At 43.7% G+C, this 56,890-nt stretch carries 59 protein-coding genes, 1 pseudogene and 3 riboswitches (1 of these 63 running past the window's edge); of the genes and pseudogenes, 43 read left to right on the plus strand and 17 right to left on the minus strand.

Annotated features, from left to right (window positions below):
• Positions 1–191 precede the first annotated feature (191 nt).
• Positions 192–368, plus strand: coding sequence for a hypothetical protein (locus H539_RS31650; RefSeq protein WP_155890112.1), 177 nt, complete (start codon positions 192–194; stop codon positions 366–368).
• 35 nt (positions 369–403) lie between these two features.
• On the opposite strand, the gene H539_RS0117220 is transcribed toward H539_RS31650, so the two are convergent.
• On the minus strand, positions 404–1,129 hold the full coding sequence (locus H539_RS0117220; protein ID WP_026694540.1) for a class I SAM-dependent methyltransferase: 726 nt from the start codon (positions 1,127–1,129) through the stop codon (positions 404–406).
• A gap of 171 nt (positions 1,130–1,300) precedes the next feature.
• On the opposite strand from H539_RS0117220, the gene H539_RS0117225 reads away from it, so the two are divergent.
• From H539_RS0117225 to H539_RS0117245, 5 genes are all read left to right on the plus strand, one after another.
• Positions 1,301–1,573, plus strand: coding sequence for a hypothetical protein (locus tag H539_RS0117225; RefSeq protein ID WP_026694541.1), 273 nt, complete (start codon positions 1,301–1,303; stop codon positions 1,571–1,573).
• A 187-nt stretch (positions 1,574–1,760) separates the two neighbouring features.
• A complete protein-coding gene (locus H539_RS32440; protein WP_169816037.1) occupies positions 1,761–1,904 on the plus strand; it encodes a hypothetical protein in 144 nt (47 codons plus the stop codon).
• 270 nt (positions 1,905–2,174) lie between these two features.
• Positions 2,175–3,128: an LCP family protein gene (locus tag H539_RS0117235; protein ID WP_026694542.1), complete on the plus strand. Its 954-nt coding sequence runs from the start codon at positions 2,175–2,177 to the stop codon at positions 3,126–3,128.
• 157 nt (positions 3,129–3,285) lie between these two features.
• The gene (locus tag H539_RS0117240; protein WP_026694543.1) at positions 3,286–4,302 is read left to right on the plus strand and encodes an AI-2E family transporter; all 1,017 of its coding nucleotides are present in this window, start codon (positions 3,286–3,288) and stop codon (positions 4,300–4,302) included.
• Positions 4,303–4,341: 39 nt separating this feature from the next.
• On the plus strand, positions 4,342–4,524 hold the full coding sequence (locus tag H539_RS0117245) for a twin-arginine translocase TatA/TatE family subunit (protein ID WP_026694544.1): 183 nt from the start codon (positions 4,342–4,344) through the stop codon (positions 4,522–4,524).
• Between the two features lie 36 nt (positions 4,525–4,560).
• Here the strand turns inward: H539_RS0117245 and H539_RS0117250 are convergent, their stop codons facing one another.
• The 3 genes from H539_RS0117250 to H539_RS0117260 form a co-directional block, all read right to left on the minus strand.
• Positions 4,561–4,803 (minus strand): hypothetical protein, encoded by a 243-nt coding sequence (locus tag H539_RS0117250; protein ID WP_026694545.1) that lies wholly within the window; start codon positions 4,801–4,803, stop codon positions 4,561–4,563.
• A gap of 93 nt (positions 4,804–4,896) precedes the next feature.
• On the minus strand, positions 4,897–5,622 hold the full coding sequence (locus H539_RS0117255; protein ID WP_026694546.1) for an anti-sigma factor: 726 nt from the start codon (positions 5,620–5,622) through the stop codon (positions 4,897–4,899).
• Entirely contained in the window at positions 5,623–6,177 is a 555-nt protein-coding gene (locus tag H539_RS0117260) for an RNA polymerase sigma factor (RefSeq protein WP_026694547.1), read from the minus strand.
• Positions 6,178–6,528: 351 nt separating this feature from the next.
• On the opposite strand from H539_RS0117260, the gene H539_RS0117265 reads away from it, so the two are divergent.
• From H539_RS0117265 to H539_RS32615, 5 genes are all read left to right on the plus strand, one after another.
• Complete coding sequence (locus H539_RS0117265; RefSeq protein WP_026694548.1) at positions 6,529–7,206, plus strand: response regulator transcription factor; 678 nt, start codon at positions 6,529–6,531, stop codon at positions 7,204–7,206.
• A gap of 3 nt (positions 7,207–7,209) precedes the next feature.
• Positions 7,210–8,442, plus strand: a complete 1,233-nt coding sequence (locus H539_RS0117270; RefSeq protein ID WP_026694549.1) for a sensor histidine kinase — start codon at positions 7,210–7,212, stop codon at positions 8,440–8,442.
• Positions 8,443–8,663: 221 nt separating this feature from the next.
• Positions 8,664–9,554 carry a peptidylprolyl isomerase gene (locus H539_RS0117275; protein WP_026694550.1) on the plus strand — a complete coding sequence of 297 codons (891 nt, stop codon included), beginning with the start codon at positions 8,664–8,666 and terminating at the stop codon, positions 9,552–9,554.
• Between the two features lie 21 nt (positions 9,555–9,575).
• Positions 9,576–10,796, plus strand: a complete 1,221-nt coding sequence (locus H539_RS0117280) for a S1C family serine protease (RefSeq protein WP_026694551.1) — start codon at positions 9,576–9,578, stop codon at positions 10,794–10,796.
• 20 nt (positions 10,797–10,816) lie between these two features.
• Positions 10,817–10,960, plus strand: coding sequence for a hypothetical protein (locus H539_RS32615; RefSeq protein ID WP_155890114.1), 144 nt, complete (start codon positions 10,817–10,819; stop codon positions 10,958–10,960).
• Positions 10,961–10,999: 39 nt separating this feature from the next.
• Here H539_RS32615 and H539_RS0117290 read toward each other — a convergent pair whose 3' ends face one another.
• Positions 11,000–11,758 carry a Cof-type HAD-IIB family hydrolase gene (locus tag H539_RS0117290; protein ID WP_026694552.1) on the minus strand — a complete coding sequence of 253 codons (759 nt, stop codon included), beginning with the start codon at positions 11,756–11,758 and terminating at the stop codon, positions 11,000–11,002.
• A 369-nt stretch (positions 11,759–12,127) separates the two neighbouring features.
• On the minus strand, positions 12,128–12,418 hold the full coding sequence (locus H539_RS28940) for a hypothetical protein (RefSeq protein ID WP_155890116.1): 291 nt from the start codon (positions 12,416–12,418) through the stop codon (positions 12,128–12,130).
• A gap of 343 nt (positions 12,419–12,761) precedes the next feature.
• Here H539_RS28940 and H539_RS0117305 point away from each other — a divergent pair, with 343 nt between their 5' ends.
• Positions 12,762–14,180, plus strand: coding sequence for an amino acid permease (locus tag H539_RS0117305; RefSeq protein WP_035323045.1), 1,419 nt, complete (start codon positions 12,762–12,764; stop codon positions 14,178–14,180).
• Between the two features lie 191 nt (positions 14,181–14,371).
• Here the strand turns inward: H539_RS0117305 and H539_RS0117310 are convergent, their stop codons facing one another.
• A complete protein-coding gene (locus tag H539_RS0117310) occupies positions 14,372–15,268 on the minus strand; it encodes a diacylglycerol/lipid kinase family protein (RefSeq protein WP_026694554.1) in 897 nt (298 codons plus the stop codon).
• 150 nt (positions 15,269–15,418) lie between these two features.
• Between H539_RS0117310 and H539_RS0117315 the strand changes: the two genes are divergently transcribed.
• Positions 15,419–15,793: a hypothetical protein gene (locus H539_RS0117315; RefSeq protein WP_035323047.1), complete on the plus strand. Its 375-nt coding sequence runs from the start codon at positions 15,419–15,421 to the stop codon at positions 15,791–15,793.
• 57 nt (positions 15,794–15,850) lie between these two features.
• On the opposite strand, the gene proC is transcribed toward H539_RS0117315, so the two are convergent.
• The 3 genes from proC to H539_RS0117330 form a co-directional block, all read right to left on the minus strand.
• A complete protein-coding gene (proC, locus tag H539_RS0117320; RefSeq protein ID WP_026694556.1) occupies positions 15,851–16,666 on the minus strand; it encodes a pyrroline-5-carboxylate reductase in 816 nt (271 codons plus the stop codon).
• 117 nt (positions 16,667–16,783) lie between these two features.
• Entirely contained in the window at positions 16,784–17,731 is a 948-nt protein-coding gene (locus tag H539_RS0117325; protein WP_026694557.1) for an ATP-grasp domain-containing protein, read from the minus strand.
• A gap of 17 nt (positions 17,732–17,748) precedes the next feature.
• Complete coding sequence (locus H539_RS0117330; protein WP_026694558.1) at positions 17,749–18,801, minus strand: LLM class flavin-dependent oxidoreductase; 1,053 nt, start codon at positions 18,799–18,801, stop codon at positions 17,749–17,751.
• Positions 18,802–18,875: 74 nt separating this feature from the next.
• Positions 18,876–18,977: riboswitch (SAM riboswitch) on the minus strand.
• 194 nt (positions 18,978–19,171) lie between these two features.
• Between H539_RS0117330 and H539_RS0117335 the strand changes: the two genes are divergently transcribed.
• Together H539_RS0117335 and pabB are read left to right on the plus strand one after the other, a co-directional pair.
• Positions 19,172–19,756: an anthranilate synthase component II gene (locus H539_RS0117335; protein WP_026694559.1), complete on the plus strand. Its 585-nt coding sequence runs from the start codon at positions 19,172–19,174 to the stop codon at positions 19,754–19,756.
• Complete coding sequence (gene pabB / locus H539_RS0117340; RefSeq protein ID WP_026694560.1) at positions 19,753–21,495, plus strand: aminodeoxychorismate synthase component I; 1,743 nt, start codon at positions 19,753–19,755, stop codon at positions 21,493–21,495. The genes H539_RS0117335 and pabB overlap by 4 nt, the downstream gene beginning before the upstream one ends.
• A 336-nt stretch (positions 21,496–21,831) precedes the next feature.
• Here the strand turns inward: pabB and H539_RS0117345 are convergent, their stop codons facing one another.
• The gene (locus H539_RS0117345; protein ID WP_026694561.1) at positions 21,832–22,074 is read right to left on the minus strand and encodes a YusG family protein; all 243 of its coding nucleotides are present in this window, start codon (positions 22,072–22,074) and stop codon (positions 21,832–21,834) included.
• A 311-nt stretch (positions 22,075–22,385) separates the two neighbouring features.
• Here H539_RS0117345 and H539_RS0117350 point away from each other — a divergent pair, with 311 nt between their 5' ends.
• Positions 22,386–23,891: an amino acid permease gene (locus H539_RS0117350; protein WP_035323049.1), complete on the plus strand. Its 1,506-nt coding sequence runs from the start codon at positions 22,386–22,388 to the stop codon at positions 23,889–23,891.
• Between the two features lie 51 nt (positions 23,892–23,942).
• On the opposite strand, the gene H539_RS0117355 is transcribed toward H539_RS0117350, so the two are convergent.
• Complete coding sequence (locus tag H539_RS0117355) at positions 23,943–25,397, minus strand: amino acid permease (protein WP_026694563.1); 1,455 nt, start codon at positions 25,395–25,397, stop codon at positions 23,943–23,945.
• Positions 25,398–25,492: 95 nt separating this feature from the next.
• Positions 25,493–25,681: riboswitch (Lysine riboswitch) on the minus strand.
• A 1,174-nt stretch (positions 25,682–26,855) separates the two neighbouring features.
• On the opposite strand from H539_RS0117355, the gene H539_RS0117360 reads away from it, so the two are divergent.
• Together H539_RS0117360 and H539_RS0117365 are read left to right on the plus strand one after the other, a co-directional pair.
• A complete protein-coding gene (locus tag H539_RS0117360) occupies positions 26,856–28,028 on the plus strand; it encodes an FtsW/RodA/SpoVE family cell cycle protein (RefSeq protein WP_026694564.1) in 1,173 nt (390 codons plus the stop codon).
• 166 nt (positions 28,029–28,194) lie between these two features.
• Positions 28,195–29,301 (plus strand): AI-2E family transporter, encoded by a 1,107-nt coding sequence (locus H539_RS0117365; protein WP_026694565.1) that lies wholly within the window; start codon positions 28,195–28,197, stop codon positions 29,299–29,301.
• A gap of 64 nt (positions 29,302–29,365) precedes the next feature.
• Here H539_RS0117365 and H539_RS0117370 read toward each other — a convergent pair whose 3' ends face one another.
• A complete protein-coding gene (locus tag H539_RS0117370) occupies positions 29,366–30,484 on the minus strand; it encodes a D-alanyl-D-alanine carboxypeptidase family protein (protein ID WP_026694566.1) in 1,119 nt (372 codons plus the stop codon).
• A gap of 268 nt (positions 30,485–30,752) precedes the next feature.
• Here H539_RS0117370 and H539_RS30230 point away from each other — a divergent pair, with 268 nt between their 5' ends.
• The 3 genes from H539_RS30230 to H539_RS31660 are packed head-to-tail and all read left to right on the plus strand — an operon-like array spanning position 30,753 to position 31,480.
• Positions 30,753–30,965, plus strand: a complete 213-nt coding sequence (locus H539_RS30230) for a hypothetical protein (protein ID WP_026694568.1) — start codon at positions 30,753–30,755, stop codon at positions 30,963–30,965.
• Positions 30,966–30,981: 16 nt separating this feature from the next.
• Positions 30,982–31,308 carry a GGDEF domain-containing protein gene (locus tag H539_RS30235; protein ID WP_026694569.1) on the plus strand — a complete coding sequence of 109 codons (327 nt, stop codon included), beginning with the start codon at positions 30,982–30,984 and terminating at the stop codon, positions 31,306–31,308.
• Between the two features lie 34 nt (positions 31,309–31,342).
• Positions 31,343–31,480, plus strand: coding sequence for a hypothetical protein (locus H539_RS31660; RefSeq protein WP_162144752.1), 138 nt, complete (start codon positions 31,343–31,345; stop codon positions 31,478–31,480).
• 42 nt (positions 31,481–31,522) lie between these two features.
• Here the strand turns inward: H539_RS31660 and H539_RS30940 are convergent, their stop codons facing one another.
• Both H539_RS30940 and H539_RS0117400 read right to left on the minus strand, forming a co-directional pair.
• Positions 31,523–31,672: a BA3454 family stress response protein gene (locus H539_RS30940; protein ID WP_155890120.1), complete on the minus strand. Its 150-nt coding sequence runs from the start codon at positions 31,670–31,672 to the stop codon at positions 31,523–31,525.
• A 185-nt stretch (positions 31,673–31,857) separates the two neighbouring features.
• Positions 31,858–32,415: a thioredoxin family protein gene (locus H539_RS0117400; protein ID WP_026694570.1), complete on the minus strand. Its 558-nt coding sequence runs from the start codon at positions 32,413–32,415 to the stop codon at positions 31,858–31,860.
• 224 nt (positions 32,416–32,639) lie between these two features.
• Between H539_RS0117400 and H539_RS0117405 the strand changes: the two genes are divergently transcribed.
• On the plus strand, positions 32,640–32,879 hold the full coding sequence (locus H539_RS0117405; RefSeq protein ID WP_026694571.1) for a DUF2573 family protein: 240 nt from the start codon (positions 32,640–32,642) through the stop codon (positions 32,877–32,879).
• A 123-nt stretch (positions 32,880–33,002) separates the two neighbouring features.
• Here H539_RS0117405 and H539_RS30945 read toward each other — a convergent pair whose 3' ends face one another.
• Positions 33,003–33,119, minus strand: a complete 117-nt coding sequence (locus tag H539_RS30945) for a YuzL family protein (protein ID WP_081415928.1) — start codon at positions 33,117–33,119, stop codon at positions 33,003–33,005.
• Positions 33,120–33,394: 275 nt separating this feature from the next.
• Between H539_RS30945 and H539_RS0117415 the strand changes: the two genes are divergently transcribed.
• From H539_RS0117415 to sufB, 18 genes are all read left to right on the plus strand, one after another.
• Positions 33,395–35,734, plus strand: coding sequence for a 3-hydroxyacyl-CoA dehydrogenase/enoyl-CoA hydratase family protein (locus H539_RS0117415; protein WP_051348672.1), 2,340 nt, complete (start codon positions 33,395–33,397; stop codon positions 35,732–35,734).
• Between the two features lie 25 nt (positions 35,735–35,759).
• The gene (locus H539_RS0117420; RefSeq protein ID WP_026694573.1) at positions 35,760–36,938 is read left to right on the plus strand and encodes an acetyl-CoA C-acetyltransferase; all 1,179 of its coding nucleotides are present in this window, start codon (positions 35,760–35,762) and stop codon (positions 36,936–36,938) included.
• Positions 36,939–36,970: 32 nt separating this feature from the next.
• Positions 36,971–38,758 carry an acyl-CoA dehydrogenase family protein gene (locus H539_RS0117425; protein WP_026694574.1) on the plus strand — a complete coding sequence of 596 codons (1,788 nt, stop codon included), beginning with the start codon at positions 36,971–36,973 and terminating at the stop codon, positions 38,756–38,758.
• 133 nt (positions 38,759–38,891) lie between these two features.
• Positions 38,892–39,266 carry an arsenate reductase family protein gene (locus H539_RS0117430; RefSeq protein WP_026694575.1) on the plus strand — a complete coding sequence of 125 codons (375 nt, stop codon included), beginning with the start codon at positions 38,892–38,894 and terminating at the stop codon, positions 39,264–39,266.
• A gap of 100 nt (positions 39,267–39,366) precedes the next feature.
• Positions 39,367–39,750: a glycine cleavage system protein GcvH gene (gcvH, locus tag H539_RS0117435; RefSeq protein WP_026694576.1), complete on the plus strand. Its 384-nt coding sequence runs from the start codon at positions 39,367–39,369 to the stop codon at positions 39,748–39,750.
• A 205-nt stretch (positions 39,751–39,955) separates the two neighbouring features.
• Positions 39,956–40,324, plus strand: a complete 369-nt coding sequence (locus tag H539_RS0117440) for a toprim domain-containing protein (protein ID WP_026694577.1) — start codon at positions 39,956–39,958, stop codon at positions 40,322–40,324.
• On the plus strand, positions 40,324–40,632 hold the full coding sequence (locus H539_RS0117445) for a thioredoxin family protein (RefSeq protein ID WP_026694578.1): 309 nt from the start codon (positions 40,324–40,326) through the stop codon (positions 40,630–40,632). The genes H539_RS0117440 and H539_RS0117445 overlap by 1 nt, the downstream gene beginning before the upstream one ends.
• Positions 40,633–40,808: 176 nt before the next feature.
• Positions 40,809–42,128, plus strand: a complete 1,320-nt coding sequence (locus H539_RS0117455; protein ID WP_026694579.1) for an O-acetylhomoserine aminocarboxypropyltransferase/cysteine synthase family protein — start codon at positions 40,809–40,811, stop codon at positions 42,126–42,128.
• Positions 42,129–43,059: 931 nt separating this feature from the next.
• A riboswitch (SAM riboswitch) is annotated at positions 43,060–43,170 on the plus strand.
• 120 nt (positions 43,171–43,290) lie between these two features.
• Entirely contained in the window at positions 43,291–44,325 is a 1,035-nt protein-coding gene (locus tag H539_RS0117465; protein ID WP_026694580.1) for a methionine ABC transporter ATP-binding protein, read from the plus strand.
• Positions 44,318–44,986, plus strand: coding sequence for a methionine ABC transporter permease (locus tag H539_RS0117470; protein ID WP_026694581.1), 669 nt, complete (start codon positions 44,318–44,320; stop codon positions 44,984–44,986). Before H539_RS0117465 ends, H539_RS0117470 begins: the two co-directional genes overlap by 8 nt.
• Positions 44,987–44,999: 13 nt before the next feature.
• A complete protein-coding gene (locus H539_RS0117475) occupies positions 45,000–45,830 on the plus strand; it encodes a MetQ/NlpA family ABC transporter substrate-binding protein (RefSeq protein WP_026694582.1) in 831 nt (276 codons plus the stop codon).
• Positions 45,831–46,006: 176 nt separating this feature from the next.
• Complete coding sequence (locus H539_RS0117480) at positions 46,007–46,387, plus strand: carboxymuconolactone decarboxylase family protein (protein WP_026694583.1); 381 nt, start codon at positions 46,007–46,009, stop codon at positions 46,385–46,387.
• A 222-nt stretch (positions 46,388–46,609) separates the two neighbouring features.
• On the plus strand, positions 46,610–46,750 hold the full coding sequence (locus H539_RS33520; protein ID WP_483823618.1) for a YuzK family famiily protein: 141 nt from the start codon (positions 46,610–46,612) through the stop codon (positions 46,748–46,750).
• A gap of 736 nt (positions 46,751–47,486) precedes the next feature.
• The gene (sufC, locus tag H539_RS0117490) at positions 47,487–48,272 is read left to right on the plus strand and encodes a Fe-S cluster assembly ATPase SufC (RefSeq protein WP_026694584.1); all 786 of its coding nucleotides are present in this window, start codon (positions 47,487–47,489) and stop codon (positions 48,270–48,272) included.
• A 16-nt stretch (positions 48,273–48,288) separates the two neighbouring features.
• Positions 48,289–49,596 carry a Fe-S cluster assembly protein SufD gene (sufD, locus tag H539_RS0117495; RefSeq protein WP_026694585.1) on the plus strand — a complete coding sequence of 436 codons (1,308 nt, stop codon included), beginning with the start codon at positions 48,289–48,291 and terminating at the stop codon, positions 49,594–49,596.
• A complete protein-coding gene (locus H539_RS0117500; RefSeq protein WP_026694586.1) occupies positions 49,596–50,825 on the plus strand; it encodes a cysteine desulfurase in 1,230 nt (409 codons plus the stop codon). Before sufD ends, H539_RS0117500 begins: the two co-directional genes overlap by 1 nt.
• Positions 50,815–51,249: a Fe-S cluster assembly sulfur transfer protein SufU gene (gene sufU / locus H539_RS0117505; RefSeq protein WP_026694587.1), complete on the plus strand. Its 435-nt coding sequence runs from the start codon at positions 50,815–50,817 to the stop codon at positions 51,247–51,249. The genes H539_RS0117500 and sufU overlap by 11 nt, the downstream gene beginning before the upstream one ends.
• Before the next feature lie 49 nt (positions 51,250–51,298).
• Positions 51,299–52,696, plus strand: coding sequence for a Fe-S cluster assembly protein SufB (sufB, locus tag H539_RS0117510; RefSeq protein WP_026694588.1), 1,398 nt, complete (start codon positions 51,299–51,301; stop codon positions 52,694–52,696).
• 80 nt (positions 52,697–52,776) lie between these two features.
• Here the strand turns inward: sufB and H539_RS28955 are convergent, their stop codons facing one another.
• Positions 52,777–53,490 carry a tyrosine-type recombinase/integrase gene (locus H539_RS28955; RefSeq protein WP_245602210.1) on the minus strand — a complete coding sequence of 238 codons (714 nt, stop codon included), beginning with the start codon at positions 53,488–53,490 and terminating at the stop codon, positions 52,777–52,779.
• A gap of 407 nt (positions 53,491–53,897) precedes the next feature.
• Between H539_RS28955 and H539_RS0117520 the strand changes: the two genes are divergently transcribed.
• The 3 genes and pseudogenes from H539_RS0117520 to H539_RS0117525 all read left to right on the plus strand — a co-directional run.
• Entirely contained in the window at positions 53,898–55,298 is a 1,401-nt protein-coding gene (locus H539_RS0117520; RefSeq protein ID WP_026694589.1) for a Mur ligase family protein, read from the plus strand.
• A 404-nt stretch (positions 55,299–55,702) separates the two neighbouring features.
• Positions 55,703–55,822 (plus strand): annotated as a pseudogene (locus H539_RS32865) (lysozyme family protein); the annotation flags it as partial.
• Positions 55,823–56,695: 873 nt separating this feature from the next.
• Positions 56,696–56,890: the 5' portion of an ATP-grasp domain-containing protein gene (locus H539_RS0117525; protein WP_026694590.1), read on the plus strand. It continues 1,017 nt past the right edge of the window; only the first 195 of its 1,212 coding nucleotides appear in the window; its start codon is at positions 56,696–56,698; the stop codon falls past the right edge of the window.

Here is a 56,890-nt window from a genome sequence, read left to right on the forward strand (position 1 = left end):
AAAAGCGGGTATTCAAGCGATAAACAAATCCTGATGAAGGAGATGGTTAGCAAATGAGTACATTAAGAGCTTTTTGGAACAAAGAAAATGACGAGGCGATTTTTAGTCCAGGTGATACTGAATGAAACACGTATTCATGGGAACCCTGTCTTCATAGTTATGGTATCCCACTACCAAGGAGTTGGTTAAAAATGAATACATCAAGTAATTATTGGCATAAAGAAGAGCAAGAAGCACTTACAAAGATAGGGGATAAGCATGCATTTCATATTTCCCAAAACCTGTTGGATGAAAGTGCTCTATTAAATGCAGATGTAAGTAAGAAGCTGGAATTTGACGTTACAGGGACAGCTTTAAATATTTTATAATCTAAAGCCCGGGTGCAATAGCATTCGGGCTTTACTTATTTGGTTACGCGGAATACGCAATAGCCAAGCTGATTTCCATAGACCATGGAGATTTGCTGGTGCTTTTTCATAATTCCATCATAGACGGGGCTTGGCATGGAGCCTTGTGCTCCCAGATTGGCAGGAAGACGGCCGGGATCATAGCTTGCAAGCTCTTCATTGATGGTTGAAGTTTTAAGTACAGAAATCCCCCTAAAGCCAGCTTCTTTAAAATAAGCGGTCCATTCTTCTGGCGTAAGCACCTCATGGACGCCATAAAATCTTCTCACTTCTTCTCTTGCGCGTGCGCTGAGGCCCCGAGCGGCCATATCGATGGTAAGGAGTACTCCCTCCTTTTTCAAGACGCGATGATACTCGGAAAGCGCTTTGGGTACAGTTGTAAAAGCGGTGGAGGATTCAGCCAGAATCATATCAAATTTCTCACTTTTAAAGGGCATGTGCTCGATGCTCGACTGACGAAGCCTCACAGGAAGCCCTTCGGCTTCGAATCTAGAATAAGCCTTCTTCACCATCTCAGGATGGCTGTCAATCGCATACACCCTGCATGGATAATTCTTGGAGATATAAGCAGAAGTCTGACCGGTCCCGCATCCTGCATCAAGCAGCCTGGTTTTTGGTCCGATGGCTTCATTCTGAAGCAGCTGTTTGGTTAACCCCAGGCTTCCCGGATGAGCTCCTTCAATGCCATAATAGGCTAATGCATCCTGATATGAACGATTCACAATGTATCTTCTCCTCTGCAGCCTTGTTTTGTCTTGCTATTTTATGCGGCCAATCCTGCCTTGGTTAGGTTTATCCATAAAATGGGTCAAGTTATTGGTTGCATGACTAGTCCAACTTCGATCGATGGACATACCCTGATAAGGAATCTCAAACATCAGGAGGTGCAGAGAATGTCAGCACGTTTTTACAACCAATGTCAGTCCGGCATAGGCAGAGCTGTTGAAATAAGGACCCATAACGGAAGAATTCACAGAGGCATCATAACTAGAGTGGATCGGAACAGGGTATTTTTAAGGCCGTTAGGAGGTTCCCCCAGAAACTATGGAGGATATGGATATGGCGGATATGGATACGGCTGGGGAGGCTGGGGCTATGGATTTGGCTGGGGCGTAGCCCTTGGAGCCATCGCCGCCTTGGCGTTTATTCCATTTTTATTCTTTTGAATTCTTGAGAGAAAGCCTGTATTTGAAGAAACAGGCTTTTTTTAATGCTTCCTTTTAGTGGCAGGATTCTGCTTTTTCCTCCCCCTGAGGCAGTAAGGGGTCTTCTGTTGAATCTCTCCATCTCATAAAAAATATACTGATAAAAAAACATAATTAAGGAAAAAGTAAGGTAAAGGAGTGAAGATTCATGAATAAGAAGAATGAACCTACAGTGGCCCCAGGCCTTGATAATGATCAGTTTTTGGATCGGGAAGCAACAAAAGAGGAGATTAAAAAAGGGGAGTCTACCCATGTGACTACATTATCCTGGGACGAGGTGGACCCCAGTTAACAGAAGACCGGAAAAATTCTATTGTCATGTATAGACATAAAGTACTATTATTGGGAAGTACAGGCTTTTTAAAGCTGAAGGCTGCTTTCACAAATCGTGTTGGCAGGGATTTCTGCGCGATTGTTCAACAAAATTTGCGAAATTAGCTTTTAAAAGAGCTTTGATTTTATTAATAAGTCTGTATAATTAAAACTATCTTTGTTTTACAAATTTCGCGAATCAATAGACAAAAATGACATGTAAGGTATTTAAAGATATGGAAGGTGCTTTATGGGACGGGTAGAAGAGCGGGGAAAAAAGAAGAAGAAACATAAAAAGTCGAGATGGATATTATGGATTCTTTTGCTGGCCATTGTGGGAGCCGGCGGTTATATATTTTATCAATACAATCAGGGCCTAAAAATGGCAGACACAAAAAATACAAAGCAAGCTGAGAAGAATAAGGAAAGCTTTCAGGGAGAAGAGGTTCATTACGGTGAAATGAACGTGCTGCTGATTGGGAGTGATACCCGTGGAGAAGGAGGGGGACTTTCTGATTCCATTATGGTCGCCCACTATGACCAGGACAATCATATCCCAAAACTGGTTTCTTTTATGAGGGATACTTTTGTTGAGATCCCTGGACATGGGAAGCATAAAATCAATGCAGCCTTTTCCATTGGCGGGCCTGAGCTTTTAAGGCAGACCATAAAAGAGAATTTTGATCTTGATATCAACTATTACGCTATCGTTGATTTTAAAGGCTTCTCTAAAGTGGTGGATATTGTGGCACCGGATGGTATTGAGGTGGACGTGCCTCATAGGATGTCAAAAGGAATCGGTATGACATTACAGCCGGGCAGACAGGTGCTTCATGGAAAAAAGCTGTTAGGGTATGTCCGCTTCCGGAAGGATAACGAAGGAGACTTCGGAAGGGTAAAAAGACAGCAGGAGGTAATTGGAAAGCTTAAGGAGGAAGCCATGAGTGCAAGCAGCATTGTGAAACTTCCCAAGCTGATTGGAGTCATAACTCCTTATGTCGATACCAATATTGATTCAAAAACGATTTTCTCTTTGAGCAAGGATGTTCTATTCGGGAACACAAAGCCTACTCAAGATTTCCGGATTCCGGTAGACGGTTCTTATAGAGATGCACGATATCCATATCCTGAAGGTCTTGTATTAGAAATAGACATGGAGAAAAACAAGCAGGAGCTGAAACAATTTTTAGATTCTAACTCCTGAAAAGGTGGACTATAATGTAAAAAAGGGAATAGCTTTTGCTATCCCTTTTTTGCAGACTTTAAAATATAAAAAGAACTACGATACGTGTCGAATTTTTGATATACTTAAGGGAAAGTTTTTTTATGAAGATCCAGTAGGAATAGGAGATAGAGGATTTATGAACTGGGCCAAAGAATTAATCCAGAGTAAAGGATTTCTGCGTTTTATCACACTTTTAGTTTTAATTGTTTTTATTTTCAGCATTAAAAGCATGCTGAACCTTCTGTTATTCACCTTTATTTTCTCATTTCTCATGGGAAGGCTGCAGGATCTTATTACCAACCGACTCAGAAAGATTGTTCCTGCAAATTCCAATTTAATTGTAATCCTGTTATATTGTATAGTAGTGGTCTGTCTTGTGGTAGTGATCTGGAAATACATACCGGTCGTTATAGCCCAGGTTTCAACATTGATCAAGCAGATTCTTTACTTTTACGATCATCCGCCGGATAACCGGACGATCCGCTACGCTCTTGAGATGTCAAAGAAGGTTGTCACTCCTGATGATATCCAGAAACACTTTAATGCAATCTATGCATATGTGACCAATCTTGGAAAAGCTAGCATTCAGGTGCTGCTTGCCATCATTTTGAGCTTGTTTTTCCTTCTCGAAAAAAGAAGAATTCTAAAATTCTCATCAAGCTTTAAGCACGGAAAGTTTGGCGCATTCTTCGGTGAACTTGAGTATTTTGGGAAAAAGTTTGTAAACACCTTTGGTAAAGTCATTGAAGTACAATTCACGATAGCTTTTGTGAATGCGTTCTTATCCACCATTGCCCTATGGGCTTTAGGCTTCCCGCAGCTTATTGGACTTGGAATCATGATCTTCTTCCTTGGACTGATTCCCGTAGCAGGTGTGTTTGTTTCCCTTGTTCCGCTGGTAACCATTGCTTATAGCATTGGAGGCGGCATGAAGGTTGTGTCTGTGCTTATTATGATTGTGGTGCTTCATGCTCTGGAGGCGTATGTGCTGAATCCTAAGTTCATGTCTGCCAAGACTAACCTCCCAGCATTTTACACTTTTTTGATCCTGATTTTCTCTGAGCATTTTTTAGGGGTTTGGGGTTTGATCATCGGTATTCCCATCTTTATATTTCTTCTTGATATTTTGGATGTTAAAGACTACGAAACATAATATTACCGGATATCATTCGGTTAACAAAGGGGTTAAAGTATGTTTTCCAACATCGGGTTTCCTGGTTTAATTCTGATTTTAGTCATTGCACTAGTCGTATTCGGCCCGCAAAAGCTCCCGGAAATCGGAAGGTCCCTGGGACAGACATTAAAGGAATTTAAAAAATCATCGAGAGAAGCAATCGAAGACTTCAAGGAAGAAGAAAAGGATAAGAGAATGTAAATGAAAAACGGCTGATCCATTAGGGTCAGCCGTTTTTCATTCCTGCTTGAAGGATTTCCGGGTTAAGTATTCCTCTTCACTTCCGAGCTCCCTGTTTAACAAAAGCTCCATCTGTTCCAAATCTTCTTTTTTTACAGAAGGATCCAAATCAGACCATTCCATCCCGTAGGCAAAATAAAAGCCTCGTATCCTCCTGAAAATGATCTTTGTATCTGGATGTGAAGAAAATGAGGCTTTGATATGGTTCCGTCTTGAGTAAGACCATTTTATGAGTTCCATCTTAGGCTTTTACCCGTTTCGGGTTGAGCAGAAACTAAAAGGGTGCAGGCCTTGTATTGGGCCAGCACCCTTTTTGTATACGTATCTTTCGTATTACAGATGGGAGGCAAGCACCATGCTGCCCTTTGGTGTTTGGCTGTCCGCATTGGGTTCAAGGGTGATCGCGATTGTATCCCAGTTTTTCAGCATATCCTTGCTGAGCTGGAATACAACTGTTCCTTCACCCTTCCCTGTGGAAACGAAGGTGCCGGCCCGGTATGGTTTATTTTCTTTGATCAGCCATACCTGGTATACTTCTTTATCTCTTAATTCGTTAAGCTGTGAAGCTTGTACGACTATACTCAGCCTGCCATTCTGCTTCAGGATGGAAGCTGTTCCGGTGGCCTGGCTTTTTACAGGCTGGAGTGAAATATAGTTCTCTACTTTTCCTACGGATGGAGAAGCCGTCTCGGACGGGCTGGGTTTTTTATCTGTATTCAGCAGGTAAACGTTGGCCCCAAGCGAGATCAGCAGGGCTGCAGCCATTGCGGGCATCATCCACCCTTTTCTTCTATGGGTCTTCTTTGGCAGCGGAATCAGATTTTCGTTTTCTGTTTTTTCCTCTTCCCCAAAAATACCAGCCAAAACTCTTTCTTTCATTCCTTCAGGAGGGGAGACAGGCTCAGACTGGAAAATAAGGTCTTCTGAAACAGAATTCCATAATTCAAGTTCTGCCCTGCATTCACTGCAGGTTTTCAAATGCTCTTCAAACTGTTGTTTTTCAGCAGGGGATAGATGCCCGTTCAGGTAATCAATGAGTGTATCACAGAGCTCAGCCATTTATATTTCCTCCTCCCGGTCCATAAAGTCCTTTAAATGCTTCAATGCAAGCCGTATCCGCCCTTTAACCGTCCCCAGGGGCAGGTCTGTCACCTCAGAGATTTTACTCTGAGTAAGGCCTTTAAAATAAAACAGATCAATCACTCTTTTCTGGTCATCTTTTAATGTAGAAACAGCCCGCCTGATCAGACTGCCCCTTTCCTTCCATTCCGCGAGATCTTCGGCACTCTCACCGGCAGCTTCGGACGCTTCCGTTTCGATATATTCATACGGAGTCTCTTTTTTCCGCTTCCTTAAGATATCAAGCGCTGTATTCCTGGTCAGGGTCAACAGCCAGGAGGAGAATTTCCCTTTATCCTCTGAGTAGGTGGAATGATTCCGCCACAGTTTGAGGAACACTTCCTGAATCACTTCTTCGCAAATCTCGGGATTTTGGGTCATTTTATAGATAAACGAATAAATAAGTTTTTCATACCGAATATAGAGCATTTCAAGAGAGTTTTTATCTCTCTGCAAAATCCTCTGGTATAGTTGGACGTCCTGTAAATCGGGCATATGCAGCTCCTTTTAATCGTTAATATAGTTGTATATTAACAGAAGGAATTTCCTTCTACTATAGATAACGATTACAAGCCTGTTTTGGATGATAAATCGAGCTGTTTTTTTCGGTTAAGTAAAAGTTAAGAACCGGATTTTATAATGGTCGTGCCGCAGGTTTAGCTTTTTTTTGGCTGTATTTGGTACACTGTATGTAATTAGGAAGTCTTTTTATCTTCCGTTCCAATCAACCTGTTTAAAAAATAACCACTTTATAAGCATGCTTAATCCACCGGTATCTCCGGTTTTAATAAGAGCTGAAAAAATGATTTTACTAAAAGGGATAGAGTAACAGGAGGTCATATTATGTTGAAAATATTGGTGGTAGAGGATAATCTCTCCCTGCTGGAGTCTATTAGGGACTTTCTTTCGGATGAATTTGAGGTGGATACAGCAAGTGATGGGGATGATGGATTATTTTATGCACAGCAGGGAATATATGATGCGATTGTGCTGGATGTGATGCTCCCTGGCATGGACGGCTTTGAGATTGTTCAGCAGATTCGAAAAGAGAAGGTGGCGACTCCGGTGCTTTTCTTAACAGCCAAGGATTCGCTGGAAGACCGGGTGAAGGGGCTGGAGTATGGAGGGGATGATTATCTCGTCAAACCCTTTCAGTCTCCTGAACTGAAGGCGAGGCTCAGGGCGCTTCTTCGCAGGAGCGGTGCACTCGGGATCGACCAGGGCGTCCGCTACCGGGAAATTGAAATGACAGGAAAGGAAAATGATGTCGTTGTTAAGGGGCAGCCAATTAAGCTGACACTGAAGCAGTATGAGCTGCTGGAATACCTCATCCAGAATCAGGGCAAAATTTTAACCCGTGAACAAATTTTTGACCGCATATGGGGCTTTGATTCTGATACGACCATTGTGATTGTGGAAGTCTTTATCCATCACTTGCGGAAAAAGCTAGAGCCATTTCACTATCATAAGGATATCCAGACCGTACGCGGCATCGGGTATATGCTGAAGCAGCAAGAGGAGTAGAAGATGTTCCGTAAAACAAGGCTGCAGCTCACACTGCTCAATTCGATCGTGTTTATCATCATCCTTATTTTTCTCGGCAGGGCGATCTACTTTTATATGGAATCACAGGTATATAAGGGTGCAAATGAATCTCTGCATTTGCTCATGCAGCGAGTTTCGGTGACGGCGGCAGGCTCCGATGTCTTTCATGTTAATGTTCCTGATAATAAAGACCCTAGCACCTATGTGCTGGTCTGGAACCAGGATAATAAACTAATTGAGGAATTTTCCGAACCTTCTCCGTTTTTCGTGGCAAATCAGAAAAAGTTTTATTCTTCTAAAAGGAATAAAATTGAAGAGTTTTCGGTTAAAAACTATACATTTAGAAGCCTGACGACTGAGGTGGGGCCGGCCAAAATTCAGGTGGTCCGCCTGGTTACTGCTGAGAAAAAAGTATTAGACCGGCTCGTTCTGATCTTGATCATCGGCGGGGGAATCGGGATCCTGTTTGCCATCCTTGCCGGCTTCTTTCTTGCGGGCCGTGCCCTGGTTCCGATCCAAAGGGCATGGGACAATCAGCAGCAGTTTGTCTCCGATGCCTCCCATGAGCTTCGGACTCCCTTATCAGTCATCCAATCGAGGACGGAAATGCTGTTTCGATCGCCTTCCGCCACCATTGAGGAAAAGGCGGTGGATATTTCCATTATCTCAAAAGAAGCACGAAGGCTTAATAAGCTTGTTGCCAGCCTCCTGACACTTGCAAAGTCCGATACAGGCAGAGTGGCTGTGAACAAGGAAAACTTCTCGCTGGATTCACTTATACGTGAAATCATTGAGCAGTACTCGGATATTGCAGCATTTCAGGATAAAACCATCAAGGAGGGAAAAGTTGAGCCTGTCATGTTTATGGGAGACAAGGAGAGAATTCATCAGCTGATTGTCATCTTGGTGGACAATGCGCTGAAATATACGGAAGAGGGCGGAGAAATTGAGCTGTCCTGCCGGAAGGATTCTCTGTCTGTCGTTCTCTCGGTCAAAGATAACGGCATAGGCATTGAAGCTGGAAACATCCCGAAAATATTTAACCGTTTCTTCCAGGTGGATTCTTCACGTACCTCCCAGGAGGGCGCAGGTCTTGGCCTGTCGATCGCAAAGTGGATTGCGGATAACCACAGCGGCTCCTTTAAAGTCAAGAGTTCCCCGGGGAAAGGAACACTCATCGATGTTATATTTCCAAAAAACCAAAAGAAAATATGATCAGCACTCTCCTGGGCCGGAGGGTGTTTTTTTGTAGGTTATGCTGGCAGTAAAGAGGTTGATTTCTGCTCCAGGATGTTCGTTTTCCGCAGGGCGGGCAGTGAGCCTCCTGTATGTACTTAAAAATACTGCTAAAAATTTAAAATATTTTCCATCGTTAAGATAAAGTTAAGGATTACGTTGTTTAATAGAGTCACAAAGAAAGAGAAGGGGATTAATTGATGAATAAAATGACACGTGCCGGAAGGGCAATTATATTAACCATGGTTATAGGAGGTGTGGCTGCAGTCGGAGCAGGCTGCTCGAGCGATAAGGATAAGGCTGCGAGCGTGAATGGAGACAATATCACCAAGCAGGAGCTGTATGACAAGCTGTACAAGCAGAATGGAGCGGCCATGCTTAACTCTTTAATTACTGAGAAGATGGTAAAAATGGAGGCTGACAAGAAGAATGTCAAGGTTTCCAGCAAAGAGGTTGACGCTGAATTGAAAAAGCTTGAGGCGCAATACGGCGGGGAAGATGCTCTTAAGAGCCAGCTTGCGAATTCAGGTCTTACGGCCGATGATTTAAAGGGTGATCTCAAGGTGAACCTTGAAATCAAAAAGCTGATGGCGCCGGATATTAAAGTAACCGATCAGGAAATGAAGGATTACTTCAACCAAAATAAAGACTCCTTTGCACAGGCGGAACAGGTCAAGGCATCCCACATCCTTGTGAAAGACAAGAAAACCGCAGATGAGGTAAAGAAGAAGCTTGATGAAGGCGGAAGCTTTGAAGAGCTCGCCAAGAAATACTCCACGGATACAACGAAAGATAAGGGCGGCGACTTAGGATACTTTTCTAAGGGAAAAATGACCAAGGCTTTCGAAGATAAAGCCTTCTCCTTAAAGAAAGGGGAAATTTCGGACCCGGTTAAGACTGAATATGGCTATCACATCATAAAGGTTGTGGATCATAAGGCGGCCAAGCCTGCGGTATTTGAAGATCATAAAGAAGCCATCAAGCAGGCCGTAATCGATCAAAAGGTCCAGAGCACATACGACAGCTGGCTCGAGAAGACTAAGAAAAAATATAAAATCAAAAACTATTTAGATAATAAAGGAAACGCATAAATCAAACAGGAGCTGATTTAAATGGGTTACTATGATAGTCAAAATGATAACCAGCATGAACCGTTAAGGAAGATTTACCGCAGATCCTACAGAGGATATTTCTTAATAGGTCTTGTAGGGGCCGTTTTGGGAGTTGTCATCATGATGGTCTGCCAGCCATACCTTATGAAACAGGGTGTTTCGGCTGAAAAGTCCACCGTGCAGCAGTCAACGAATACTAGTTCAGCCCCAGCTAATGTCCAAACCGTAAATGTTAAAAACGTGAATTTCACGGACGCCGTGAGTAAGACCATTGACTCTGTAGTCGGAGTCAATAACTATCAGCAGGATAACTCCTTTGGCGGAGACGGCCAGCTGAAGGAAAGCAGCACAGGCTCCGGAGTCATTTATAAAAAAGACGGAAATAAGGCTTATATTGTAACCAATAACCACGTAATTGAAGGAGCCAGCCAGGTTGAAGTCAGCCTGAAGAATAAAACGAAGCTAAAAGCGAAAATTCTTGGCGCTGATCCATTGATGGATCTGGCTGTTCTTGAAATCCAAGGCAGAAATCTCCCTAAAGCGGCAGAGCTTGGAAACTCCAATGCGCTGAAGCCGGGTGAGCCTGTAGCCACAATCGGGAATCCATTAGGCTATTTGGATTATTCCATCACTCAAGGGATTGTCAGCAATCCGCAGAGGGAAATCCCTATCGACATTAACCAGGACCAGTCCTATGACTGGGAAGCGGATGTTATCCAGACGGATGCCTCCATTAACCCGGGGAACAGCGGAGGGGCGCTGATTAATATGGCTGGCCAGCTTGTTGGGATCAACTCCATGAAAATCGCAGAACAGGGAGTCGAGGGCATCGGATTTGCCATCCCGGTCAATTCAGCTCTACCTATCATTAACTCTCTTGAAAAGGATGGGAAGGTCAATCGTCCATATATGGGAATCGGAAATAAATCCCTTGATGAAATTTCGCTTGATGACCGACAGCAATACCTGCGGCTTCCTCAGAGTGTGAAGAGCGGTGTCGTAGTACTGCAGGTCGGCCCTAATTCCCCAGCAGCAAGAGCTGGTATACAGGAGCGCGACGTCATCACAGCGCTGAACGGCCAAAAGATTGAAAATGCTGTAGGCTTAAGGAAATTCCTTTATACAAAGACCAAAATTGGCGACAGAATCACGGTTGAATATTACCGTAACGGACAAAAGAAAACCACACAAATGACACTGTCCGTAGATCAGCAAAATTAAAAAGCGGGGAAGTGAACACTGTGCAGGCGATGAAAATCTGGATAGGAGAAAACGTCGAGCAGAGCGTGGATGGAGAGCTGCTTCAGGTCGTTTCTATATGGCCCGATGAGCTGAGTAAAGAAGGACCAGCCGCCTATCAGGAATTAAAATATAAATGGATATGAAACGAAAACCGGATCGGGACAGATCCGGTTTTTTTACGATCAGCCTTTCTTTAATACCCAGTGCCTGATGGCTTGTGCGACACCGTGCTCTGTGTTGGTGCCGGTTACCCAGTCGGCTGCCTCTTTCACGGCATCCTGGGCATTGCCCATTGCTACACCGACTCCGGCTTCTGTGATCATGGCAATGTCATTAAGGCTGTCGCCAACCGCCATCATTTCCTTAATTTGGATACCAAGCCGTTCGCAGACATGCTTTAAGGCTTTGGCTTTGTTGATGCCGAGCGCATTTACTTCAATATTGGTAGGACTGGAGTTGCTGACTTCCAGCGCCTCTGTCTTTTTGAGTGTATCCAGGATGATATTCCTGGTTTCGTCGTCCTCTGTATCAAAGCCGAATTTAAGCCATTCATGAGCCTCGATATCCTCGGGAAATCCTTCGTACCAGACCTTTTCCGTTGTTACGGCCCAGATCCGGGTTTTATACTTTTTGGAAAGCTCATGCATCATTCTGATATGCTCGTTATCGATTCTATTTCTCTGGATGAGCCTGCCTTTTTCATCATATACTTCGCTGCCATTCACCGTAACAAGATAGGAAGATAAGTTCAGTGACTTTGAAAGCTCCCTGCATGACGCAAGAGCACGACCGGTACTAAGTACCACATGAACCCCCTTTTCCTGGGCCTCTGTTATCGCCTTTATGTTTTCCTGGGAAATTTCCTGTTTCTCATTCAATAAAGTGCCATCCATATCCAGGGCTATCAGCCTGATATTCTTGTCCTCTCCCACCTGATCCATCCTTTCCATCTGTTCTTTAAGTTCTGCCTTCCATAAAATTATAGCAAAGCATGAAGGTCAAAATCCAAATGAAGGCTGTGGAAAACTAGATTAAGTAAATTTCCTGAAACATTCCGAGATTTCCCAAAAGCAGGGTGCCATCCTTATTCCGTTTATCCATCCATCTCTCTCCTTATCCAGCCAGAAGCAGACCATATTAGGATGAAGCGGAGCGGTACCTCCTGAAAGAAAAAGGGACTGCCGCAAAAAACGGAAGTCGCCTAGAATCGTAATCATAATTATTAGGCAGTGATGAATTTTTTACCGGCAGGGAAGCGATCGTGCAGCTTTTTGTCTGTGCTGAAATTGTTATTTTTATCATGACTTTTATCAGTCTTCTCGTGAGGAATCCTCAGCAATCGCCCGTAAATCAGTGTAAAATAACTCTTCGCTGCAGGTTAAATTATGCTCAGAGGGGGCACCCTGGCTGGGCTGAATGCTTTGATAAGCGGATTCTGCCTGTGTGAATTCACTTTCCTGGGAACTGTCCGGACGGCGGTTCTTGACGATTTCCCTCAATTCCCCTTCATCTCCTTTGGCGTTGATGATCTCAAAAATCTCATTCATGCCCTCGGAAGCCTGCTCGTCGGAAATATATTCATCATCGTGTTTAGTCATCATGTATTCCTCCTTTGGATATTTATAACATTTCCTAAAGAGATTATAATTACTCATAGCTCCTATTTACCCTTGAATGTTTAAGGGAAACAGGAAATGCTGGCAGCAAGCGATTCCCATACCTACTACGAATCACTTGGCTTCAGGCCTTTTTACGGCTTCAGGAGGACACTTAGGGAAACAGTGGAAAATACGGAAAGGGGGACTGTCCTTCCTAACCAAAAGTTGGCAATGGACTTTTATTTCTCTACCACTTTACCAAACTAAAGGATTATGTTATAGTTAATATCGTTGTTAATACTTATGGACTAGGATCATCTAGAATAAATCAAAAGGTGCGATATTAATGAATAAACAATGGGGTTTGTGGATTCTGACAACCTTTGTAATAGGGAACATGGTAGGCAGCGGGGTGTTTATGCTGCCGGCAAATTTATCTTTAGTTTCAAGTCCTCTGGGCACGATCTTTGCCTGGGGAGTAACGGGTATCGGGGTTCTTATGATTGCCCTTGTATTCGGTAATTTATCTACTAGAAAGCCAGAGTTAAAGACTGGGCCGCAAAGCTATGCCATGAATCTGTTCAAATCTGAAAAAGCAGGAAAAACAGCAGGCTACAGCATGGCCTGGGGCTATTGGGCGGCCAACTGGGCAGCGACTGCTTCGGTCATCATTTCCTTTGCCGGCTATTTATCCACTTTCTTCCCGGTTCTCGAAAGCAAGAAAGTTCTTATGACAATCGGCAGCTTTGATTTAGAGGCAGGAAAGCTATTGACTCTTATCGTCTGCTCAGTGCTTCTGTGGGGAATTCAATTCATCGTCAGCCGCAACTTTAACTCTTCTGGCAAGCTTAATTTTGCGGCAACTGCTGCAAAAGTCATTGGCTTTGCGTTATTTGTCATATTGACACTTGCTGTTTTTGATGCAAGCAGTGTCTTCTCAGGAACTTCTTTCAGCGATGAAAAAGGGCATGCTGTTGGTCTTGGCGGGCAGGTAAACTCAGCGGCGATCTCCACCCTATGGGCATTTGTCGGAATCGAGGCAGCAGTCATGCTCTCGAACCGTGCCAAGTCTCAAAAAGATGTTAAAAAGGCTACCCTGCTGGGCTTATTGGTTGCAGTCTTAATTTATGTAGGAATTACTACTCTTACTATGGGAGTGCTTCCGCTTGATAAACTTCAGGCTTCCCAAAAACCATTGGTCGATGCTCTGGATATGGCAATCGGCAGCAGCGCTGCCAGCATTGTGGCTCTCCTTGCGTTGGTTTCTCTCTTCGGTGCTGCTGTAGGCTGGATTGTCGTAAGCTCTGAGGTTCCCTATCAGGCAGCCAAGCAAGGAATTTTCCCTGCATTCTTTGGGAAAACGAATAAAAAAGGTGCACCGATCGGTTCATTACTGGTCACTAATATCCTGACACAGATTTTCCTTTTCGCTACCATTTCAGCAACGATCAGCAAAGCTTATAACTTTGCCATTGTCGTGGCAACCCTTGCTTATTTGATTCCGTATCTGGTTTCAGCGATCTATGCATTGAAGCTTGTGATCACTGCTGAAACGTATACATCAGCAGCAGAGCGGGTAAGAGACGGAATTATCACCATCCTGGCTTTAGTTTACTCTCTATGGGTCATTAAAACCGGAACAGCTGATTTAAAAACCTTCTTCCTTGGAATTGGCTTATTTGCAGTCGGCCTTGTCATTTATCCGATTCTTATGAAGCCGAAAAATACCCCTAAAACTGTCCTTAAAGAACGGGAAGACTATTAACATGAATAAAAAACGATCAGGAATTTTCCTGATCGTTTTTTTGCGGTAGAAAAGCCTAATAGTCCGTTTATTATAGCAGATTGTTGAATGATGGAAGTTTAGCAGACAGAAAAAATTTCAGGTATCTGAAGGTCTTAACAAGAATCAAGGCTCAAAAGTTCCCGGCAAGAACCAGCTGGGAACCCTCCTTTTTATTCATTCTTTCTTCGGGGTACAAAGATATTCAAATGACTCTTTAGCACCTGGGCATCAAAAGGAAGGGGAGTCCCTTCATCACCATCAATATTGACAGCAAGGTTTTCAGAGCTGGATACCTCTATAAACGATGACCGGATATATTCAACTGAATCGTGCTCTTTTAATTCTCCTTTTAATAAACCTGGGATGATTGTAAACAGATTGGGGATAGAAAAGTCCTTGAGCACAAAAATATGGAATTTGCCGTCATTTACTCTGGCTTCTGGATTGAATGATTCAAATCCGCCCACAGAATTGGTGAGGGAAGCGAGCATCAAGTAAGCAGAGCCTTCCCAAGTGCCTGACTCATGTTTAATGGACAGCTCAAACGGAGTCTTTTTTATAAATGCCTTGATTCCCTCCATTACATATGCGAAGGGGCCGAACTTGGTTTTCTGTTCGGGTGTCACATTATAAGAAGCTTCAGCGATCGCTCCGACTGCCAGAACATTCATAAAATACCTGTCGTTTATCTGGCCGATATCCACGGGTCTTATGCTCTGAGCCTTCAGTATTTCAATGGCTTCCGAAGGCTTCAGGGGGATCTTCAGAGCCCTGGCGAAATCATTGACCGTCCCCATGGGAATCAGCCCGAATTTTGGCCTGTCCGTCTGTTCGGCAAGACCGTTGACAGCCTCATTGATGGTTCCATCCCCTCCCATGGCTATAACTGCCTCATATTCACTGCTGCAGGCATTTCTTGCAAAATCGGCGGCATCGCCTTCCTTGGCTGTTTCTTTCATGTCGATTTCTTCATATATGCTTTTAAGTGCTTCTTCAGCCTCAATTTTATATTCGGCGGCCTTTTCCTTTCCGGATGAGGGATTAACGATCAGCATAGCTTTCGCCATATTTTTAGTCTCCATTCAATAATTAAATTAGCATGCATTAATGAGTTACCTCGATTGCCTGAAGAATAAACGGAAAAGAAAAAACTAAAGGACTTGATGTCCGGAAACTGGGGAATATATAGTCAGCAGATTAGAAGAGGAGGGGAATGCATGGAGCAAAAATCGTTAAGGGCGTCCATCGTATTAGGGATTAACAGCGGATACGGAGAAAACCGGGTGCGCCATACACTTCAGAAGGCAGCCGAGGCTTGGCAGAGACTGGCGGCTGAGTTATATGAAGAAACGCAGATCTATGTATCAGCGGCGGCCCATCAAAGTAAGACGGTCTATCATACGAAATGGGGATGTCCCCAGGGAGGAGAGGACACAGTCACCTTTACGGCAAGCGCCAATCATGAGTATGTCAAGGATATCAATGCCTGGAAGGAGGCCGTCATCACCCTTACCAAAAGAATAAAATCCGAGTTTGGGCAGGATACCGTGACCATTGAATTTGAAGATATCAGCTTGGTGTTTTTGGATTAAAAAAGCTGCCATACTGCGGCAGCTTTTTTAATGACTTTTTATCCTATCATCAACGTTTTAGGAGTTTTCCTTCTGCAGTTCCTTCGATTTCTCTGTACAGCTTTTCATGGCAGTAAGGATGGCGGAGCGGAAGTTATGCTGTTCAAGCGCGGCCACTGCCTGGATGGTGGAACCGCCTGGAGTGCATACATGGTCCTTTAGCTCACCGGGATGCATGCCGGTCTCAAGGACCATTTTGGCCGCGCCGAGCACTGCCTGTGCGGCCATCGTATAGGCCTGTTTCCTTGAGATGCCGTCCCTTACGCCTCCATCGGCCAGTGCCTCGATCATCATATACACATAAGCGGGTGAAGAGCCGCTTATAGCTGGGACTGAATCCATCAGTTCTTCCTTCAGGACCTCCGTTTTTCCGAAACTATTAAACAGTTCCAGGATATCCTGGAGTTCCTTGGGAGATACATTTGTATTTGGGCAGATTGCACTCAGGCCTTCTCCGACAAGTGAAGGTGTGTTCGGCATGGTTCTGATGACCTTTGCCTCCTGGCCCAGCTCCTGCTGCATAAAAGCAAGGGAGATTCCTGCAGCAATGGTAACCACCACAGCTTCCTTTTTAAGGGAAGGGGTTATTTCCTCGATAATCTTGCGGTGAAGATCCGGTTTAACGGCTAAAAAGATAATATCCGACTGAGCCGTGACTTCGGCATTGCGAAGGGTTGTATGTATGCCAAATTTATTTCTTACATGCTCAAGTGTTGTGTCAGAAGACGCACTGGCTGTAATCTGGCCAGGAGTGACCGTTTCCTTTGCCAGCATTCCTTCAATCATGGCCTGTGCCATTTTTCCACAGCCAATAAAGCCTATCTTATGATTCAATTCCTGCACCTCGTTCTTTTTGGGATATGGGAGTTATTATACTCTTATTGACGATTGAAACAACAGAAAAGAAAAAAATCCCTGTCCGCATCTGGACAGGGCAGGAGAAGAAGCTTATCAGCTTAGAACAGCCTGCTTTTCGAGCTCGGCCGCGAAGAATTTGGCTGCCTCAAGCATACCATATTTTCCTGCTTTTGCTTCCGCTTCAGAATTATAGTTGGTATTGGTGTTGATATCATAGGTGAAAATTTCACCTTTTTCATTTCGGATAAATTCGATTCCGGCTACCTCTATGGAATTGGCTTTAAGGAATTTCTCATATTTTTCTATGATTTCTTCCTGGAAATCTTCGATAATCTGGAATTTCGGCTTCTGTTCTGCCGCCTCACCGGCCGGGCAGAATAAATCGCCGATCTGGCAGGCATCAGCCGGGCAGAGCTCAAAGCCTTCTGAAGTATCCACCCTTACAGCATAAACAAATTTTCCGCCAATGAATTCACAGCGGGTAATATAAGATTCCGGTGATTTGATATATTCCTGTACAAGTGTAATTCCATCAACCGGCTCCTCGAAATCCGGGCTTTCCAGATATTCTTCAAGGGCTGCAAGAGAATGGAACAAACGGACGCCCAGGCCTTTGCCCGCTCTGTTATGCTTTGTAATGAACGAAGGGGTATCCAGCTTCACGGCTGCCGTGAAAATTTCATCCTTGCCTATTGCAGCAAGAGTCTTTGGAGTTTTAATCCCTGCAGCCTCAAGTGCGGTATACTGATTGACTTTGCTCAGCTCGAGTCTTAGAGCCCGGCTGCCATTGATGACTCTGCGGCCATGGCTTTCAAGCCAGGATAGGACCGCTTCCGTAAGCTCTGGTGCATACCGGTGCTCCCTTGTATGGGAGGAGGCGCTCATCCTGCTGTAAAAAACGCCTTCCGGAGGCTCTGATGTCAGATCGACGATTCCGCGGTCAAGGAACATTTCTTCATAAGGGACACCAAGTTCTTCCAGGCGATTGGTCAAATGCGTTGTCCACTCCGTATTTTCATGGATGATATATAATTTACTCAAGATTCTTCCTCCTCAGGTTAAGCTTGTACCCGTATTTTTCTTTTTTCCTCTATTAGAGGCATAACCTTCTCTGAAAATCTCTGCATTTCTTCAAGCTGCGGCGAGAATTGAAGCAGCAGAAGATCAACGCCCGCTTCCTCATAGTCGAGGATTTTTTCCGCAATCTGTTCAGGAGTCCCAATTAAATCCGGTCTCAAACCGCGGTTGGAAACCGAATAATCGTAAAGCTTGATCTGCTGCTCAAGCTGAGATTTCGTTGTAAAATCGTTATAGCCTGCGTAAGCGCTGGATTCCTTTACATCTGTAATTCTTGCGAGCTCCTGCTGGGCTTCCTCTTCTGTATCCCGGCAGACAATATAGGCCGCCATCCCGAAGGATTGAAAAGGCACCTTGCCGGAAGCGCTGCGCTTTTCCTTCATATCCGCTATTTTTGCACCGATTTCCTCCACGGTTCCTCCGTGCATCACATACGCATCACAATGGTCCACAATCGCCTGCTTGCCTCTTGGGCTTTCACCGCCGGCATATAGAATGGGATTCGGCTTTTGGACCGGTTTCGGCTCTAAATGGGCATTTTGGATATCGTAAAACTTCCCTTTATAGCTGAACGTTTCCTCTGTCCACAATCCTTTTAGTACCGCTAAGAATTCTTCTGTCCGGTCATAGCGCTCATCGTGCTCCGTAAAGATTCCGCCGTACTGCCTTGCTTCTTCTTCCCACCAGGCGGAGACCACATTCAGGGTAAACCGTCCATTGCTGATCTGGTCAATGTTTGCCGCCATTTTGGCGGTAACCGCAGGATTATGGAATCCAGGCCGGACCGCAGTCATTATTTCGATTTTTTCTGTGACAGATGCAAGCGCTGCCGCAGTTGTCCAAGCTTCAAGTGAATCGTGCTCAGGACCCTTTATATCATTTAAATACAGCTCAGCAATGAGTGTTGTGCTATAGCCCCAGTTTTCTGCGGACTGCATCACTTTTTTTGCATACTCAAAGGTAGGAGGCATCTGCTCGTTTTCTACATTCCTAAGCCAGCCTCCGAAGATAGGAAGCCAAAATCCATACTTCATCTGTCCCACACTCCTAAAATCTGTATAACGCAAAAAAACTTCCTCGATAAGAAGAAGTTTGGCATTTAGCTTCAGTCTTATCTTTCAGAACTACGTCTGCTGGATTTAGCACCTTACTGAATATCAGTGGTTGCCGGGCTTCAAAGGGCCATTCCCTCCGCCTCTCGTGATAAGAAATATTTAATTCGAATTAATCCTACCATAGATGCAGACTTTAGACAAGTAAAGTAACCTATTATTCTAAATTATCTGACCTTATTTTTGGAAGATTACGGAAATAGAATCTCTCTTCCAAATATGCTTTAGTAACGGAAGCACCTCTGGTACATTTAGAAGGACAGGCAAATACTCGCGCAGGAGGACGTCCCCTTTGATATTATTAATCGATAATTATGATTCATTTACATACAATTTGTATCAATATATCCTGGAGCTCGGGGAAGAATGCAGAATTGCGAGGAATGATGAAATTACAGTGGAAGAGGCTCTAAGCCTCGATCCCGAGTCTATCATTCTATCACCAGGTCCCGGAAAACCGGCAGATGCGGGAATATGCCTCGAACTGATCCGGAGGCTGCATCAGGAAGTGCCTATGCTGGGCATCTGCCTGGGGCATCAGGCTATAGCAGAGGCATTTGGCGGCAGGGCAGTCAAAGCCAGAAGGCCCATGCACGGCAAAGTATCCCTTATTAACCATGACCATAAAACCATCTTTAGGAACATTGAAGGACCATTCTCGGTTACCAGATATCATTCATTAATTGCTGAAAAATCCACCCTTCCTTCCTGCCTGCAGATTTCTGCAGAGGCAGAAGACGGCGAAATCATGGCGCTGCGGCACCGGACTTCTCCAATAGAGGGACTGCAATTCCATCCTGAATCCATCATGTCTGAGCACGGACATGAGCTGCTTCAGACCTTTATCCATAGCTATAAAAGGCAGGTTAAACAATGACTATAAAGAAGCCTTATCTCCAATTTGATTTTTCTGATTCAGACAGGCATCAAAAGCCGCTTGTATTTTCGAATCCTATTGCCATCCTGGAAGCGCGCCGTCTGGATGAGGTGTTGGGCATGCTGGAGAAAGTGGAAAGATTTGTACAGGAAGGAAAGTATGCGGCCGGTTATGTTTCCTATGAAGCAGCGCCTGCTTTTGAAAAGTCCTTCAAGGTACAGAAAAACCCTAAGATGCCGCTCATCTGGTTTGGCATTTATGATGCGCCGCAGTCAGAAGACATTTCCAGAGTTCCGCTCCCTTTTCATGTGTCAGACTGGAAGTCCCCCTGGAGCAGAGAAAAGTACCAGGCAGGCTTTGAAAAAATAAAAAACGAGATAGAAGAAGGCAATACCTATCAGGTCAATTATACAATGAGGCTGAGATCACGGTTTGAAGGAGATTCTTTTGCTTTCTATAAGCAGCTTTCAAAGGCGCAGTCCTCCAAGTACTGTGCATACCTGGACATTGGCGAATACAGCATCTTATCCGCTTCCCCGGAATTGTTCTTTAAGCTTGAGAATCATAAAGTAACAACGCGGCCGATGAAAGGGACCGTCCAGAGAGGGAGGACGCTGCAAGAAGACCGAGGAAATGCAGAGTGGCTGTACAACTCTGAGAAGAATCGGTCTGAAAATTTGATGATCGTGGATTTGCTGAGAAATGATCTGGGAAGAATTGCAAAGGCGGGAACCGTAAAAGTGCCGGAATTATTTGCGATTGAGAAATATCCGACAGTCTGGCAGATGACCTCTGGGATTACAGGAGAGCTTCAACCGAGATGCACATTTCTTGATGTGTTCAAAGCCCTTTTCCCCTGCGGTTCTATCACCGGAGCTCCTAAGATCAGTACGATGGGCATCATTACGGAAGTGGAGGATGAGCCAAGGGAGGTGTACTGCGGGGCCATCGGCTATATTACACCTGAAGGAAAAGCTGTGTTTAATGTGCCAATCCGTACGGTTTCGATCCATAATCAATCCGGTGAAGCCTGCTATGGAGCAGGAGGGGGAATTACCTGGGATTCAGGAATGAAGGATGAGTATCATGAAGCATTTGTAAAAGCCAGGCTGTTAACCCAGAAGCCGTTCCATTTTGAATTGCTGGAATCTCTCAGGCTGGAGGAAGGCGGCTATTTTATTCTGCCCGAACACATGGAAAGGCTTCAAAATTCGGCGGAATACTTTGACTTTCCATTTGAAGAAAAGAAGGTGCTAGAGGCTCTGCGTGCATTTGCTGAGAAGCATAAAAACGGTCTATGGAAGGTAAGATGCCTCTTAAGTCCAAATGGGGATCTAAATGTCGAAGGAGCAGAATTGTCCAAGAATGAAGATGGGGTCACATGCTCCCTGGCCCAAAAGCCCATTTCTTCCGACAATATCTTTTTATATCATAAAACTACCAACCGGAAAGTGTATGATGATTTCAAAAAGGAAGGCACAGACTTCGACGTTCTGCTGTGGAATGAGCGCGGAGAACTCACGGAATTCACCTTCGGCAGCCTGGTTCTTGAACTGAAAGGAGAGCTCCTGACCCCTCCCGTCTCAAGCGGTCTCCTGCCGGGAACCTTCAGGGAACATCTCCTTAAAACCGGAAAAATCAAAGAACAAACCCTCACAAAAAGCGATCTAGAAAAAGCCCAAAACACCTGGCACATAAACAGCGTGAGGAAATGGGTCAAGGTGAAACTAAAAGCGTAGAACGGTGCTTTTCAAACTAAAACTCATGTGGTGCAGTATGATGCACGATCTATTTAGATAAACATGCCATTTTGAAAAGCAGACATCCGAAAAGCATAAGACGAGCTGGCTATGGGGAGCGGTCTTCTCCCCATGGACTGATTGGCTTATGACTCGAGGATGTCAGTTCGGAGCTGGATATGCCTAAAGCTGAAAGCAGTGCCTTCCGAGCTAAACTTTAAATAGTATACATGACCAGCCATAAAAGTTTATAAAGACTCTCTCAATTGGAAGGCAGAGACCTGTCAAGCACAAGAATTCATATAGAAAAAAGCGGCAGCCTGCCGCTTTTTTTAATCAGCACCAACCGCCCTGATCGCAGTCGGTGTATTTCATGTCTGGTGTTTCCGTTACATCAACGGTTTGGTAGATGCGGTCGTTTTCGGCTTGATAGCCGTCTTCTAGTGCATATGCAATTCCACTATCAGAGTGAGTAACCTTTCCGATTCTGTCTTCTCCGGAAAACAGATTCATTTCCCCGTTTTCAATCCTGCCTACGACTCCCTCGGTGATATCTACCTGTGTTTGCTTAAGTACCATTGAAAACAGTCCTTTCTTTTTGTTTTATCATTTCCCTTGGTTCATGAAACATTCCAAAAATAATTTTGTGCAATAGTAAATTCCGCAAAACAAGGAATGTATGGATTCTATCCCTCATAATGCGATGCTGTGCTATGCTAAAGGTTTTATTGGTATAAATCCATATGCATAGGATTTTTGTGAACTTCCTGCCCATTATTATAGTTGTAAAATGCGTTCCTTATATTGGCTGGTTTAGAGATCCCGAATTCATGGTATTTATAAACATCAGCTGATAACTAGTTCTTAAACAACAATTTCGGGGTGTAATTATGGAACATACAGAAGTAAGAAGAACCAAGGCTGCTTCAGGCAGGCTGGGAAATGCAATCATAGCCACTAAACAAAAAACAGGCTTAAAGCGCAAGCTTCAGGCCAGACATATCACAATGATCTCATTGGGAGGAACCATCGGCACAGGCTTATTCCTGGCCAGCGGGAATGCCGTTCATAGCGCAGGCCCTGGCGGTGCGCTGCTTGCCTATGGATTAGTAGGAATCATGGTATTCTTTCTGATGACAAGCCTGGCAGAGCTGGCGTCATATATGCCGGTCGCAGGTTCCTTCAGTGTTTATTCTTCAAGGTTTGTAGATGAATCCCTGGGGTTTGCCATGGGCTGGAATTATTGGTACAGCTGGGCTGTCACCATCGCGGCAGAGCTGTCGGCAGTCGTACTGGTCATGAAATATTGGTTTCCTCATACCCCTTCACTATTATGGAGCGGGTTAACACTAGCTATTTTATTTCTTTTAAATGTCCTCTCAGTAAAAAGCTTCGGAGAATCTGAATATTGGTTCTCACTCATTAAAGTCGTTACCATTATCATTTTCATCGCTGTAGGCATCTTAATGATCTTCGGAATCATGGGCGGGGAGGCACCAGGCTTTAAAAACTTCACCGTCGGCGATGCACCGGTGCACGGCGGACTGATGTCGGTTCTTGGTATCTTTATGGCTGCCGGCTTTTCCTTCCAGGGAACTGAACTGCTCGGGGTAACGGCAGGGGAAAGTAAAGATCCGAAAAAGCATGTTCCGAAAGCCATTAAGCAGGTTTTCTGGAGAATATTATTATTTTATATCCTGACGATTGCCATCATTGGCCTGATTATTCCTTACACTACTCCGGAGCTGGCGACCAGTGATGATATTACAGTCAGCCCATTTACACTGGTTTTTGAAAAGGTGGGATTTGCGTTTGCGACCTCTGTGATGAATGCAATTATCCTGACTGCGATCTTATCAGCGGGGAATTCAGGGATGTACGCTTGTGCGCGCATGCTCTGGAATATGGCGAAAGAAGGGCAGGCGCCGAAGGTTTTTGGGAAAGTGACAAAAAGCGGGATTCCATTAAATGCACTGATCCTTACAGCGCTTGTAGGCTGCTTGGCTTTTCTTTCCTCCTTATTTGGAGATGGTGTGGTTTACACCTGGCTGTTGAATGCTGCAGGTCTCTCCGGGTTTATCGCATGGATTGGGATTGCGGTAAGTCATTATAGATTCAGGAAGGCTTATGTGGCACAGGGGAGAAGCCTGGAAGATTTGCCATATCGTGCAAAATGGTTTCCTTTCGGACCGATTTTTGCCTTTGCACTCTGCGCCTTCATCATCATCGGGCAGAACTATTCCGCCTTCACTGAAGGGCCGATTGATTGGAAGGGGATGCTTGTATCTTATATCAGCCTTCCATTGTTCTTTATTTTATGGTTTGGCTATAAATTCATAAAGAAAACGAAGGTTGTTAAGCTTGCTGACTGTGATTTAAGCCCGACCAAACATTAGGAAAAAAATCAAAATAAAAGGCCCCTATCAGCTGTAGGGGCCTTTCGTATGTTATTTATCTGTCGTTAAATCGGCTTTTTCAATCGGTACAATCTTAGTCTTTTTCAAAAGCTTGTAGCCCAGCCACAGGATCAGGAATAAGGGAAGTCCGATATAGGAAACCATAACACCGTTCCAGTCGATTGAATCGCCGAAGAATGCCGAGTAGTTTTGCCCTAGAATAACAACGATACAAAGGGCAAATGCAAACAGAGGTCCAAACGGGAACCATTTTGCACGATAAGGAAGGTCTTTAAGATCTTTACCTTGTGCAACATAAGCCTTTCTGAAGCGGTAATGGCTGATGGCAATTCCGACCCAGGCAATGAATCCTGACATTCCTGAAGCGTTTAAGAGCCATACATACACTGTTCCTTCTCCAAAAAGGGAGGCTAGGAAAGCGATAGTTCCGACCAGTGCCGTGATAATCAGGGCATTGACAGGTACCCCGCGGTGATTTAATTTACCAAGAAACTTTGGAGCATAGCCTTCCCGGGCAAGATCCCAAAGCATACGGGTAGAAGCATACATACCTGAATTTCCTGCGGAAAGTACAGCTGTCAAAATAATGGCATTCATTACCGAAGCAGCAAACGCAATACCAGCACGCTTGAATACTAAAGTGAACGGACTCACAGCAATATCCCCGCTTAAAAGGTCTTTATTCGTATAAGGAATCAGCAAACCAATCACAAGAATCGCAAGAATATAAAATAAAAGAATTCTCCAAAAAACAGATTTAATGGCTTTAGGAATGTTTTTCTCCGGATCTTCACTTTCACCGGCAGCAACTCCCAACAGTTCTGTTCCCTGGAAAGAGAATCCAGCAGCCATAAAGATTCCAAGGATAGCAAGGAAACCGCCGCTGAATGGTGCATCCCCCGCGGTGAAGTTTTCAAACCCAGGCGCATGATGTCCGCCCATAATGCCAATCACCATTAATAATCCGACAATAATGAAAACAATAACTGTCACTACTTTGATCAAGGAGAACCAGAATTCAGCTTCCCCAAATCCCTTTACGGATAAATAATTTAATAAAAACATAATAATCAGGCATATTCCGCTCCATAATAGGGAAGGAGTATGTGGGAACCAGTACTTCATGATCAGGGTCACAGCTGCAAGTTCGGCAGCAATGGTGATTGCCCAGTTGTACCAATAGTTCCATCCCATGGCAAATCCGAATGCAGGATCAACGAATTTAGATGAATAAACACGGAAGGATCCTGCCACAGGCATATAGGCAGCCATTTCAGCAAGTCCTGTCATCAGAAAGTAAACCATAATGCCGATAGCAGCATAGGCGGCAAGCGCCCCGCCGGGTCCCGCATTATGGATGGCACCGCCGCTGGCTAGAAATAGACCAGTACCAATTGTGCCTCCGAGGGAAATCATGCCTAAATGTCTGGATTTTAAGCTTCTTTTTAATTGAGAAGGCTTTGTGTTTCTACTTGTTGTACTCAATTTTACATCTCCTTTTCTTGTATTTGGAAGGAGCAGAAAATAAAAAAAGCCGTCGAAGGATCGACGGCTTTCAAATATAGTCCGAATCAAACCTTCCGATGATTAGCTCCCCACGCTTTTTAGAATAAAAAGCGTGACAGTGTTGTCCCTCTTAGGTGACAGCCCCAATTTGCTTTCAAAGAGATGAACAGCAAATTTCGGCAGCTTTTCCTTTCAGGCGTAGTCGTCGATCTCTCAATATCTCGTACGCATTACTGATAAAAACTGCAACCTCTACTTAATCGGTGTATGAGGAATTATTAAATTAAGAATCTTTTAGAAGTATAGTTGAAATTAACTAGAATAGCAACAGTTATTTTATACCTGTGGAGGTGTTCCTATCTGATTCGGGGCATTTAAAAGAAAACCCCTGCTGGTGTCGGCCCTGCGGGAGCGGTGCTTTAGGGAATTGAGCGCGGTTTAATATGGGAACTTACCTAAGATAGGAAAGAACGACTCGGTGATGGGGCTGGGGTTTAATAGGTTGTGCCATGGAAGAGACCGAGAGTGGTGAGGATTCGGACTGATTCCGGGTGAAGTGGAGGAAAGTTGTCCGAAGGGAGCTCCGCTTAGGACAGTTTGGAGAGGAAAGGGCTTAAAGTTGTCCGAAGGCAGCTCGACTTCGGACAGGTTGAGGAGGAAAGGACATGAAGTTGTCCGAAGGCAGCTCCCCTTCGGACAGGTAGAGGAGGAAAGGGCATGAAGTTGTCCGAAGTCAGTTCCACATTGAACAGGTGTGGCGGGTTCTGTTCGTAACTGACACCTTCAGTCATGAGTCAGGTGTCTGCTTTTCAAAAAGTTTTCTTTATAAGAATAGATTGTATATCATTCTTATTCATCTTAAATATAGTTGAAAAGCACCGTTCTCCGCTTTTAGGGATATCCAGCTGTAAGCTGAGACCTTCGAGTCACAAGCCAAACCGGCTACGGGGAGAAAGGCACTCCCCATAGCCGGCTCGTCTTGTGCTTGTCAGGTCTCTGCCTTCCAAATGGTAGAGTTTTTATAATTCTTGATGAGAGACATATTAATGGTAGTTTATAGTAGAAGGCACCGCTTTCCGCTTTTAGGGATATCCAGCTGCGAACTGCCTTCCCATAGCCGCCCTGGCTTATACTAGTCGGAAGGCTGCTTTTCAAAAAGCTTTCTTTATAGAATAGATTTGTATATCATTCTTTTTCACCTTAAAGTTAGTTGAAAAGCACCGTTCTCCGCTTTAAATTTAAGCATTTTTTAAGCTTTTTGGTTGAGAATAAGGGGGATGGGGAAAGGCAATTATCACCATCGCTTTTTTGGATGTTGAGAAATTCTTTTGTTACAGTATAATTAGTAAGTGCTGTCTGACAGAAAAAGATGGGAATTTAGTGATTTTTTTGCCGCGCGGATGATTAGTGCGGGTTAGATGTAAAAGGAGAGTCCACATGCAGTCTCAAAAAAATATTTCATCTCGAATTGATTATGGATTAGCGTTCATTCTTTTGCTTCTATTTTTGGCTAGCTGTACAGCTATTTACAGTGCCCAGTCGACCGGGCAATATGGGGAAAACTTTGTCTTGAAGCAAGTCTTTTGGTACATAGTGGGGTGCGGCCTGATTGGCGGGATCATCACCCTTGATTCGGACCAATTAAAAAAGCTGTCATGGTATGCATATGGCTTTGGGATTTTTTTGCTTCTTCTGATTATTGTGGCTCCTGCAAGTATTGCGCCGGCAAGGAACGGGGCGAAAAGCTGGTTTGTCCTGCCGGGGCTTGGATCGCTTCAGCCTTCTGAGCTGGTGAAGGTATTTATTATCTTGGCGCTTGCCACCGTTATTTCTAACCATCATGCCAAGAATAGGGTCAAGACTGTGAAAAGCGATTTCTGGCTCCTCATCAAATTGGGGTTAGTCACGATGGCTCCTCTGATGCTTGTCATGCAGCAGCCGGACCTTGGGACATCGCTTGTGTTTTTAGCGATTCTGCTTGGGATGATCTTTATTTCAGGTGTCTCCTGGAAGATCCTGCTGCCCATCTTTGCGGGCGGTATTACATTGATTGGGATCATCTTTTTCTTTGTTCTCTGGCATCCTGATCTGCTGGAAAAATATCTGGGCGTTAAGCAATACCAGTTTGGGCGGATTTATTCCTGGATCGATCCTTATAATTACCAGAGCTCTGAAGGCTTTCAATTGACCCGTTCCCTGCTTGCCATCGGATCTGGTGAAACTGGCGGGAAAGGCTTCGGACAGAGGGTAGTCTATCTTCCGGAAAGCCATTCTGACTTCATATTCAGCGTCATTGGCGAAGAATTCGGATTTGTCGGCTCAAGCGTAGTCATCAGTCTTTTGTTTTTACTGATCTACCATATCACAAAAATTGGCATGGATTCTAAAAATGATTATTATACGTATCTATGTGTTGGAATCATTAGCATGATTACCTTTCACGTATTCCAAAATATCGGCATGACGATCGGTGTCCTTCCGATTACAGGGATTCCTCTTCCGTTCATCAGCTACGGAGGGAGCTCGCTCCTCGGGAACTTCCTTGCCATGGGAATCATTTTCAGCATCCGTTACCACTATAAGAAATATATGTTTTCTACTGAAGCCTAGTTAAGAGCAATTCCTCAAAAAAGGAATTGCTCTTTTTTAGAATCATTTACCCTTTAGGAAAATTACAGGTATAATGAAAGGTAAGATGGAAATATTGTTGTTCTTAACTCTGTACAATAGGGGAAAAAACAGAGATTATAGACGTTCATTTTGAAGAGGTGAGAGTTTGCCAAATACTAAGTTATTCCGGTTTGGGTATGGGATCATCATTCTATTTCTCATTATTTTGCTTGGCACCAAGGTCCGCTTCATTTTTCGGCCGATTGAAGTGCTGTTTCAAACGCTGTTTTTCCCTTTTCTTATTTCAGGGGTCCTTTATTATCTGCTGAGGCCGATCGTTCAATTCCTTCAGAGGCGGAGAGTGCCCAAGGCTCTATCTATTCTTTTGATCTACTTATTGTTCATCGGGATTGGGACTGTATTGGTCCTCTGGATCGGACCTGAGCTTCAGAAGCAGTTCAAGGGGTTAATTGATAATTTCCCGGCCCTCCTTGATACATTGAGAGAAAAAATAGTGGGATTAAAGGAGAATAAATGGTTCTCAAGATTCCAGCAGAATGATTATTTGACCCTGGATACGGTGACCGAGAAAATCAATGCTTACCTAAGCACGAATGTTTCAGATCTCGGAAATAAAATCACAAATATTCTCGGGATCATTACGAATATTGTCACCATTGCGATTACGGTGCCGTTCATTCTCTTTTATCTATTGAAAGATGGGCAGGGGGCCCCGAACGGAGTGCTGAGGTTTCTTCCGTATCTGCAGGCGACAGAAGCCAAAAAGATCTTGAAGGATATGGATACGGCATTAAGCTCCTATATACAGGGGCAGGCTATTGTCAGTTTCATAGTCGGAGTCATGATGTATATCGGTTATTTAATCATCGGCATTGATTATTCACTGATTCTGGCTACCATTGCCATGCTCACCAATGTGATCCCATTTATCGGACCGTTCATTGCGATTATCCCTGCGCTCATCATCGGGTTTATTGCTTCTCCATTTATGGCGATTAAGGTGGTCATTGTGGCAGTGGTTGTCCAGCAGATCGATGGGAACTTTTCGTCCCCTTATATCATGGGAAGAAAGCTGGATCTGCATCCGCTCACGATCATTCTTTTGCTATTGGTGGCAGGAAGCATGGCAGGCTTGATGGGAATGATCCTTGCTGTTCCTTTTTATGCTGTATTAAAGGTCATTGTAAGCCATACATACCGTCTGTACAGGCTGCATAAAGATCGGGAGACAGTTATAGATATTGAATCATGATAAAAAAAGGCTGGCTTAGCATGTCCGTAATCTGGACCTGCATGAGCCAGCCTTCTTATTTTGATCAGTTATTTACAGGGACTGCGTGGAAATATTCTTCAAGAGTGATACCTCGCCCCATCACGTCCCTGGCAATGGCTGTCCCGACATAGCGGAGGTGCCAAGGCTCATATTTGTAACCGGTAATGGATTGCTTTCCTTCTGGATAACGGATGATGAATCCATAATCCGCCGCGTGTTCCTGAAGCCATTTAGCTTCTTTCGTACCTCCGAAACAGGATTCTGCGGCACACTTGCCGTCGCCGCCGGTAACATCGATCGTGAGTCCGGTCTGGTGCTCACTTGTCCCAGGAACGGCACTGTAGGTCCTGGCCTTTTCATATCCATCCTTCTTCACATAGGCATTAAACAGGCCAACCTGTGTTACATATGAGCGGTAGGCGGAAACCCCCAGCAGCTGCATTCCCTGCTGTTTGGCCCCCGCAAATAGACGGCTGATGGCATCTGAAGCAGGCTTTCTCATTTTCTTTTTTTCCGAATTGCCGCTAAAAATAAACGGAATGTTTGTATACACTAGATCCCCGGGTACATAGCCATCTGGAAGCTTATTTTCTTTATTGATCAAAACCTGGATGGAACTTGGCTGGGCTGCAAGATGGATCGACTGATCTTCATTTCCGTCCGGATCCTTTTTGGGATCAGGCTTAGAAGGAACCTGTATGTCTGGTTTCTTCACAACAGGAGTCTTTACTTCTCCTGTCGGCTTGGACGCTGGAGCGGAAGGCTCCTCGTTTTTTGGAGGTACCGTTTTATTTTCCTTTGATGTATCATTGTTATTTTTATTAGCAGGAGTAACTGTTAGGCTATCCTCCTGTTTGCTAGTTTCCTTGTTTGGAAGTGATTTACTCTCTTGCTGGCTGTCATCCTGCTTTTCCTCCTGCTTGTCAGGGAGGGCAGCTGTGTCGGAGTCCTTCTTTTCCTCAGAGCTTTGTGCAGGAGCAGTCCCTGAAGTTTTCGGGGACTCTTCCTTTGGAGTCTCTTCTTTTGCCGCTTCTTTTTTAGGAGTGCCCATTGATTGTGCTTTTTCCTCAGGCTTGGAGCTTTCCTGGTTTTGTGTGCCGCAGCCCGCAAGGATACTGGATGCCAGGAGAAGGGCTGCAGAAATGGATATATACTTTTGCATGATACTACTTCCTTTAATTGTATTTTTTTCATATGAAGGGATAACATTCCTATACGCCTATTTTATAACAATTAAAGCGGTCGTTAAATGGAAATTGGTGTATATAATTGTCCTATTAATAGAGAATTTATCGACAAGGAACCTTATTCGTCAAAAAATAGTACATAATAACCAAAAAAAGCATATAAAACACATGGCAAATCTACTATAATGTGGGAGGCGGAGAAGTGCCGCGGAATGTATAGGTTATAGAGGAGTCAATGGTTCTATGAAGCTGCGAACGTACTTTGCTGTAATACTGGCAGCCATCATTTTCTTGCTGACGGCTTTCCTGGGCATCTCGATCAGCAGAATATCCAGTGCAAAAGTAGAAATGGAAAGCGGAAGCTCTTTATCGGGGCTGGCTTTTCAGATGGCGGATAAAATGGATTTCTTTATGTGGTCCCGTATGGGAACTGGTGGCTGCTCTTCAGCATTCTGAACAGGAACTGGGGAAAATGGAGGACCTGGCTCAGCGTGATGTGCTGACAGGACTGCCTAATCGGTTTGCCCTGCAGGAATATTTGCATGAAATCACGGCTGTAAAAGATACCTTTATCCTCTTATATCTTGCCCTGGATGGCTTTAAGGCAGTAAACGATACTTTGGGCCATCGGGCAGGAGACGAACTATTAAAGGAAATTGGCAAGCGTCTGGCTGCTTGGTCGAATCCCGGTCAATTCATGGCAAGACTTGACGGTGATGAATTTGTGGCAGTCATCTCCGAAACGGGGAAATCCGCCAGGGAAGATGGATTAGGACATGCCCATGACATTATTGCCTAGATTAATAAGCCTTTTAGTTAATGAGGGGAATGAAATGAAGGTGGGATGCAGTGCAGGGGGGGCAGTATCATACAGCCCTTTCCAAGGAGCTGCTAAAGTAATGGAGATTGCAGACCGTGCCTTACACAGGGCTAAACAGTCCGGGAAGAACCGGGTGCATTTTGATGCTTGATGCAAAGAAGAGGCGCTTTAAGGCAAGCCTCTTCTTATTTTTTTATTGATACTTCAATTCAGGGCTCCATTGCTCTTTTACCTGTCTTAGAGCCGTTTCGAAAATTTCCTCCTCCACTGCGCTTCTGTTCACTAATACATTTGTTTGATAGTTAAGTCCTTTATATTCAACAGTTACTGTTACTTCAACCATATCTTCCAACCCTTTCTCTCTTAAAAATACTATATTGATATAAATACAAATACTATTTACCATCAATAAGCCTGTTTTAAACCTCTGGACATATTTTTTGGAGGTTATAGTTATATTCTACAGACGATAGCTTAATTCCTCCTTAATAAAAAATGCCCTGGGGTGCAGGGCATTTTACTAACGGTTCATGAAAGAATCGATTTAAACATATCCTTTTTAATGGAATTCCATAACGAATGGTCTTCTGTGAAGACCTGTGCAAGATTAGCGGCAAATTGTTTGAATGCATCATCAAAAGCAGGGTCCTCTTTGGAAGGAAGGTCTTTTTTAAGCTCTGAAACCTGCTTTTCTGCTTCTGGAGCTCTCGGACCCCATTTTACTGTTTCCTCTCCGTTGTCATTCAATAAGAGGATGATAGGAATGGATCGGGACTTGCCATTGGTAAGATATTGATCCATCAGCTCAAGGTTTTCATCTCTGATCAGATATCTTTCCTCTATTCCTGCTGCATCCGCGATATGCATAAAGATAGGCAGGTTGACCATGGCATCGCCGCACCAGTCAGCAGTTAAAATCACCGCCTTAAGCCTCTTCTCTTTTAATGGTGCAAGAAGCTCGCGTTCCTCATTATTCAGTGAAAATCCTTCATATACCTTTTGGAGATGATCTTGGTGCACCTGCATGTTTCCGATATATTCCTCCCGGGAAAGCCCTTTTGAAAACCAGTTTTCTAAGTTTTTCATGGTGCGATTCCTCCTTTTTCTTCCTATCTTATCACTGGGAATGGAATTTTTCATTTAAGAGGATTATGCTGAGAGGTGCGAACACTAAGCCGTCATTTGGTTTAATGGAGTGAAAGTCATCCCATTGACAAGGTAAAAAGGGTTCAATATTCTTATAAAGACTAAAAATGATCAACGGGCAAATAATGAAATAAAGTAGAAGAATATCTTTAGGAGGGGATAGGATGTCTGAACTTGATCAGCAGTTCGACGCTTTATTAAGCAAATATACGGAATTATTATTGGGAACCACAGATGATTCCCTTCAGCAGAAGGTAATGAAGTGGGCTCTGTATACCCACATTTCTAAATCCATGCCGAATCTTTCCAGGCACTGGAACGAAACATATCCTGAAGGCAAGAAAGAGATGATTTCCATTATTTCTGAGATTAAAGCCCTCAATGAAGAGAATAGGAAAAAATAATAAAGCTGCTGCCTAAGCGGAATAAGGCAGCAGCATTTTTAAATTGTCTGTTTTCACAAACTTCGCGGGCTTTGGAACAAAAATGAGCCTTTTACAAAAAAATGGTCTCGCCGCCTGTGTTTCTTATCGATTTTTTGTTTTTTGATTGCGGCTTGCCATTTCAACTGTAGGACCTGCGTTTCCTTTGACACTTGCGGCGCTTACACCTGCTTTAGAAGGATTCTTCTTGAGTTTTGCCATTGTACTCACCCCTCTACTATCGTGCCCTTCCGTATGGTTTTCTGTTCGTTGAAAGTTTTGTAAAAATGACATTCCGCCCCTTTTTCAATAAAGTGAAGATTCCCGGTTGCCAAATTTTCAGAAATATTTTATATTTGATGTAAGAGGATTTTTAGGTAAATTTTTTTACAGGAAAAATGAATGAGTATTCATTCAAGAATTTTTATTGATAAAAAAAGGGGGATCTTATTTTGGCGCGTCAAATAAGAAAAGCGGCTGTTCTTGGCTCAGGGGTGATGGGCTCGGGAATAGCGGCACATCTTGCAAACATTGGAATTCCAACACTATTACTGGATATTGCTCCTTCAGAGCTGCTTGAACAGGAAGCTAAAAAAGGGCTTTCCCTAAATGATAAAGAAGTAAAAAACAGATTGAGCAGCGGTGCGCTGCAAAAGCTGTTAAAGCAGAAGCCGGCTCCTCTCACTTCCAAAAAAAATCTTGCCCTCATTCAAGCTGGGAATTTCGTGGATGATATGCCGAGCCTATCTGAAGTGGACTGGGTCATTGAGGTTGTTGTTGAAAATCTGGAAATAAAGAAAAAAGTATTTGAGCAGGTCGATAAGTACCGCAAACAGGGAAGCATCGTCAGTTCCAATACATCAGGAATTTCAGTAGAGGCCATGATTGAGGGCCGGACAGACGATTTTAAAAAGAACTTCCTGGGTACGCACTTTTTCAATCCTCCACGCTATTTAAAACTGCTGGAAGTTATACCAACTTCCTCAACTGATCAGGAAGTTTTGGCTTTCATGAAGCAATTTGGCGAGGATGTTCTTGGAAAAGGAGTCGTCGAAGCAAAGGATACACCGAATTTCATTGCAAACCGAATCGGTACGTATGGACTGCTGGTGACTGTAAGGGAGATGCTTGAAGGCGGTTATAGCGTCGGTGAGGTGGATTCCATTACAGGACCTATGATCGGCAGGCCGAAAAGCGCTACCTTCCGGACACTGGATGTTGTCGGACTTGATACCTTTGCCCACGTAGCCAAAAATGTATATGACCAGGTGGAGGGGGAAGAAAAAGAAGTATTCAGAATCCCTTCGTTCCTGCAGAAGATGCTGAATAACAAGTGGCTTGGAAGTAAATCCGGACAGGGCTTTTTCTTAAAGCAGGGCAAGGAAATCCTTGAACTGGATCCTGAAACACTTGAGTATATCCCAAGAAAGAAGTTAAAAACTGCGGCAACAGAGTTAAGCAAGCAGGAAAAAGGCACGGCCAATAAATTGAAAGCGCTTGTATATTCAGAAGACCGTGCAGGGAGCCTGTTATGGAAAATCCTGAGTCCAGTTCTGGTTTATTCAGCTGAATTGCTTGGAACGATCGCCGATGATATTACAGCCATCGATCAAGCCATGAAATGGGGCTTTGGCTGGGATATGGGTCCGTTTGAGGTCTGGGATGCCATCGGGCTTGAAAAGTCTGTGGCTAAAATGGAGGCTGACGGGCTTACATTGCCGGATTGGGTCAAGAAATTGGCGGAAAGCGGCTCGCCGCAGTTTTATAAGGAAGAAGAAGGACACACGTTATTCTACTTGAACGGAGAATACCGCGTTCAAGCAGCAAACCCGAAGAACATAAATCTTAAGCAGTATAAAAAGATTCACGGCGTCATTAAAAAGAACAGCGGTGCAAGCCTGATCGACCTGGGAGACGGAGTTGCCCTTCTTGAATTCCACTCCCCTAATAATGCGATCGGGCCTGACATCAACCAAATGATCAATTATGCCATTGATGAAGTGGAAAAGAATTACAAGGGCCTTGTCATAGGGAACCAAGGCAAGAACTTCTGTGTAGGTGCAAATCTCGCCATGATCCTAATGGAAGCCCAGGATGATAATGTGTATGAGCTTGACATGGTGGTCCGCCATTTCCAGCAGGCCATGATGAAAGTGAAATACAGTGCTAAGCCGGTGGTTGCAGCACCATTTGGAATGACTCTCGGAGGAGGGGCTGAAGTCTGTCTGCCGGCTGCCAAGGTTCAGGCATCCTCAGAAACGTATATGGGACTGGTTGAAACAGGTGTGGGGCTGATTCCTGGCGGAGGCGGCAATAAAGAGCTTTATATGAAGCATCTGGATTCCCTGCCGAATGGAATTGACTTTGATCTCCAGAAAGTAGCCAACAAGGTGTTTGAGACCATTGCATTGGCGAAAGTCTCCACCTCTGGAGAAGAAGCCAGAGACAATAACTTCCTAGATGATGAAGACGGAGTCAGCGTAAATCCGGATCATCTCATCTATGATGCAAAACAGGCAGTGCTGGCATTGAGTGAGGCCGGATATACGCCTCCGGTACGGAAAAAGGTTCCGGTTGTAGGAGAGACCGGGTATGCAGCACTTCTGCTTGGTGCGGAGGCCATGCATCTTTCAGGCATTATTTCAGAGCATGACCTGAAGATTGCCAAAAAGCTTGCGTTTGTGATTGCTGGAGGAAATATCCCGTACGGTACAGAAGTGGATGAACAGTATCTGCTGGACCTGGAAAGAGAAGCGTTCTTAAGCCTTGTTGCAGAAGGGAAATCCCAGCAGAGAATGCAGCATATGCTTTTGAAAGGAAAGCCGCTTCGCAACTAAGAAGCAGTAAATGAGGAGGATTGAAATGAGAGAAGCAGTAATTGTAGCTGGAGCCAGAACAGCAGTCGGAAAAGCAAAAAAGGGGACGCTGGCCAATGTGCGGCCGGACGACTTAGGTGCGCTGACAGTAAAGGAAACGTTAAAGCGCGCGGGAAACTATGAAGGCAATATAGATGATTTGATCATTGGATGCTCCATGCCGGAAGCGGAGCAGGGTTTGAATATGGCACGGAATATTGGGGCTCTTGCAGGTCTTCCTCATACAGTCCCTGCGGTTACAATCAACCGCTACTGCTCCAGCGGCCTTCAGACCATCGCATATGGAGCTGAGCGGATCATGCTCGGACATTCGGACACAGTTATTGCAGGCGGTGCAGAATCCATGAGCATGGTTCCGATGATGGGCCATGTGACACGGCCGAATATCAAACTTGCCGAATCCGCACCAGAATATTATATGGGTATGGGGCATACAGCTGAGGAAGTGGCCAAAAAATACGGAATCAGCAGGGAAGACCAGGATGCTTTTGCGGTCAGGAGCCATCAGAAAGCTGCTAAAGCCATTGCGGAAGGAAAGTTTGAGGACGAAATTGTTCCTGTGGATGTGACTCTCCGCAGTATCGGTGCAGACAATAAGCCGAAGGAAAAGAAGGTTGTTTTTTCTCAGGATGAGGGGGTCCGCCCGGATACAACAATTAACGTCCTAAGCAAGCTGAGACCGGCATTTAATGTCCGAGGATCGGTTACTGCCGGCAATGCGTCCCAGACAAGTGACGGAGCAGCGGCGGTCATGGTCATGGACCGTGACAAGGCATATTCGCTTGGTCTTAAGCCAATGGGCAAATTCCGCTCATTTGCTGTAGCTGGTGTTCCGCCAGAGGTGATGGGGATCGGTCCCATCGCAGCCATTCCGAAGGCATTGAAGCTTGCAGGCTTGGAGCTCTCTGATATAGGGCTGTTCGAATTGAATGAAGCCTTCGCATCCCAGTCCATCCAAATCATCCGCGAGCTTGGCCTGAATGAAGAGATTGTCAATGTAAATGGAGGAGCCATTGCTCTTGGCCATCCACTTGGCTGTACAGGTGCGAAACTGACGCTTTCTCTTCTTCATGAAATGAAACGGAGAAATCAGCAGTTTGGGATTGTGACAATGTGTATTGGCGGCGGCATGGGGGCTGCAGGAGTATTTGAACTTTTAGCTTAATAATAAAAGGAAAAGTGGAGAGGAGAAGGAAAATGAGCGTAAATCAAACACCAGAAGCTGTTAAAGGTGGAAGTTTTTTAATAGACGATATTTCTTATGAGCGTGTGTTTACTCCGGAGGATTTTACAGATGAGCAGATTATGATTGCTAAAACCACGGAGGAGTTTGTAGCAAATGAGGTCCTTCCGGTTGTGGAAAATCTGGAAAATCATGAATTTGAACATTCTGTAAGGCTTTTGAAGGAAGCTGGGGAAATCGGCCTTTTGGGCGCGGATGTGCCGGAGGAGTACGGCGGTCTTGGTCTTGATAAAGTCAGCTCCGCACTGATTGCTGAAAGAATGTCCCGGGCAGGCGGCTTCTCCATCTCCCACGGAGCCCACGTAGGAATCGGATCATTGCCGATCGTCCTTTTCGGCAATGAAGAGCAGAAGCAAAAATACCTTCCTGTCCTTGCTACAGGGGAAAAGCTTGCTGCATATGCATTGACTGAGCCAGGTTCAGGATCTGATGCGCTGGGAGCAAAAACAACAGCAAAATTGAACGCGGAAGGCACACATTATGTGCTTAATGGAGAAAAACAGTGGATTACGAATGCAGGATTTGCAGATGTATTTGTCGTCTATGCAAAAATCGACGGTGAACACTTCTCTGCCTTCATTGTGGAGCGTGAATTCCCTGGAGTCTCAACCGGGGCAGAGGAAAAGAAAATGGGAATCAAGAGCTCTTCCACACGAACACTCATCCTCCAGGATGCCCAGGTACCGAAAGAAAATTTATTGGGTGAAGCAGGCAGAGGGCATGTGATTGCCTTCAATATTTTGAATATTGGCCGCTATAAGCTGGGGGTAGGCGCTGTCGGAGGATCCAAGCGTGCGTTTGAACTCACTGTACAATATGCGAACCAGCGCCAGCAGTTTAAGACGCCGATCTCTTCCTTTAATCTGACTAGAGAGAAGCTTGCAACCATGGCGGCGAAGACGTACGCTGCAGAAAGCTCTGTGTGGCGTACGGTCGGCCTCTTTGAAGACCGCATGAGCAGGCTGTCAGAGGAAGAGGTTAAGAACGGAAAGGCTGTTGCAGACTCTATCGCAGAATATGCAATTGAGTGCTCCCTGAATAAATTCTTCGCTACAGAAGTCCTTGATTATCTAGTGGATGAAGGCGTACAGATCCATGGCGGATACGGGTTCATGGCTGAGTATGAAATTGAGCGTGCATACCGCGACTCCAGGATCAACCGGATCTTTGAAGGAACCAATGAAATCAACCGCCTGCTTGTGCCTGGTACTTATATTCGAAAAGCGATGAAAGGTGAGCTTCCGCTATTCCAAAAAGCCCAGGCCCTTCAGGAAGAGCTTATGATGATGATGCCGGAGGAGCCGGGTGACGAGCCGCTGGCACAGGAAAAATACTTGGTTGGAAATGCTAAGAAGATCGGCCTCCTTGCTGCAGGTCTGGCTGCACAGAAATATGGAAAGGCTCTTGAGAAGGAACAAGAAATCTTAGTGAATATTGCTGATATCATTTCACTTGGATATGCAATGGAATCAGCAGTGCTGCGAACTGAAAAGGCCATTGCAAAATCCGGAGCTGAGAAGAACAGCCAGAAGCTGCTGTATACACAGATTTTCTGCCAGGAAGCATTCAATCTGATTGAACAGCATGCAAAGGAAACACTGGTTGCTGTGGAACAGGGAGATTCCTTGAGAATGCTGATTTCCGCTCTGCGTAAATTAACAAGGCATACACCGATCAATGTCATTGCCAAAAAGCGTGAAGCAGCTGAAAAGCTTGTAGAAGCAGAAAAATATATCGTATGATGACACAGGGAACCCTTTGATGACAGGGTTCCCTTAGTTTTGCCGGACAAACCGCTGTCCTTTTCCGCCTTTTTATGGAAAAATGGATGAGAGTGCGGAAGATGGTTCATACTTATCAAACCGAGGTGATGAAATGGCAGAAATCAGCGAAAGCAGCCTGACGTTTTACTGGTATCCAAAATGCGGGACCTGCCGTAAAGCAAAGAAGTGGCTGGATGAGCATTGCATATCGTATGTGGAAAAGCATATTGTAGAGGAACCGCCGTCCAAAGAGCAGATTGAGGATCTGCATAAAAAGAGCGGACTAGAACTGAAAAAATTCTTTAATACAAGTGGAATGAAGTATAAAGAGCTTGGTTTAAAGGATACAGTTAAGACCGCTTCTGAAACGGAGCTTTATGAACTGCTGGCCTCTGATGGGATGCTGCTGAAAAGACCCATCCTGACAGATGGAAGCAGGGTTACCGTGGGATTTAAAGAAGAGGATTTTGAAAAAATGTGGCTTTAAGAATTTGTACATAGGCATGGCCATTTCTATTATGTTAATATTGAAAATATAGAAAAAATATCGATATGGGGTCATGTCTCATACATATGGAGGGAATACGATGAATACACCAAAGGATTTACGTTATTCTGAAGAACACGAATGGGTTAAAATAGAAGGAGAACAAGTCCGCATAGGAATTACGGATTTTGCTCAGTCTGAATTAGGCGATATCGTGTTTGTTGAGCTTCCAGAGCCAGGAACTGAAATTCAGGCAAACGAGCCATTTGGCAGCGTTGAGTCTGTAAAAACAGTTTCGGAGCTTTATGCGCCTATCAGCGGTAAAATTGTTGAAGTGAATGAAGAACTAAGCGACAGCCCTGAATTCGTGAATGAATCTCCATATGAGAAAGCATGGATGGTCGTCATCGAGCCATCAGATGCGGCTGAAGCTGAAAAATTAATGGATGCAGAAGCATACGCAGCCATGATAAGTGAAGACTGATTAATTTCGAAGGCTCAATAGTTTGGGCCTTCTTTTGTTTAATATTGTAAAGTAAGAATTATCTAATTTGCCCATAACATATTCCGGATGCAGAAGTTTTTAATCTGTGTTTAAGGGAAAAGTAAAGACAATTCATACATTTACTCTCATATGTTAACTTGAGCACTTTTCTATATAATAGACTAATCAGCCCAGGGTGATGAAAATGGAAATTGGACAAATTGAAAAGGTTATAATAGTGGAAGGAACCTCCGACAAGAAAAAGGTAAAGGGAGTTCTTAAGGATCCAGTGGATATTATCTGCACGAATGGAACAATTTCAATTTCTAAGCTTGAAGAGATTATGGATGAGCATTATGGGAAGGAAGTATATATACTTGTTGATGCCGATGAAGCAGGGGAAAAGCTCAGAAAACAGTTCAAGAGAGAATATCCTGAGGCCATTCACCTGTACATTGATAAAGCATACAGGGAAGTAGAAAATGCTCCTGCTCATCATATTGCAACTGTGCTGCTGAGTGCTAATATAGATGTGAACGCTGAATATTTAGAGCAAAGGATGTACAATGGGTAATGAACGACTGGAATAAACATGAATTTTCGGAAGCAGTAGAAGCACAAAAGACCTTTTGCTTTTACTTATACACGCCTCTTTGCGGGACCTGCCAGGTAGCCTCTAAGATGCTGGGGGTAATCGAAACATTACTGCCTCGTCTGCTCCTGGGCAAGGCTAACCTGAACTATACAAAAGAAATTGCGGGAGCATATAAAATAGAGAGTGTTCCCTGCCTGTTAACATTTAAAGAGGGAAAGTTGATTCAAAAGACATATGCTTTTCATTCTGTTACACATTTATACGAGGATCTAAGGAAACTCGCTTGAAACACCCGCTATGGGTGTTTTTATTTTCCCTGCACTAACCAAATAGAATTTCATACATATAGAAGAAAGGTGGAAAATAAATCTGAATTTTTAAAATATATTATTGATGTTTGGATTTCCCTGTGTTATATTCCTATTAATTCCATAGGAATTATTAAATTAAAGGAGTGGGATGAATGAGCGAGAACCTGCACTTTGAGACATTGAGCATCCATGGCGGATTAAAAAAAGATTCGATAACGGGAGCAAGAGCTGTTCCCATTTATCAGAACAATGCCTACTTATTTAAGGACACGGAGCATGCGGCCAACTTATTCGGTCTGAAGGAAGAAGGCTATATTTATACCCGGATTCATAATCCGACTGTTTCTGTTTTCGAAGAAAGAGTGGCTCTCCTCGAAGGCGGGATTGGAGCTCTAGCAGCAGCGAGCGGCATGGCTGCCATTACTCTGGCTGTCCTGAACCTTGCAGGGGCAGGTGACGAAATCGTGTCATCTTCGACTCTTTATGGAGGAACCTACAATCTATTTGCCAATACACTCCCCAAATATGGAATAAAGGTACGATTTGTGGATGGCGATGATCCGGAAAATTTCCGTGCAGCCATTCGGGATAATACAAAGGCAGTCTTTGCTGAAACAATTGGAAATCCAAGCCTTTCTGTTCTGGATATTGAGAGAACAGCAGAAATTGCCCATGAAGCAGGCATACCATTTATAGTCGATAATACCTTTGCCACCCCGTATCTATGCCGTCCCATTGAATTCGGAGCAGATATTGTGGTGCACTCTGCTACCAAATGGCTGCTTGGAAATGGCACCACCCTGGGAGGCATCATTGTCGATGGAGGAAAGTTTGACTGGAATTCCAAGAAATTCCCGGAGTTCACCACTCCTGATCCCAGCTATAACAATTTAGTCTATAGTGAAGCACTTGGATCAGCCGCCTACATAGCCAAAGCAAGAGTGCAGCTTCTCAGAGACCTGGGTCCGGCCTTAAGCCCCCATAATGCTTTCCAATTCGCACTCGGTCTTGAAACCCTCCATGTCAGGATGAAGGAGCACATTGCCAATACAAAAAAAGTGGTTTCATATTTAAAACAGCACCCTGCCGTAGAATGGGTTTCTTATCCCGGAGATGAATCCCATCCAGCTAAGAACCTCGCAGATAAATATCTCCCAAAAGGTGCAGGCGCTGTCGTGATCTTCGGCATCAAAGGAGGAAGAGAAGCGGGTGCCCGCTTAATTAACTCTGTAGAGCTCTGGTCACACGTAGCAAATGTCGGAGACGCCAAAAGCCTCATCATCCACCCGGCAAGCACCACCCACCAGCAGCTGGGGAAAGAAGATCTAGAAGCCTCCGGAGTAACCGAAGACCTCGTCCGGATCTCAGTAGGAATCGAAAACCACCAAGACCTCATCAACGACCTCGAACAAGCCATAAAAAAAGCGACGGGGGTGACAAGTAAAGCGGAAAGCGGTGCCTTCCAGATCTAAAATTATTGGGCGAACCATGTATAGTCTAGATATATTGGAAAATGAACCTAATTAGGAAGGAAGAGGCCCGACAAGCATAAGACGAGCAGGCCGTGGGAAGCGGTTTTCTTCCCATGGACTGATTGGCTTATGACTCGAGGGTCTCAGCTTGGAGCTGGAACGGAGTAAAGCGGAGGACGGTGCTTTTCAAATATAACGAAATTGAGGCAGGATGTTCAGGGTCAATCTGTCCGAGTAGATCTGCCTTCGGACAACTTTGAGATGATTCCAAGATAACCTGTCCGAAGTGGGTCTGTGTTCGGACAACTTCCGGATGAATCCAAGCCAACTTGTCCGAAGTGGGTCTGTGTTCGGACAACTTCCGGATGAATCCAAGCCAACTTGTCCGAAGTGGGCCTGTGTTCGGACAACTTCCGGATGAATCCAAGCTAACTTGTCCGAAGTGAGTCTGTGTTCGGACAGTTTCAGATGATTCCAAGATAACCTGTCCGAAGTGGGTCTGTGTTCGGACAACTTTCAGATGAATCCAAGCCAACCTGTCCGAAGTAGGTCCGTGTTTGGACAACTTTGAGAAGAATCCCACCCAACCTGTCCGAAGTGGGGTTTGTGTTCGGACAGGTTTCAGATGATTCCATCCCAACCTGTCCGAAGAGGGTCTGCCTTCGAATATCAAGCTCTCACCATCCAAAAACTGTGCAAAGTAAAAAAAATAATAGGCAAAGCTTCCATAAGGCAGCTCTTTTAAGCGGCTAAAATCCCACTAGCCGCTTTATTTACTTGTGCAATGATGTGTCTCCTGCAAAATAGCCTTTAAAATATTTTTAAAAATAAAAAATTTTATTATTGACGACAGGTAAGTAAAATGCTAGAATCTCATTTATGTGATCCGATTTTGCTATTATACGATAATAATTGAATATACGATTGATTGCTCTTATTGCGAGAGGTGGAGGGATGTGCCCTATGAAACCCGGCAACCGGCAAGGTTTTTCCTTGAAAAGGTGCCAATTCACACAAAGCTTATGGCTTTGGGAAATGAGAGAAAGGTTAACTGTAAAATTGCGCCTTTCTGTTATTTCAACAGAAAGGCTTTTATTTTGCAGAAATAGGATAGGTCCAGCAGGGGAAGGGACATAATTTAAAGACAAAAAGAGGTGATTACATGATTTCACTATCAAATGTAAGCAAGATTTACAAATCAAAGCTTAAAGGAAGCCAGCCGGTTAAGGCTGTCCAGAATATAGATTTGGATGTAGACAAGGGTGAAATTTTCGGCATCATTGGATACAGCGGTGCGGGGAAAAGTACATTGATCCGGATGCTGAATGGTTTGGAGGCACCTACAGATGGCAGCATATCTGTCGCAGGGCGGGAAATGTCAAAAATCCGCGGATCGGAGCTTCGAAAGGCCCGCCAGGAAATCAGTATGATTTTTCAGCACTTTAATCTGCTATGGTCCAGAACGGTAAGAGAGAACATTGCCTTTCCGTTAGAAATCGCGGGCGTTTCGAGGGAACAGCGATTAAATAGAGTAGATGAATTAATTAAGCTTGTCGGATTGGAAGGCAGGGAAGATGCGTATCCATCCCAGCTGAGCGGCGGCCAGAAACAAAGGGTTGGAATCGCAAGGGCCCTGGCCAATAATCCGAAGGTCCTTTTATGTGACGAAGCGACTTCAGCACTTGACCCGCAGACTACTGATTCGATTTTGGACCTTCTTCAGGATATCAATGAGCGCCTTGGATTAACCATTGTACTCATCACTCATGAAATGCATGTTATCCGGAAGATCTGCCACAGAGTGGCTGTCATGGAAGGCGGTCAGGTCGTAGAGCTTGGCAAGGTGCTGGACGTATTTAAACATCCGGAAAAGCCAATCACTAAACGTTTTGTTCAGCAGATCACAGAACCTGAGGAAACTAAGGATACAATCAGCCATCTTGCTGCCGAATTTGGCCAAGGCATGGTTATCCAGCTTTCCTTTGCAGGGGATGACGCTGAAAAACCTGTCATTACTCATTTGATCCGTCATTTTGATGTAGAAGTGAATATTCTTCAAGGAAAAATATCACCGACACAAAACGGTTCATATGGAACATTGTTTATCCACATGCTGGGCGATGAGGCAGAAGTCAGCCGGGCCATGGCTTATCTAAATGAAAGCAAGATCGGAATAGAGGTGATTGAAAATGCTTGAAAAGTTATTTCCGAATGTTGACTGGGCCATCCTTCTCCAAGAAACCCTTACTACATTATATATGACAGGCATTTCGGTCGTGGCCACCTTTATTCTGGGAATCATCCTTGGGTTGCTATTATTTCTGACAGGGAAGGGGAATATTTGGGAGAACAGGCCGGTTCATTTAATCATCGGTGCCTTTGTTAATATATTCCGGTCTATACCATTCATTATCCTGATCGTCCTGCTAATTCCTTTTACAAAGGCCATTGTAGATACGATGATCGGGCCTAAAGCGGCTCTTCCTGCACTGATTGTAGGAGCGGCTCCTTTCTATGCGAGAATGGTGGAAATTGCTCTTCGTGAAATCGATAAAGGCGTTATTGAAGCTGCCAGGTCTATGGGTGCGAGAGTAACGACTATTATCTGGAAGGTCCTGATCCCGGAATCCCTGCCAGCGCTTGTGTCAGGGATTACCGTTACAGCGATAGCCCTGGTTGGCTATACGGCCATGGCTGGTGTGGTTGGAGCTGGAGGGCTTGGAAACCTTGCCTACCTGGATGGTTTCCAGCGCAGCCGTAATGATGTTACGTTTGCGGCTACAGTTGTAGTGTTAATTATTGTGTTTATCATCCAATTTATTGGAGATGCTATAACATCAAAATTAGATAAAAGATAAGGGGACAAGCATTATGAAAAAATATGTAAGCTTAGCATTAGCTCTTGTAATTTCTGTTGTTCTTGCTGCCTGCGGCACTGGCAACGGGAACTCAGGCAGTAAAGGTAATGAGAAGACATTAACAGTTGGGGCATCCAATGTTCCGCATGCAGAAATCCTTGAACAAGCCAAGCCTATCCTAAAGGATAAAGGCATTGACCTGAAAATTGTAAAATATCAAGATTATATTATGCCGAATAAAGCTCTTGCTGAAGGCGATCTTGATGCTAACTATTTCCAGCACATCCCTTACCTCAAGGCTCAAATGAAAGAAAACGGCTATAAATTTGCGAATGCCGGCGGTATCCATATCGAACCAATCGGTGTGTACTCTAAAAAATACAAGAGTCTGAAGGACCTGCCAAAAGGTGCTGAAATCATCATGAGCAGTTCAGTTGCCGACCATGGCCGTATCCTGTCTATGCTTGAAGCTCAAGGCCTGATCAAATTAAAGAGCGGCATTGACAAAACGACTGCTACTGTTAAAGATATTGTAGAAAATAAGAAGAACCTTAAATTCAAAACAGATATTGAAGCATCTCTTCTTCCTAAGGTATATCAAAACAATGAAGGCGATGCAGTTTTGATTAACTCAAACTATGCGATTGACGCTGGTCTGAATCCTGTAAAAGACGCGATTGCGCTTGAAAACTCAAATTCACCATATGTGAATGTAATCGCAGTTAGAAAGGGCGATGAAGACAAGAAGGAAATCAAAACTCTTGTGGAAGTCCTTCATTCAAAAGAGATCCAGGATTATATCAAAAAAGAATATAAAGGCGCAGTTGTGCCTGTATCTAAATAATTTGAGAAGAAGCGGCCCCCGGGCTGCTTCTTTTTTTATTTGGCTGATTTCTAAAGATGAATGCAGATAGACCTGAGAATCCAAGTAAGTCGGCCGATTTATATAAAATAAAACAGGATAGGGAGAGAGGGTTTGCCCATAATAAGAGGGACTAATTTTACGGGAGTGACAGATTGATGGAACATATACCGCATGTACCGACAAATCCTTCTGAAATGGCGATCAGGGACTATAAGGCCGGCCTGGGGGCTTTTATGAAGAAAATGCCTCAGCTCGCACAGCATTACAATGCATTTACAGAAGCGTGTTTTCAGGAGGGAAGCATCTCCCAAAGAGATAAGCAGCTGATCGCTCTTGGAATCAGCCTCTATTCACAGGACGAATATTGCATCATCTACCATGTTAAGGGCTGCCTGGACCAGGGAGCAACGGAAGAACAGATATTGGAGGCTGTCGGAGTGGCAGCGGCATTTGGAGGAGGAGCAGCCATGAGCCAGGCTGTTACCCTTGTTCAGGATACAATTGAAGATTTTAATGATTCTTCATCCCTATCATGATTGAATACAGCCGGATTCGGGAAGAAAGATAAGGAATACTATAGAATCCAACTTGCAGCAGCGCAGACGCTTTTATATTTAAAATATTCCTATAATATGAGGGAATATGGCTTTTGCAGATTGGAAATCCCAGTGCTACAATATTCGGGTATTAAAAACAGAAAGGATTTGAGACTGATTAATAACTTACACTTGCACGTAACACATGACATGGAAAAAGCTATGCAGCAAAATCATGGAATAGGCTACAGTGAATACAGCCGCAACCTGGATCTTCGTCTTGAAGTAGAAAGGAAACGGGAGAGAAGTTATTCGAAAAGTCATCAAATAACTGAAGAATTAAGCCGGAAAGCACACATTTGACCAATAGGAACCAGCCAGGGGGACCAGGCTGGTTTTTATATATCTTTATAGGTATATCCTCGTAAGTTTGGTTATTGCGTCAAAATTTAAGGGAATTGCGTCTGTTGACCGATAAATGCGTCGAAACTATGGATATTTGCGTCGTTTTCAGTCATAATTGCGGCAGGTACTGCTTCCGCTAAGGGGTATCCAGCTCCAAGCTGAGCCCCTCGAGTCATAAGCCAATCAGTCCATGGGAAGAAAAGCGCTTCCCACGGCCTGCTCGTCTTATGCTAGTCGGAAGGCTGATTTTCAATTTAGTAAGGAAACTCTAATGAATTTGAATGTACATTCTTCCAATAATAAAGCTATATCTGAAAAGCACGTTCTCCGCTTTTAGGGGTATCCAGCTCCAAGCTGAGCCCCTCGAGTCATAAGCCAATCAGTCCATGGGAAGAAAAACGCTTCCCACGGCCTGCTCGTCTTATGCTTGTCGGCTCTCTGCCTTTCAACTATTCTTAGTCAAAAATGAAGTTAGAGCATCATTCTGCTATAATTAATTTTTTAATTGAAAGGCACCGCTTTCCGCTTTTAGAATTTGCCTTGTGTTTGGATTTGTTATAATATTGTAATGAGAATAAATTGAGAATGAAGTTGTTCTCAGAGGGCTTTTAGCCTGATATTCAGATTTGATTTTACATACTCGGACGCTTTCCGGGTTTTTTGAGGTAATTATTTATATCACGGAGGTAATATGATGGCTGGTTCAACTTTAACTATAAAGGATCTGCATGTTGCGATCGAAGATAAGGAAATTTTAAAGGGAGTCAATCTTGAGATTAAGGGCGGAGAAATCCACGCGATTATGGGACCGAATGGTACCGGTAAATCCACTCTTTCTTCTGCAATTATGGGGCACCCTAAATATGAAGTAACCAGTGGTTCGGTTACACTCGATGGTGAAGATGTACTCGAAATGGAAGTAGATGAAAGAGCCCGTGCAGGTCTTTTCCTTGCAATGCAGTATCCGAGTGAGATCACAGGGGTTACCAACGCGGACTTCCTTCGTTCTGCGGTCAATGCGCGCAGAGAAGAAGGCGATGAAATTTCTTTGATGAAGTTCATCCGTACAATGGATAAGCAAATGGACTTCCTTGAAATGGATCAGGATATGGCTCAGCGTTATCTGAATGAAGGTTTCTCAGGCGGTGAGAAAAAGCGCAATGAGATTCTTCAGCTTATGATGATTGAACCTAAAATTGCAATCCTTGATGAAATCGATTCAGGTCTGGATATTGATGCGCTTAAAGTCGTTTCTAAGGGTATTAACGAAATGCGCGGTGAGGAATTCGGATGCTTGATCATCACTCACTACCAGCGTCTGTTAAACTATATTACTCCAGATTTCGTCCATATTATGATGCAGGGAAGAATCGTTAAATCCGGCGGTCCTGAACTGGCTCAGCGCCTGGAAGCAGAAGGCTATGACTGGATTAAACAAGAACTCGGTATTGAAGACGAAACTGTAGGCCAAGAGGCGTAAGGTTAGGAGGATTGCAATGACCACGGAAACTAAACTGCCGTTTGATCAGGAGTATATCAGCTCCTATTCACAGCAAAATAATGAACCAGGCTGGCTGCAGGAGGTCCGCAGAGCCGCTCTTGAAGCGTATGAGAACCTTCCAATGCCGCGCCCGGATAAAACCAAAATAGATAAATGGAATTTCACTCAGTTTTCAGCGCATACTGTTCAGAGCCAGGCTTTCTCTTCCATCGAAGAACTGCCTGAAGATATTAAAGCGCTGATTGACACAGAAGCAGGAAATAAAAATTTATATGTACAGCGAAATCAAACACCTGCGTTTTCCGTGCTTTCCGAGGAACTGAAATCTCAGGGCGTTATTTTTACTGATATTTTTACAGCTGCCCGAGAGCACTCTGATTTGGTTCAGAAGTACTTCATGAAGGACGGAGTAAAAGCGGATGAGCACCGCCTGACCGCTCTGCATGCAGCCTTCCTTAACGGAGGAGTATTTGTATATGTTCCGAAAAATGTAGAAATCAAGGAGCCTGTTCAGGCTGTATTCCTGCATGATGATCCCCAGGCTGCACTGTTCAACCATGTGCTGGTAGTGGCGGAAGATAACAGCCAGCTGACTTATGTAGAGAACTATATTTCTACAACGGGTGAGCCTGGAATCGCAAATATTGTCACAGAGGTTATTGCAAACACAAATGCCCGCGTTGCATACGGGGCGGTGGATAACCTTTCCGCCGGCATTACCACTTATGTGAACCGCCGCGGAAGAGCAGGGCGCGACGCTAAAATTGAGTGGGCATTAGGTCTGATGAATGATGGAAACACGGTTTCTGAGAATGTGACAAACCTTGTGGGAGACGGTTCTTTCGGCGACACTAAGACAGTTGTTGTAGGACGCGGAGAACAGACTCAGAACTTTACAACGAAAATCATCCATTGGGGCAAAAATTCCGAAGGATATATCCTGAAGCATGGCGTTATGAAGGACAGCGCATCATCCATTTTCAATGGAATCGGAAAAATTGAACAAGGTGCGACAAAATCCAATGCCGAGCAGGAGTCCAGAGTATTGATGCTGAGTGAAAAAGCACGCGGCGATGCCAATCCGATTCTATTGATCGATGAAGACGATGTGACAGCCGGCCACGCTGCATCAGTGGGACGGGTCGATCCTGTTCAGCTTTATTACTTGATGAGCCGCGGTATTCCTAAGCAGGAAGCGGAAAGACTTGTCATTCACGGTTTCCTTGCACCGGTAGTAAACCAGCTGCCAATCGAAGCGGTTAAAAAGGGATTGGTAGAGGTTATTGAAAGGAAAGTAAGATAATGAATGCCCATGAAATCAAAAAGTTATTTCCGATATTGGACCAGAATGTGAATGGAAGCCCTCTAGTGTATTTAGACAGCGCAGCTACATCACAAAAGCCGATTTCTGTGATAGAAGAGGTCAGCAAGTATTATCGTGAATATAACTCGAATGTACACAGGGGCGTACACACACTGGGGACTATGGCGACGGACCGGTATGAGGGTGCACGCGAAAAGGTTCGTAAGTTTATCCATGCATCCTCTATCGAAGAAGTTATTTTCACTAGAGGAACCACTACATCCATCAATACCATTGCTGCGAGCTATGCAAGAGCCAGCCTGAAACAGGGAGACGAAATTGTGATATCCTATATGGAGCATCACAGCAATGTCATCCCGTGGCAGCAGGTTGCCAAACAGACGGGGGCCGTGCTTAAATATCTTCCTTTGCAGGAGGACGGCACCATCTCTCTGGATGATGTAAGGAACACGGTCACTGGCAATACTAAAATTGTATCGATCATGTATGTATCCAATGTGCTTGGTGTCATCAATCCGATAAAGGACATTGCCAGGATTGCCCATGAAAATGGGGCTGTCATGGTGGTGGATGGCGCTCAGGCTGCACCGCACTTAAAAGTGGATGTCCAGGATCTGGACTGCGATTTCTTTGCATTCTCTGGACATAAAATGTGCGGCCCGACAGGCATTGGTGTTCTCTATGGGAAGAAGCAGCTTTTGGAAAACATGGAGCCGGTTGAATTTGGCGGTGAGATGATCGACTTTGTGGATCAATATGAGTCCACATGGAAGGAGCTGCCGTGGAAATTTGAAGGCGGCACACCGATTATTGCGGGTGCCATCGGTCTTGGGGCTGCCATTGACTTCCTTGAAAGTATCGGGCTGGATGAGATAGAAGCACATGAACATAAGCTAGCTGCCTATGCTCTGGAACAAATGTCAGGGATCGACGGCATGACCATCTATGGTCCAAAATCTGCTGCACAGCGGGCCGGAGTGATTACGTTTAACCTTTCGGATGTTCATCCCCATGACGTTGCGACGGTTCTGGATGCAGACGGAATTGCCGTGCGTGCCGGACATCACTGTGCCCAGCCATTAATGCGCTGGCTGAAGGTGTCTGCCACAGCAAGGGCAAGCTTTTACCTATATAATACTGAGGAAGATATCGATAAGCTGGTACAGGGACTTGTCAAAACAAAGGAGTATTTCAGCAATGTCTTTTAATAATTTAGATACATTGTATCGTCAGGTGATCATGGACCATTACAAAAATCCCCGAAATAAAGGGATCCTGGATAATGGGAATCTTACGGTTGATATGAATAATCCTACCTGCGGTGACCGGATTCGCTTAACGATGAATGTAGACGGAGGAGTCGTAAAGGATGCCAAGTTTGAAGGTGAAGGCTGCTCCATCTCTATGTCATCCGCATCGATGATGACCCAGGCTGTTAAAGGCAAAGATATAGATACTGCCCTTAAGTTGTCATCCATCTTTTCGGAGATGATGCAGGGAAATGAATATGATGAAGATATTGATCTTGGCGATATAGAGGCACTTCAGGGGGTATCAAAGTTTCCTGCTAGAATCAAGTGTGCCACCCTGGCATGGAAGGCCATGGAAAAGGGCCTGAAGGAAACAAAATAACAGCAGCCGGAGGCTTTGGCTTCCGGCCCAGGAATGGAGGAAAAGAGCAATGGCTAAAAAGATGCCTGAGATCGGGGATTACAAATACGGCTTTTCTGATAGAGATGTATCGATCTTCCGTTCAAAACGCGGTCTGACCAGGGAAATCGTTGAAGAAATTTCCCGCATGAAAAGTGAACCACAATGGATGCTTGATTTCCGTCTGAAATCATTAGAGCATTTTTATAATATGCCAATGCCTCAATGGGGCGGTGACTTAAACAGCCTGAACTTTGATGAAATTACGTACTATGTAAAGCCATCCGAGAAGTCTGAAAAGTCTTGGGATGAAGTTCCAGATGAAATCAAGCAGACGTTTGATAAGCTTGGAATCCCTGAAGCAGAACAGAAATACCTTGCGGGTGTATCTGCTCAATATGAATCAGAGGTTGTTTACCACAATATGAAGGAAGATCTTGAAGCAATGGGAATTGTTTTCAAGGATACAGATTCTGCTTTGAAGGAAAATGAAGAAATCTTCCGTGAGCATTGGGCAAAAGTAATTCCTCCGACTGATAATAAGTTTGCTGCCCTTAACTCTGCAGTGTGGTCTGGCGGATCATTCATTTATGTTCCAAAGGGTATTAAGGTGGATACGCCATTACAGGCCTATTTCCGCATTAACTCTGAAAACATGGGACAATTCGAACGTACCCTGATCATTGTGGATGAGGATGCAAGCGTGCATTACGTTGAGGGATGTACAGCTCCTGTATATACGACTAACTCCCTTCACAGTGCGGTCGTTGAGATCATCATTAAAAAGGGCGCATACTGCCGCTATACAACGATTCAAAACTGGGCAAACAACGTATTTAACCTGGTTACAAAGCGTGCGGTATGTGAGGAAAATGCGACAATGGAATGGATTGACGGGAATATCGGCTCCAAGCTGACTATGAAATATCCAGCCGTGATCCTGAAGGGTGAAGGCGCCCGAGGCATGACTCTTTCCATCGCGATTGCAGGAAAAGGCCAGCACCAGGATGCCGGAGCAAAAATGATCCACTTAGCTCCAAACACATCTTCAACCATCGTGTCAAAATCAATTTCTAAACAGGGCGGGAAGGTTACCTACCGCGGAATCGTCCACTTCGGCCGCAAAGCAGAAGGTGCCCGCTCAAACATTGAGTGTGATACATTAATCATGGACAATAGTTCCACTTCTGATACCATTCCTTATAATGAGATCTTGAATGACAATATCTCCCTTGAGCACGAAGCGAAAGTGTCTAAGGTATCTGAGGAGCAATTATTCTACCTGATGAGCCGCGGAATTTCCGAGCAGGAAGCAACTGAAATGATCGTAATGGGCTTCATCGAGCCATTTACAAAAGAACTTCCTATGGAATATGCCGTTGAAATGAACCGTCTGATCAAGTTTGAGATGGAAGGATCTATTGGTTAATCCTCTAAAACACTGTTATATAAACGTTTGAGAGTATTTGATAATGCAAGGAAAAATGAATGTGCCGATTTTGTGCCGATTCAGGGTTTCTTTGCAGTGTAGGAGGCGAACTTTTTAAGTTCGTCTTCTTCTATTTTTTCGGTAATATCCAAATATGTATCAGCTGTTGTTTTAATCGTTTTGTGCCCTAATCGTTGTGATACGTATTTAATACTAGCCCCAGATTCAAGCAGAAGCACTGCATGTGTATGCCTAAATCCGTCCGTGCCTTTATATTCTACACCGGCGGCTTTTGCACAGTAATCACGAATCGAATCTCGAACAGTTGAAGGCGTTAAGTAGTTCCCTAGATAATTTTGAAAAATGATGCCATCCTTATTTATTTGGAAGCCCTCGTAACTTAAAATCATTTCGTTTTGCTTTAATTTAAATTTCCTTAATTCATGTACTAATTCTTCTTCCATTTGGATTGTACGATAAGAAGATGAATTTTTTAGCGTGGTGATTTTCACTTCATTGTTATCAGTTCTTCTTGTCTGTTTATTTACCGATATTTTATTTCCATCAATATCTGACCACTTTAATGCTAGGGCTTCACTGATACGTAAACCTGTCCTACTTAAAAAATACATTAGCATATAGTAAAGTTGATATTCTGGAAACCGTTGATATTTATAGGACATCATGTACTCCAAAAGAATATTTAGTTCTTTAAGGCTGAAATATTTCACATCTTTCTTCAATGCTACACTGTCCTGCACAGGGACTTTTAAAGCAGGATTCTTTTCCAGCACTACTAACTCGTGTACGGCATAGTGGAATATACTTTTTAAAACGGAAAGGTACCTCAACCTTAGGATACTCAGTAATGACCTGGTGTTCCTCACCAGCCATTTAACGGAAAGTGGACAAGCTGTATTCACGGCAATTCAAAAAGAAGGATGATGAATACAAATCGTTGTAGCAGAATGGAAAACGAAGGCTGAAATGATACCTTTGATCAATTCTTTCGCTTTTACATCCCAAAAAATTTTCAATCCACAGTAGGGGTTATCAGGTTCAACCATTTTTATAAGGTGATTTTCCTGTAGGGAGATTTTTTAGTCACTAAACTAATGTACATTTTTTACGAATCTGTCCATAAAGACACATCATTTTTTCCATTAACATATTATAAACAGATAAGGGGGGTTTGTACAAAATGAAGCCAATGATAGTTTCAGAGATTCTTCCTATTATTGATGGTCAATTAACAATAGGATCAGAAAAAATAGAAATTCTTTATGGTGCCTATCGTTTAAAGCAGATAAAAAGGTCAAATACCATTTTTTTTCTAAGAAAAAGTGTAAAGTTAGTAGATTTGAATAAATTAAATAAGTATGCTCCGTTAGTTATTGTGACTGAACATTTTTATGACAATGTAGAAGATGAAAACCTTTTAGCCATTATTAAAGTAAATGATATAGAAGCTGCCTTTTGGAAGTTCATCCGTTTTTATCGTAACCAGTTCCAGATTCCAATTGTTGCCGTTACAGGTACTTCGGGGAAAACCACGACAAAGGAAATGATCAAACATATTCTAAGGTCCAAACTAAATGTTCAAGCAACAGGGTTCAGCAATAATTCACGCACAGCCCATATAAGTTACTTATTAGGAATTGATGAGTCTACGGAGGTTGCTGTGTTCGAAACGGCTGTTGGTCAACCAGGGGACATATCTCATGCTTGTCAATATTTTCAACCGACAATGGGAGTTATCACAAATATCGGTAGCCATCATTTAAATACCTGTAGGACGAAGGAGGGGTATATTAAGGCAAAGGGTGAACTGATTGATTCTTTACCGGATGAGGGAGTATTGTTTCTAAATTTTGATGATGAAAATACCAGAAAGTTGAGCTTAGCTAATTTTTCAGGAAGAGTGGTTACATTTGGCTTGACTGAGCATGCCCAATACCAAGCGACTAATATTAGATATTCAAAAAATGGAATGGAGTATACTTTGAATGTTGGCACTAACCAATATGATGTATACGTTCCGGGATTTGGGGAGAACCAGGTTTACAATTCGTTAGCTGCCTTAGCTGTCGCTAATGAGATTGGTGTCTCTTTGCCAGATGGAATTAATCAGTTGACGTCCTTTAAAAATTTGCCGAGGCATTTAGAACAGTGTAGAGGAATTAAAGGCTCAACGATTCTTGATGATTCCTGGAATATAACAAGTACTTCATTAGAATCTGCGGTTAAAGTATTAAATGAACTTTCCAACGGAAGAAAAAGAATCCTTGTTATTGACAGCATGACAGATTTAGGAGCATGGGGAATAATAATGCAAATGGAAGTTGGAAAAATCATTTGTCACTACGGGGTTGATATCCTCATTACAATTGGTTGGCTTGCGGGAAAAACTGGTTCCTATGTCGCGGAGCAAGAAATCGGCTGTGAAGTCCATATGTTTGACGATTTCGGTTACTCTCTAGCCTATAATTTATTAGTTGAAAAAATAGATGAAAATAGTTTGATATTACTAAAAGGAGACATGGTAAGCAGGGGAATGAAGAGGTTAGTGGCAAAATTAAAGGAAAAAAAGGGATCCGATTGAAAAAAGAACTGTAGAATTAGGCAAATATATATATATGATGATGGAGGAAGGGCGCTTAGAAGTTGCTGCTGTAAACACTTATTCAATTTGGAGGTAACATTTTTTAAAAAACGTACTTCAGGAATAAACTTTTATACATTAGGGTGACTTAGTTACACTTATTGATGATTGAGCTTAAGAAATGATTGCGCCGGCAATCATTTTTTGGTTTTAGTTTAAGATCATATAGGACTTTGATGACCTTCATAACCTAAAAGATAATAATAAAAGAGCATAAAATTTTCTTTATTTTATTACTAATGTTCACTTTTCGGTTTTGCCTGTAGTGGTAAAAAAGTTATATTACTTGAAGAGATTGTTTAGTAGTCTGTCTTTTCATAACAAATGCTGTCCGGCTGTACTCAGATGGGGTTTTACAGGAAGTTCCGGTTATCATTGCCCTGTTCCAGCAAGAAAGTGGAGGAAACCCCTTGGACGTAATACAATCATCAAAAAGCATCGGATTACCCCCTAATACCATTACTGCATTTATAGCTTTTACCCAAGCTTTGCACGGCTTCTAGTTAGATCTATATATGCTTCAAAAGCCAATGAGCACGAGCGGAACAACTTCCCGCGCACTTAAGGCATAAACAATTACACCAGTAGCTGTGCCACTAATGTACAAGTGATGGAAGGGTTCCTATGATTCCTCCAACCAAAAGATAATCGTTGAGAGAACAAGACGGAAGAGGCAGCCGTACGAATTTCCAATAACACCCCATTCTTGTAAATTGGAAAGCCATAACCACTGTTTCAAAGACCTCAAAGAATCCTTCTACCCATAGATCGACCACCAACACCAAAGAATGGATATAATCTGTTACCTTTTGCGGTTTTTTAAAAACTGATTTACTTCATTCTCGTTCCAGATAATTCACTACTGTCCATTTAGTTTCCCTTGAATATATATTTTTGCCCACGCAAAACACTTCCAATCTGGGCACTTGTATTGAGTGTACCATTTCGAAGGTGTTTTTTAGTGTCTCAATTTTTTATGTTAGTCAACTTCTAATCAAACGGACGGTTGATCTTTTATAAGGACGATATATGCCTATTTTTAGAACATTTCTTCTCCGTTGTGATTTCTCTGCATATTACTTTGAATACCTTTAAGTCTTCTTCGTCAGTAATACCTAGCTAAATAACAATTATGGTAGTAATTATATAATTCTCATAAAATAGTTATGTATAGGCGGATAGTGCTTAAAAGTCACAAACTATAATATTCACCCTGTTACTTAAACGGTAATTCTTTCAATTTAGCCCAAACCTTTAATGGATAGGTTGAATAACTTGAATTATGACAGGAGGTTAGGATATCTGTAATTTTTCTGAGTGTATGGGAGTGTATGGTTTTGAAATCAATTATTTTTATAGGCACGAACAAAACTGGTTCATCCCTTGAAGGTATAAAAGCTGCAAAAAGGCTTGGTTTTAATGTCCACGTGCTCACTGAAAAAGAAAAATTTTTAACACAAAAGGAGGACTTCTCCGAAATAGATGAGTTTCATCTAGTGGATTTAAAGGATACTGAAAAAATAATAGAGACC

It is taken from the genome of Peribacillus kribbensis DSM 17871 (assembly GCF_000430765.1).
Lineage (GTDB): Bacteria > Bacillota > Bacilli > Bacillales > DSM-1321 > Paraperibacillus > Paraperibacillus kribbensis.

Excerpts from the sequence above, each read along its gene's own strand:
- H539_RS31650 (WP_155890112.1), top strand. The coding sequence starts at position 192 with ATGAATACATCAAGTAATTATTGGCATAAAGAAGAGCAAGAAGCACTT.
- H539_RS0117225 (WP_026694541.1), top strand. The coding sequence starts at position 1,301 with ATGTCAGCACGTTTTTACAACCAATGTCAGTCCGGCATAGGCAGAGCT.
- H539_RS32440 (WP_169816037.1), top strand. The coding sequence starts at position 1,761 with ATGAATAAGAAGAATGAACCTACAGTGGCCCCAGGCCTTGATAATGAT.
- H539_RS0117235 (WP_026694542.1), top strand. The coding sequence starts at position 2,175 with ATGGGACGGGTAGAAGAGCGGGGAAAAAAGAAGAAGAAACATAAAAAG.
- H539_RS0117240 (WP_026694543.1), top strand. The coding sequence starts at position 3,286 with ATGAACTGGGCCAAAGAATTAATCCAGAGTAAAGGATTTCTGCGTTTT.
- H539_RS0117245 (WP_026694544.1), top strand. The coding sequence starts at position 4,342 with ATGTTTTCCAACATCGGGTTTCCTGGTTTAATTCTGATTTTAGTCATT.
- H539_RS0117250 (WP_026694545.1), bottom strand. The coding sequence starts at position 4,803 with ATGGAACTCATAAAATGGTCTTACTCAAGACGGAACCATATCAAAGCC.
- H539_RS0117255 (WP_026694546.1), bottom strand. The coding sequence starts at position 5,622 with ATGGCTGAGCTCTGTGATACACTCATTGATTACCTGAACGGGCATCTA.
- H539_RS0117260 (WP_026694547.1), bottom strand. The coding sequence starts at position 6,177 with ATGCCCGATTTACAGGACGTCCAACTATACCAGAGGATTTTGCAGAGA.
- H539_RS0117270 (WP_026694549.1), top strand. The coding sequence starts at position 7,210 with ATGTTCCGTAAAACAAGGCTGCAGCTCACACTGCTCAATTCGATCGTG.
- H539_RS0117275 (WP_026694550.1), top strand. The coding sequence starts at position 8,664 with ATGAATAAAATGACACGTGCCGGAAGGGCAATTATATTAACCATGGTT.
- H539_RS0117280 (WP_026694551.1), top strand. The coding sequence starts at position 9,576 with ATGGGTTACTATGATAGTCAAAATGATAACCAGCATGAACCGTTAAGG.
- H539_RS0117290 (WP_026694552.1), bottom strand. The coding sequence starts at position 11,758 with ATGGATCAGGTGGGAGAGGACAAGAATATCAGGCTGATAGCCCTGGAT.
- H539_RS28940 (WP_155890116.1), bottom strand. The coding sequence starts at position 12,418 with ATGATGACTAAACACGATGATGAATATATTTCCGACGAGCAGGCTTCC.
- H539_RS0117305 (WP_035323045.1), top strand. The coding sequence starts at position 12,762 with ATGAATAAACAATGGGGTTTGTGGATTCTGACAACCTTTGTAATAGGG.
- H539_RS0117310 (WP_026694554.1), bottom strand. The coding sequence starts at position 15,268 with ATGGCGAAAGCTATGCTGATCGTTAATCCCTCATCCGGAAAGGAAAAG.
- H539_RS0117315 (WP_035323047.1), top strand. The coding sequence starts at position 15,419 with ATGGAGCAAAAATCGTTAAGGGCGTCCATCGTATTAGGGATTAACAGC.
- H539_RS0117330 (WP_026694558.1), bottom strand. The coding sequence starts at position 18,801 with ATGAAGTATGGATTTTGGCTTCCTATCTTCGGAGGCTGGCTTAGGAAT.
- pabB (WP_026694560.1), top strand. The coding sequence starts at position 19,753 with ATGACTATAAAGAAGCCTTATCTCCAATTTGATTTTTCTGATTCAGAC.
- H539_RS0117345 (WP_026694561.1), bottom strand. The coding sequence starts at position 22,074 with ATGGTACTTAAGCAAACACAGGTAGATATCACCGAGGGAGTCGTAGGC.
- H539_RS0117350 (WP_035323049.1), top strand. The coding sequence starts at position 22,386 with ATGGAACATACAGAAGTAAGAAGAACCAAGGCTGCTTCAGGCAGGCTG.
- H539_RS0117360 (WP_026694564.1), top strand. The coding sequence starts at position 26,856 with ATGCAGTCTCAAAAAAATATTTCATCTCGAATTGATTATGGATTAGCG.
- H539_RS0117370 (WP_026694566.1), bottom strand. The coding sequence starts at position 30,484 with ATGCAAAAGTATATATCCATTTCTGCAGCCCTTCTCCTGGCATCCAGT.
- H539_RS30230 (WP_026694568.1), top strand. The coding sequence starts at position 30,753 with ATGAAGCTGCGAACGTACTTTGCTGTAATACTGGCAGCCATCATTTTC.
- H539_RS30235 (WP_026694569.1), top strand. The coding sequence starts at position 30,982 with ATGGAGGACCTGGCTCAGCGTGATGTGCTGACAGGACTGCCTAATCGG.
- H539_RS31660 (WP_162144752.1), top strand. The coding sequence starts at position 31,343 with ATGAAGGTGGGATGCAGTGCAGGGGGGGCAGTATCATACAGCCCTTTC.
- H539_RS30940 (WP_155890120.1), bottom strand. The coding sequence starts at position 31,672 with ATGGTTGAAGTAACAGTAACTGTTGAATATAAAGGACTTAACTATCAA.
- H539_RS0117400 (WP_026694570.1), bottom strand. The coding sequence starts at position 32,415 with ATGAAAAACTTAGAAAACTGGTTTTCAAAAGGGCTTTCCCGGGAGGAA.
- H539_RS0117405 (WP_026694571.1), top strand. The coding sequence starts at position 32,640 with ATGTCTGAACTTGATCAGCAGTTCGACGCTTTATTAAGCAAATATACG.
- H539_RS30945 (WP_081415928.1), bottom strand. The coding sequence starts at position 33,119 with ATGGCAAAACTCAAGAAGAATCCTTCTAAAGCAGGTGTAAGCGCCGCA.
- H539_RS0117415 (WP_051348672.1), top strand. The coding sequence starts at position 33,395 with ATGGGCTCGGGAATAGCGGCACATCTTGCAAACATTGGAATTCCAACA.
- H539_RS0117420 (WP_026694573.1), top strand. The coding sequence starts at position 35,760 with ATGAGAGAAGCAGTAATTGTAGCTGGAGCCAGAACAGCAGTCGGAAAA.
- H539_RS0117425 (WP_026694574.1), top strand. The coding sequence starts at position 36,971 with ATGAGCGTAAATCAAACACCAGAAGCTGTTAAAGGTGGAAGTTTTTTA.
- H539_RS0117430 (WP_026694575.1), top strand. The coding sequence starts at position 38,892 with ATGGCAGAAATCAGCGAAAGCAGCCTGACGTTTTACTGGTATCCAAAA.
- gcvH (WP_026694576.1), top strand. The coding sequence starts at position 39,367 with ATGAATACACCAAAGGATTTACGTTATTCTGAAGAACACGAATGGGTT.
- H539_RS0117440 (WP_026694577.1), top strand. The coding sequence starts at position 39,956 with ATGGAAATTGGACAAATTGAAAAGGTTATAATAGTGGAAGGAACCTCC.
- H539_RS0117445 (WP_026694578.1), top strand. The coding sequence starts at position 40,324 with ATGAACGACTGGAATAAACATGAATTTTCGGAAGCAGTAGAAGCACAA.
- H539_RS0117455 (WP_026694579.1), top strand. The coding sequence starts at position 40,809 with ATGAGCGAGAACCTGCACTTTGAGACATTGAGCATCCATGGCGGATTA.
- H539_RS0117465 (WP_026694580.1), top strand. The coding sequence starts at position 43,291 with ATGATTTCACTATCAAATGTAAGCAAGATTTACAAATCAAAGCTTAAA.
- H539_RS0117470 (WP_026694581.1), top strand. The coding sequence starts at position 44,318 with ATGCTTGAAAAGTTATTTCCGAATGTTGACTGGGCCATCCTTCTCCAA.
- H539_RS0117475 (WP_026694582.1), top strand. The coding sequence starts at position 45,000 with ATGAAAAAATATGTAAGCTTAGCATTAGCTCTTGTAATTTCTGTTGTT.
- H539_RS0117480 (WP_026694583.1), top strand. The coding sequence starts at position 46,007 with ATGGAACATATACCGCATGTACCGACAAATCCTTCTGAAATGGCGATC.
- H539_RS33520 (WP_483823618.1), top strand. The coding sequence starts at position 46,610 with ATGCAGCAAAATCATGGAATAGGCTACAGTGAATACAGCCGCAACCTG.
- sufC (WP_026694584.1), top strand. The coding sequence starts at position 47,487 with ATGGCTGGTTCAACTTTAACTATAAAGGATCTGCATGTTGCGATCGAA.
- sufD (WP_026694585.1), top strand. The coding sequence starts at position 48,289 with ATGACCACGGAAACTAAACTGCCGTTTGATCAGGAGTATATCAGCTCC.
- H539_RS0117500 (WP_026694586.1), top strand. The coding sequence starts at position 49,596 with ATGAATGCCCATGAAATCAAAAAGTTATTTCCGATATTGGACCAGAAT.
- sufU (WP_026694587.1), top strand. The coding sequence starts at position 50,815 with ATGTCTTTTAATAATTTAGATACATTGTATCGTCAGGTGATCATGGAC.
- sufB (WP_026694588.1), top strand. The coding sequence starts at position 51,299 with ATGGCTAAAAAGATGCCTGAGATCGGGGATTACAAATACGGCTTTTCT.
- H539_RS0117520 (WP_026694589.1), top strand. The coding sequence starts at position 53,898 with ATGAAGCCAATGATAGTTTCAGAGATTCTTCCTATTATTGATGGTCAA.